The sequence below is a fragment of the Amycolatopsis sp. NPDC058278 genome, assembly GCF_042881395.1.
GTDB lineage: Bacteria > Actinomycetota > Actinomycetes > Mycobacteriales > Pseudonocardiaceae > Amycolatopsis.
This window is the reverse complement of the sequence record NZ_JBHVXZ010000014.1, coordinates 1-55,651: the sequence shown is the minus strand read 5'-3', so window position 1 is coordinate 55,651 and position 55,651 is coordinate 1. Positions and strand designations below refer to the sequence as shown.

Annotated in this window: 55 protein-coding genes and 2 riboswitches (1 of these 57 cut by a window edge); of the genes, 31 read left to right on the top strand and 24 right to left on the bottom strand. The window is 71.2% G+C overall.

Annotated elements, in window-relative coordinates:
• A protein-coding gene (locus ACFVYA_RS09795) for an ABC transporter ATP-binding protein (protein ID WP_387044147.1) crosses the window boundary here: on the bottom strand, positions 1-1,268 show its 5' portion. 646 nt of this gene lie to the left of the window's left edge; 1,268 of the gene's 1,914 nt are visible here — the first part of the coding sequence; its start codon is at positions 1,266-1,268; the stop codon falls past the left edge of the window.
• A gap of 41 nt (positions 1,269-1,309) precedes the next feature.
• Positions 1,310-1,777, bottom strand: coding sequence for a DUF1579 family protein (locus ACFVYA_RS09790; protein ID WP_387044145.1), 468 nt, complete (start codon positions 1,775-1,777; stop codon positions 1,310-1,312).
• Positions 1,778-1,826: 49 nt separating this feature from the next.
• On the opposite strand from ACFVYA_RS09790, the gene ACFVYA_RS09785 reads away from it, so the two are divergent.
• A complete protein-coding gene (locus ACFVYA_RS09785) occupies positions 1,827-2,273 on the top strand; it encodes a MarR family winged helix-turn-helix transcriptional regulator (protein ID WP_387044143.1) in 447 nt (148 codons plus the stop codon).
• Positions 2,274-2,281: 8 nt separating this feature from the next.
• Here the strand turns inward: ACFVYA_RS09785 and ACFVYA_RS09780 are convergent, their stop codons facing one another.
• Both ACFVYA_RS09780 and ACFVYA_RS09775 read right to left on the bottom strand, forming a co-directional pair.
• Entirely contained in the window at positions 2,282-2,665 is a 384-nt protein-coding gene (locus ACFVYA_RS09780; RefSeq protein WP_285986848.1) for a PPOX class F420-dependent oxidoreductase, read from the bottom strand.
• A gap of 26 nt (positions 2,666-2,691) precedes the next feature.
• On the bottom strand, positions 2,692-3,279 hold the full coding sequence (locus ACFVYA_RS09775; protein ID WP_387044141.1) for a dihydrofolate reductase family protein: 588 nt from the start codon (positions 3,277-3,279) through the stop codon (positions 2,692-2,694).
• Positions 3,280-3,369: 90 nt separating this feature from the next.
• On the opposite strand from ACFVYA_RS09775, the gene ACFVYA_RS09770 reads away from it, so the two are divergent.
• A complete protein-coding gene (locus ACFVYA_RS09770) occupies positions 3,370-3,825 on the top strand; it encodes a helix-turn-helix domain-containing protein (protein ID WP_285986846.1) in 456 nt (151 codons plus the stop codon).
• 36 nt (positions 3,826-3,861) lie between these two features.
• Here ACFVYA_RS09770 and ACFVYA_RS09765 read toward each other — a convergent pair whose 3' ends face one another.
• Positions 3,862-4,443 (bottom strand): TetR/AcrR family transcriptional regulator, encoded by a 582-nt coding sequence (locus ACFVYA_RS09765; RefSeq protein WP_387044139.1) that lies wholly within the window; start codon positions 4,441-4,443, stop codon positions 3,862-3,864.
• 94 nt (positions 4,444-4,537) lie between these two features.
• On the opposite strand from ACFVYA_RS09765, the gene ACFVYA_RS09760 reads away from it, so the two are divergent.
• The 7 genes from ACFVYA_RS09760 to ACFVYA_RS09730 all read left to right on the top strand — a co-directional run bounded on the left by ACFVYA_RS09760 (position 4,538) and on the right by ACFVYA_RS09730 (position 14,070).
• Positions 4,538-7,027 (top strand): glycoside hydrolase family 3 protein, encoded by a 2,490-nt coding sequence (locus tag ACFVYA_RS09760; RefSeq protein ID WP_387044137.1) that lies wholly within the window; start codon positions 4,538-4,540, stop codon positions 7,025-7,027.
• Between the two features lie 152 nt (positions 7,028-7,179).
• Positions 7,180-8,082 carry a GNAT family N-acetyltransferase gene (locus ACFVYA_RS09755; protein ID WP_387044135.1) on the top strand — a complete coding sequence of 301 codons (903 nt, stop codon included), beginning with the start codon at positions 7,180-7,182 and terminating at the stop codon, positions 8,080-8,082.
• Positions 8,083-8,162: 80 nt separating this feature from the next.
• Complete coding sequence (locus ACFVYA_RS09750; protein WP_387044242.1) at positions 8,163-8,588, top strand: hypothetical protein; 426 nt, start codon at positions 8,163-8,165, stop codon at positions 8,586-8,588.
• A gap of 31 nt (positions 8,589-8,619) precedes the next feature.
• Positions 8,620-10,239 carry a 2,3-epoxybenzoyl-CoA dihydrolase gene (gene boxC, locus ACFVYA_RS09745; protein WP_387044133.1) on the top strand — a complete coding sequence of 540 codons (1,620 nt, stop codon included), beginning with the start codon at positions 8,620-8,622 and terminating at the stop codon, positions 10,237-10,239.
• Positions 10,240-10,244: 5 nt separating this feature from the next.
• The gene (gene boxB, locus ACFVYA_RS09740) at positions 10,245-11,666 is read left to right on the top strand and encodes a benzoyl-CoA 2,3-epoxidase subunit BoxB (protein WP_285986841.1); all 1,422 of its coding nucleotides are present in this window, start codon (positions 10,245-10,247) and stop codon (positions 11,664-11,666) included.
• An 8-nt stretch (positions 11,667-11,674) separates the two neighbouring features.
• Complete coding sequence (locus ACFVYA_RS09735) at positions 11,675-13,219, top strand: benzoate-CoA ligase family protein (protein ID WP_387044131.1); 1,545 nt, start codon at positions 11,675-11,677, stop codon at positions 13,217-13,219.
• Positions 13,216-14,070: an amidohydrolase family protein gene (locus tag ACFVYA_RS09730; RefSeq protein WP_387044129.1), complete on the top strand. Its 855-nt coding sequence runs from the start codon at positions 13,216-13,218 to the stop codon at positions 14,068-14,070. The genes ACFVYA_RS09735 and ACFVYA_RS09730 overlap by 4 nt, the downstream gene beginning before the upstream one ends.
• A 57-nt stretch (positions 14,071-14,127) precedes the next feature.
• Here ACFVYA_RS09730 and ACFVYA_RS09725 read toward each other — a convergent pair whose 3' ends face one another.
• Both ACFVYA_RS09725 and ACFVYA_RS09720 read right to left on the bottom strand, forming a co-directional pair.
• A complete protein-coding gene (locus tag ACFVYA_RS09725; protein WP_103335687.1) occupies positions 14,128-14,508 on the bottom strand; it encodes a VOC family protein in 381 nt (126 codons plus the stop codon).
• A 47-nt stretch (positions 14,509-14,555) separates the two neighbouring features.
• Positions 14,556-15,002 carry a MarR family winged helix-turn-helix transcriptional regulator gene (locus ACFVYA_RS09720; protein ID WP_387044127.1) on the bottom strand — a complete coding sequence of 149 codons (447 nt, stop codon included), beginning with the start codon at positions 15,000-15,002 and terminating at the stop codon, positions 14,556-14,558.
• Between the two features lie 100 nt (positions 15,003-15,102).
• On the opposite strand from ACFVYA_RS09720, the gene ACFVYA_RS09715 reads away from it, so the two are divergent.
• The 3 genes from ACFVYA_RS09715 (at position 15,103) to ACFVYA_RS09705 (ending at position 17,126) form a co-directional block, all read left to right on the top strand.
• A complete protein-coding gene (locus ACFVYA_RS09715) occupies positions 15,103-16,242 on the top strand; it encodes a dipeptidase (RefSeq protein ID WP_387044125.1) in 1,140 nt (379 codons plus the stop codon).
• A gap of 46 nt (positions 16,243-16,288) precedes the next feature.
• Positions 16,289-16,696, top strand: coding sequence for a lipopolysaccharide assembly LapA domain-containing protein (locus ACFVYA_RS09710; RefSeq protein ID WP_285986834.1), 408 nt, complete (start codon positions 16,289-16,291; stop codon positions 16,694-16,696).
• A 103-nt stretch (positions 16,697-16,799) separates the two neighbouring features.
• Positions 16,800-17,126, top strand: a complete 327-nt coding sequence (locus ACFVYA_RS09705; RefSeq protein ID WP_387044123.1) for a hypothetical protein — start codon at positions 16,800-16,802, stop codon at positions 17,124-17,126.
• Positions 17,127-17,164: 38 nt separating this feature from the next.
• Here the strand turns inward: ACFVYA_RS09705 and ACFVYA_RS09700 are convergent, their stop codons facing one another.
• Entirely contained in the window at positions 17,165-17,998 is an 834-nt protein-coding gene (locus ACFVYA_RS09700) for a maleylpyruvate isomerase family mycothiol-dependent enzyme (RefSeq protein ID WP_387044121.1), read from the bottom strand.
• An 82-nt stretch (positions 17,999-18,080) separates the two neighbouring features.
• Here ACFVYA_RS09700 and ACFVYA_RS09695 point away from each other — a divergent pair, with 82 nt between their 5' ends.
• From ACFVYA_RS09695 to ACFVYA_RS09660, 8 genes are all read left to right on the top strand, one after another.
• Complete coding sequence (locus ACFVYA_RS09695; protein WP_387044119.1) at positions 18,081-18,887, top strand: Abi-alpha family protein; 807 nt, start codon at positions 18,081-18,083, stop codon at positions 18,885-18,887.
• A gap of 5 nt (positions 18,888-18,892) precedes the next feature.
• A complete protein-coding gene (locus ACFVYA_RS09690) occupies positions 18,893-20,128 on the top strand; it encodes a DUF445 domain-containing protein (protein ID WP_285986830.1) in 1,236 nt (411 codons plus the stop codon).
• A gap of 127 nt (positions 20,129-20,255) precedes the next feature.
• On the top strand, positions 20,256-23,300 hold the full coding sequence (locus ACFVYA_RS09685; RefSeq protein WP_387044116.1) for a patatin-like protein: 3,045 nt from the start codon (positions 20,256-20,258) through the stop codon (positions 23,298-23,300).
• A 224-nt stretch (positions 23,301-23,524) separates the two neighbouring features.
• The gene (ectA, locus tag ACFVYA_RS09680; protein WP_387044114.1) at positions 23,525-24,034 is read left to right on the top strand and encodes a diaminobutyrate acetyltransferase; all 510 of its coding nucleotides are present in this window, start codon (positions 23,525-23,527) and stop codon (positions 24,032-24,034) included.
• 15 nt (positions 24,035-24,049) lie between these two features.
• On the top strand, positions 24,050-25,303 hold the full coding sequence (ectB, locus tag ACFVYA_RS09675) for a diaminobutyrate--2-oxoglutarate transaminase (RefSeq protein ID WP_387044112.1): 1,254 nt from the start codon (positions 24,050-24,052) through the stop codon (positions 25,301-25,303).
• An 18-nt stretch (positions 25,304-25,321) separates the two neighbouring features.
• Positions 25,322-25,714, top strand: coding sequence for an ectoine synthase (locus ACFVYA_RS09670; protein WP_003071625.1), 393 nt, complete (start codon positions 25,322-25,324; stop codon positions 25,712-25,714).
• 31 nt (positions 25,715-25,745) lie between these two features.
• On the top strand, positions 25,746-26,648 hold the full coding sequence (thpD, locus tag ACFVYA_RS09665) for an ectoine hydroxylase (RefSeq protein WP_387044109.1): 903 nt from the start codon (positions 25,746-25,748) through the stop codon (positions 26,646-26,648).
• 442 nt (positions 26,649-27,090) lie between these two features.
• Complete coding sequence (locus ACFVYA_RS09660) at positions 27,091-29,838, top strand: BTAD domain-containing putative transcriptional regulator (RefSeq protein WP_387044107.1); 2,748 nt, start codon at positions 27,091-27,093, stop codon at positions 29,836-29,838.
• A 294-nt stretch (positions 29,839-30,132) separates the two neighbouring features.
• Here ACFVYA_RS09660 and ACFVYA_RS09655 read toward each other — a convergent pair whose 3' ends face one another.
• The 6 genes from ACFVYA_RS09655 to ACFVYA_RS09630 all read right to left on the bottom strand — a co-directional run bounded on the left by ACFVYA_RS09655 (position 30,133) and on the right by ACFVYA_RS09630 (position 34,843).
• Complete coding sequence (locus ACFVYA_RS09655) at positions 30,133-30,798, bottom strand: DUF4190 domain-containing protein (protein WP_387044105.1); 666 nt, start codon at positions 30,796-30,798, stop codon at positions 30,133-30,135.
• Between the two features lie 306 nt (positions 30,799-31,104).
• Positions 31,105-31,989: a hypothetical protein gene (locus ACFVYA_RS09650; protein ID WP_155540591.1), complete on the bottom strand. Its 885-nt coding sequence runs from the start codon at positions 31,987-31,989 to the stop codon at positions 31,105-31,107.
• Entirely contained in the window at positions 31,986-32,462 is a 477-nt protein-coding gene (locus ACFVYA_RS09645) for a DUF6932 family protein (RefSeq protein WP_285986823.1), read from the bottom strand. Before ACFVYA_RS09645 ends, ACFVYA_RS09650 begins: the two co-directional genes overlap by 4 nt.
• Before the next feature lie 57 nt (positions 32,463-32,519).
• A complete protein-coding gene (locus ACFVYA_RS09640; protein ID WP_285986822.1) occupies positions 32,520-32,930 on the bottom strand; it encodes a hypothetical protein in 411 nt (136 codons plus the stop codon).
• Between the two features lie 14 nt (positions 32,931-32,944).
• Positions 32,945-33,676 carry an OmpA family protein gene (locus ACFVYA_RS09635; protein WP_387044102.1) on the bottom strand — a complete coding sequence of 244 codons (732 nt, stop codon included), beginning with the start codon at positions 33,674-33,676 and terminating at the stop codon, positions 32,945-32,947.
• A gap of 351 nt (positions 33,677-34,027) precedes the next feature.
• Positions 34,028-34,843, bottom strand: a complete 816-nt coding sequence (locus tag ACFVYA_RS09630) for an SGNH/GDSL hydrolase family protein (RefSeq protein WP_387044100.1) — start codon at positions 34,841-34,843, stop codon at positions 34,028-34,030.
• 267 nt (positions 34,844-35,110) lie between these two features.
• Here ACFVYA_RS09630 and ACFVYA_RS09625 point away from each other — a divergent pair, with 267 nt between their 5' ends.
• Entirely contained in the window at positions 35,111-35,770 is a 660-nt protein-coding gene (locus ACFVYA_RS09625; RefSeq protein WP_285986819.1) for a DUF3159 domain-containing protein, read from the top strand.
• Positions 35,771-35,871: 101 nt separating this feature from the next.
• Here the strand turns inward: ACFVYA_RS09625 and ACFVYA_RS09620 are convergent, their stop codons facing one another.
• On the bottom strand, positions 35,872-36,837 hold the full coding sequence (locus ACFVYA_RS09620; protein WP_387044098.1) for an N-acetylglucosamine kinase: 966 nt from the start codon (positions 36,835-36,837) through the stop codon (positions 35,872-35,874).
• Positions 36,834-37,880: an SIS domain-containing protein gene (locus ACFVYA_RS09615; RefSeq protein WP_387044096.1), complete on the bottom strand. Its 1,047-nt coding sequence runs from the start codon at positions 37,878-37,880 to the stop codon at positions 36,834-36,836. Before ACFVYA_RS09615 ends, ACFVYA_RS09620 begins: the two co-directional genes overlap by 4 nt.
• Positions 37,881-38,028: 148 nt before the next feature.
• On the opposite strand from ACFVYA_RS09615, the gene ACFVYA_RS09610 reads away from it, so the two are divergent.
• The gene (locus tag ACFVYA_RS09610) at positions 38,029-38,784 is read left to right on the top strand and encodes a GntR family transcriptional regulator (protein WP_086846871.1); all 756 of its coding nucleotides are present in this window, start codon (positions 38,029-38,031) and stop codon (positions 38,782-38,784) included.
• A 45-nt stretch (positions 38,785-38,829) separates the two neighbouring features.
• Positions 38,830-40,353 (top strand): MFS transporter, encoded by a 1,524-nt coding sequence (locus tag ACFVYA_RS09605; protein ID WP_387044094.1) that lies wholly within the window; start codon positions 38,830-38,832, stop codon positions 40,351-40,353.
• Positions 40,354-40,366: 13 nt separating this feature from the next.
• Here ACFVYA_RS09605 and ACFVYA_RS09600 read toward each other — a convergent pair whose 3' ends face one another.
• Positions 40,367-41,317 carry a threonine/serine dehydratase gene (locus ACFVYA_RS09600; protein WP_285986815.1) on the bottom strand — a complete coding sequence of 317 codons (951 nt, stop codon included), beginning with the start codon at positions 41,315-41,317 and terminating at the stop codon, positions 40,367-40,369.
• A gap of 147 nt (positions 41,318-41,464) precedes the next feature.
• On the opposite strand from ACFVYA_RS09600, the gene ACFVYA_RS09595 reads away from it, so the two are divergent.
• Positions 41,465-42,211, top strand: coding sequence for a hypothetical protein (locus ACFVYA_RS09595; protein ID WP_387044092.1), 747 nt, complete (start codon positions 41,465-41,467; stop codon positions 42,209-42,211).
• Position 42,212: 1 nt separating this feature from the next.
• Here ACFVYA_RS09595 and thiE read toward each other — a convergent pair whose 3' ends face one another.
• Entirely contained in the window at positions 42,213-42,872 is a 660-nt protein-coding gene (thiE, locus tag ACFVYA_RS09590) for a thiamine phosphate synthase (protein ID WP_387044090.1), read from the bottom strand.
• A gap of 133 nt (positions 42,873-43,005) precedes the next feature.
• A riboswitch (TPP riboswitch) is annotated at positions 43,006-43,111 on the top strand.
• On the opposite strand from thiE, the gene thiO reads away from it, so the two are divergent.
• From thiO to ACFVYA_RS09565, 5 genes are all read left to right on the top strand, one after another.
• The gene (thiO, locus tag ACFVYA_RS09585) at positions 43,105-44,178 is read left to right on the top strand and encodes a glycine oxidase ThiO (protein WP_387044088.1); all 1,074 of its coding nucleotides are present in this window, start codon (positions 43,105-43,107) and stop codon (positions 44,176-44,178) included. Its footprint overlaps the riboswitch before it by 7 nt.
• Positions 44,178-44,378, top strand: a complete 201-nt coding sequence (gene thiS / locus ACFVYA_RS09580; protein WP_387044086.1) for a sulfur carrier protein ThiS — start codon at positions 44,178-44,180, stop codon at positions 44,376-44,378. The genes thiO and thiS overlap by 1 nt, the downstream gene beginning before the upstream one ends.
• A gap of 1 nt (position 44,379) precedes the next feature.
• Entirely contained in the window at positions 44,380-45,138 is a 759-nt protein-coding gene (locus tag ACFVYA_RS09575) for a thiazole synthase (RefSeq protein ID WP_387044084.1), read from the top strand.
• A 160-nt stretch (positions 45,139-45,298) separates the two neighbouring features.
• Entirely contained in the window at positions 45,299-45,727 is a 429-nt protein-coding gene (locus tag ACFVYA_RS09570) for a MarR family winged helix-turn-helix transcriptional regulator (protein ID WP_103336361.1), read from the top strand.
• Between the two features lie 90 nt (positions 45,728-45,817).
• Positions 45,818-45,943, top strand: a complete 126-nt coding sequence (locus ACFVYA_RS09565; RefSeq protein ID WP_387044081.1) for a hypothetical protein — start codon at positions 45,818-45,820, stop codon at positions 45,941-45,943.
• Between the two features lie 10 nt (positions 45,944-45,953).
• Here the strand turns inward: ACFVYA_RS09565 and ACFVYA_RS09560 are convergent, their stop codons facing one another.
• Positions 45,954-46,739, bottom strand: coding sequence for an ion transporter (locus tag ACFVYA_RS09560; RefSeq protein ID WP_387044079.1), 786 nt, complete (start codon positions 46,737-46,739; stop codon positions 45,954-45,956).
• Positions 46,643-47,470, bottom strand: coding sequence for a bifunctional hydroxymethylpyrimidine kinase/phosphomethylpyrimidine kinase (gene thiD, locus ACFVYA_RS09555; protein WP_387044077.1), 828 nt, complete (start codon positions 47,468-47,470; stop codon positions 46,643-46,645). Before thiD (ACFVYA_RS09555) ends, ACFVYA_RS09560 begins: the two co-directional genes overlap by 97 nt.
• 113 nt (positions 47,471-47,583) lie before the next feature.
• On the opposite strand from thiD (ACFVYA_RS09555), the gene ACFVYA_RS09550 reads away from it, so the two are divergent.
• Complete coding sequence (locus ACFVYA_RS09550; protein WP_285986806.1) at positions 47,584-48,594, top strand: phosphatidylinositol-specific phospholipase C domain-containing protein; 1,011 nt, start codon at positions 47,584-47,586, stop codon at positions 48,592-48,594.
• Here ACFVYA_RS09550 and ACFVYA_RS09545 read toward each other — a convergent pair.
• The 4 genes from ACFVYA_RS09545 to ACFVYA_RS09530 form a co-directional block, all read right to left on the bottom strand.
• Positions 48,591-49,475: an NADP-dependent oxidoreductase gene (locus tag ACFVYA_RS09545; protein ID WP_387044075.1), complete on the bottom strand. Its 885-nt coding sequence runs from the start codon at positions 49,473-49,475 to the stop codon at positions 48,591-48,593. The genes ACFVYA_RS09550 and ACFVYA_RS09545 overlap by 4 nt on opposite strands.
• Positions 49,476-49,735: 260 nt before the next feature.
• Positions 49,736-50,533: a bifunctional hydroxymethylpyrimidine kinase/phosphomethylpyrimidine kinase gene (thiD, locus tag ACFVYA_RS09540; RefSeq protein ID WP_387044073.1), complete on the bottom strand. Its 798-nt coding sequence runs from the start codon at positions 50,531-50,533 to the stop codon at positions 49,736-49,738.
• Positions 50,530-52,167 (bottom strand): phosphomethylpyrimidine synthase ThiC, encoded by a 1,638-nt coding sequence (gene thiC, locus ACFVYA_RS09535; RefSeq protein ID WP_387044072.1) that lies wholly within the window; start codon positions 52,165-52,167, stop codon positions 50,530-50,532. Before thiC ends, thiD (ACFVYA_RS09540) begins: the two co-directional genes overlap by 4 nt.
• A riboswitch (TPP riboswitch) is annotated at positions 52,161-52,283 on the bottom strand. (Overlaps the previous gene by 7 nt.)
• Positions 52,284-52,331: 48 nt before the next feature.
• Positions 52,332-53,243, bottom strand: a complete 912-nt coding sequence (locus tag ACFVYA_RS09530) for a S1C family serine protease (RefSeq protein ID WP_387044070.1) — start codon at positions 53,241-53,243, stop codon at positions 52,332-52,334.
• A 200-nt stretch (positions 53,244-53,443) separates the two neighbouring features.
• Here ACFVYA_RS09530 and ACFVYA_RS09525 point away from each other — a divergent pair, with 200 nt between their 5' ends.
• Positions 53,444-55,609: a glycoside hydrolase family 15 protein gene (locus ACFVYA_RS09525; RefSeq protein WP_387044068.1), complete on the top strand. Its 2,166-nt coding sequence runs from the start codon at positions 53,444-53,446 to the stop codon at positions 55,607-55,609.
• Positions 55,610-55,651: the final 42 nt, after the last annotated feature.

The window sequence follows — 55,651 nt, the reverse complement described above, 5'->3', positions numbered from 1 at the left end:
GTCTTGCCCGAGCCGTTCTCGCCGACCAGCGCGACCACCTCGCCGCGCCGGATCGTCACCGAGACGTCCTGCAGCGCCGGGGTGTCCCGCCCCGGGTAGGTGAACGTGACGCCGTCCAGCCGGATCTCGGCCGGGTCGGGGGGCGCGGTCACCGACGTCGGCGGCGGTTGCCGCTTCCGGGATTCCGCGAGCAGCTGGTTGTAGAACCCGATGTAGAAGGAGTCTTCGTACAGCGAATTGACCGCGCGCATGGTGTTGGACAGCGCCGTCGACGCCGTGCGCATCGCCAGTACCGCGGTGCCGGCCAGCGCCAGCTCCATCCCGCCGGAGTAGAGCAGCCAGCCGAGCACCAGGTAGGCGACGGCGGTGCCGAAGCCGGCCGCCGCCCGCCCGCTGGTGCGCACCAGGTTGCTCCGGTGCGCCAGCCGGATCTCCTCTCGCGTGAGGCTGCGCGAGATGCGCCGGTACTCACCCAGCAACGGCTCCTGCAGCGTCAGGGCGTGCCGTTCGAGGGCCATCGAGCGCCAGGTGGCGACCTCTTCGACGACCGACTTGCGGATGTTGCGCCCGACGGTGTCGAGGAAGTGCCGGTAGTTCAGCTTCGCGACGCGCGCGGCGGCCCAGCCGTCGGCCGCCGCCGCGAGCAGCAGGACCGGGGCCAGCCACGGGTTGAGCAGCCCGGCCGTGAGCATCGCCGCCGCCAGCGAGATCACCGAGGACGTCAGGTCGGCCAGCCGCCGCAGGCTCGTCTCGATGGCCCGCACCCCGAACCGGGCGCCCTGCCGCGCCAGTTCCCGGAAGTCCGCGTCCTCGAACGCGATCAGCCCGACGCGCACGACCGCGGCCGTCACCGCGTCGTCCGCCGCCGCGGTGACCCGGGGCCGGAGCGCGCCTTCGACGGCGGCGACGGCCGCGTCCAGCACCGCCCGCGCCGCGTACGACCCGGTGACGACCGCGATCGCCGGCAACGACTGCAGCACGCGTTCCGGGGTCGGGCCCTGTTCGAGCAGCGCGGTGAAGACGTTCGCGGTGGCGAGCAGGCCGAACGCCGTGACGCAGCCGGACACCACGTGCACGACGCCGGCCAGCAGCGTCAGCCGCGGCGAAGTGCGCCACGCCAGCCGCAGCACGACCGAGATCGCGGTGGGCAGCGCGCGCACGGCCTGGCCGAAGCCCGCGGCGGCCACGCGTTCGTCGACGCGGGCCCACTCGGGCATCTTGACGTTCTCGACCCCGATCAGCGGGGGCGGCTCGGCGGTTCCGGACACGCCTCCATCTCTACTCCGGGGGTCCGACAGTTTCGGGTTCGCTACTGGTCCTTCCGGGTGTACCGCGCGCGCAAAAACGGGCTGTACTCCGGGTTTTCACCCATCCGGACGTCGATTTCGTGCGTCAGCGCCCCGCCCTCGGGCGTGAGCCGGTGCCGGGCCACCCCGCGCGCGGTCTGCTTCTCCAGCGTCAGCGTCGCGCCGGTCCAGGTCCCGCGGGCGGGCGACTCGGGCGGGAAGCCGTAGCTGTCGAAGCCGTACCAGAGCGTCTCGCCGGTGGCCGGATCGGCGGTGAAGACGTTGTGGCCGAGGAACTCCGACCCGTCGTCGCGGCGCTGCCGGTAGTGCTGGACCACGGCGAAACCGTTGAGGGCCAAGCGGTATTCGCAGTCGGCACGCGCGGTCGAGGCCGGCGCCCACGGCGAGGCGGCGAGCTCCTCGGTGCCGGTCCAGTCGCCGACGAACGCCTTCAGCGCGTCGTGCGCGGGACCGAGGCGGGGCATGTCCATGGTCGTCTCCATTTCGACAGGTACCTGTCGATGTGCGAGACTAGCACGCATGCGGTCGCATCGAGCCGAGACCTTCACCCGCGTGATCGACGCGGTCTTCGCGTGCAACGGCGGCTTCCTCGCCGCGGGCGACGCGCTGACCGGGCCGGTCGGGCTGACCGCCGCGCAGTGGCAGGTCCTCGGCTTCCTCGAGGACGGCCCGGCGACCGCCGCCGAGGTGGCGCGCCGCCGCGGGCTGCGCCGCCAGAGTGTGCAGGAGACGGTGAACCGCCTGCTGCGCAACGGAATGCTGGACCGCCTGCCGAACCCGGCCGACGCGCGGGCGCCGATGCTGTCGCTGACGCGGCGGGCTCGCACGGCGATGCGGGCCTTGGGGGAGGCGCAGGCCGAGTGGGCGGAGGAGGTGGCGGCCGAGGTGCCGCCGGCGGACCTGGAGACGACGCTGCGCACGCTCCAGCGGCTGCGCGGCGTGGTGGCCCAGCCGCGCTTGCGGTGAGCAGTGCGTCAGCGCGTGCCGGCGCTCTGCCACTCGACCTCGATGAGCGCGACAACCCGCTGCTGCTCCCGCGTGTACGGCCCGCCGATGTACTTCGTCGCGATCCGGTCGACGATCTCCCAGGCGGCGTCACCCTCGATCCACTCGGCCACCCGGCCGCGGATGATCACGGGTTCGAACGGGTTGTCCGGCGGGGTCAGCGAGAGCGCGACGCGCGGGTCACGCCGCAGGTTGCGGGCTTTGCGCGAGTCCGGGCAGGTCAGGATGGCGATGCGGTCGCCCTCCTCGGCGACCCAGACCGGGACCGAGTGGGGCGCGCCGTCGGGCAGGACGGTGGCGAGGTGCCCGATCGCGGTGGTGGCGAGGACGCGGCGGACGTCGGTGTCGAGCATGGTCGGCTCCCTGCTGGGGTAGGGGTTCAGGCGACGGCGTAGTGGAGGTGGGTGACGCCGGGCGCGGCCACGGCCTCGACCAGGCTGAGCCGCACGTGCGACGGCAGCTCCCGGAAGAACGACCGGCCGCCGCCGAGCAGGACCGGGACCTGGTGGAGCACGATTTCGTCGACCAGGCCGGCCTGCAGTGCCGAGGCCAGCACGCCGCCGCCCATGAGGCCGACGTCCTTGCCGCCGGCTGCCTCCCGGGCCGCCGCGATCGCGTCTTCGACGTTGCCGGCGAGGGTCTGCCGCTCGGTCAGCTCCGGCGCGGGCCGGTGGCTGACCAGGAAGAGCGGGGCGTTCGGGTGGGGGCTGCCGCCACCGAAGTGTTCCGAGTCTTCGTAGGTGTTCCGGCCCGCCACGATCGCGCCCACCCGGCCGGCGAGCGAGTCGAAGACGCGGGCGCTGGGCTCGCTGAGGGTGAAGAAGTCGAAGACCCGGCTCCGGGTGTCCCCGTCGGAGTACCAGTCGAAGAGCGTCCCGCCGTCGCCGAGTCCCTGACCCGGGCGGGCGCCGCGGCCGGTGATGTAGCCGTCGACCGACACGGCGTGGGCGCTGAAGACCTTGCTCATCGTGGCTTTCCCTTCGGGGTTCCTTCAGGAGACTCCGGGACCGTAGCAGCTTAAGTTCCTTAAGGGAACCCGAAGTGCTATTCTGGCCTCATGCAGCGCACGAACTTCAGCGAGCTGGCCGCGTGCTCGATCGCGCGCACGCTCGACGTCATCGGGGAACCGTGGTCGCCGCTGATCCTGCGGGACGTGTGGGCCGGGGTCAGCCGGTTCGAGCAGCTCCAGGCGGACCTCGGCATCTCGCGCAAGGTCCTCACCGAGCGGCTGAACCACCTGGTCGACGAGCAGGTCCTCGAGCGCCGCCCGTACGACCGCCGGCCGCGCTACGAGTACGTCCTGACGGAGAAGGGCACCGAACTGGTCGACATGCTGATGGTGATGATCCGCTGGGGTGACAAGTGGCTGGCGGGCGAGGCGGGCCCCCCGGTGCTCTACCGCCACCACGCGTGCGGCGAGATCAGCAGCGTCGACCTGCGCTGCGCCCACTGCGGCGAGCCGATGCACGCCAACGACGTCGACGCGCTGGCCGGCCCCGGCTCGACCCGCTGAGACGCGGAGCGCGGCCGGCGTGGGACGCGCCGATCGTCAGTCCGGTTTCACTCCCAGCAGGGTCAGGAACGTGCGGAACCCGGCGGACATGTCGACCTCCGCCGGGTCGAGGAGCCACTGCAGCTGGAGGCCGTCGAGGATGGCTATCGCCAGCGGGGCCAGCTGTTCCGGGGTGGTGCCCGGCGGGAGTTCGTCGCGGTGGCGCTCGAGCATCTGGGTCATGCCCGCCCGCACCCGCGTGTAGCGGTCCTGGAAGTACTTCCGGGCCGGGTGGTCCTCCGTGACGCTGTCCGCCGCGAGCACCGTGTACGTCTGGACGATGCCCGGGCGGGTCGCGTTGTAGTCGACCAGGTCCGCCAGCTGGTTCACCGTCATCGCCGAGGGGTCGCCCTCCCGCGCGTGGCCGAAGTGCAGCAGGTCCCACTCGTCGCGGGTCTCCAGCACCGCCGTCAGCAGGTCTTCCTTCGTGGGGAAGTAGTGCATCAGGCCCTGTTGCGTCAGCCCGACGCGCTCGGCGACCGCGGCCAGCGAGGTGCCGCGATAGCCGCGTTCGGCGATAACCTCGAACGCCGCTCGGACGATGCTGGCTCGGCGGTCGGCGCCCCTGGCCCGGGTCATGATCCCGAGCCTACGGCAGAAAATGTCACGGAATTATAACGTTCACTACTCACCGCCAGGTAGGGTGACGGCAGGACCGATCGCGGAGGGTGCCATGAGCTTCGACGTCGAGGCGCTGCTGGCCGAGCTCGACCTGGACGCCAAGGCGAGCCTGCTCGCCGGCCAGGACGTCTGGTCCCTGCCCGGGCTGCCGCGGATCGGGCTCGCCTCGCTGGTGCTCTCCGACGGCCCGGTCGGCGTCCGCGGGACGCGCTGGAGCCCGGACGACCCCTCGGTGACCCTGCCCAGCCCCACGGCACTCGCCGCGAGCTGGGACCCGCGCCTGGCGGTCAGGGCAGGCCGCCTGCTCGCCCAGGAAGCCCGGCGCAAGGGCGTGCACGTGCTGCTCGCCCCGACGGTGAACCTCCACCGCTCGCCGCTGGGCGGCCGGCACTTCGAGTGCTACTCCGAAGACCCCCTCCTCACCGGGATGATCGGCGCCGGCTACGTGACCGGCGTGCAGGACGGCGGGGTCGCCGTCACGGTCAAGCACTTCGTCGCCAACGACTTCGAGACCGAACGCTTCACCGCCGACGTGCGCGTCAGCGAGCGCGCCCTGCGCGAGCTCTACCTCGCGCCGTTCGAACTCATCGTCCGGCGCGCGAAGCCGTGGGGGATCATGGCCGCCTACAACAGCGTCAACGGCGTCACGATGACCCAGCACGCCGAACTGGTCAACGGCGTGCTGCGCGACGAATGGGGCTTCGACGGCTTCGTCGTCTCCGACTGGCTGGCCGCGCGCGACACCGTCGCCTCCGCCAACGGCGGCCTCGACGTGGCCATGCCCGGCCCCCGCACGGTGTTCGGGGAACGGCTCGCCGAAGCGGTTCGCGGCGGCGAAGTCGACGAAGCCGTCGTCGACGCCATGGTCCGCCGCGTGCTCCTGCTCGCCGACCGGACCGGCGCGCTCGGCGGCAGCCCCGCGCCGAAAGGGTCCGATGTGGACGGAGACGCGGTCGCGCGCGAGGTCGCGCACCGGTCGTTCGTGCTGCTCCGCAACGAAACCGGCGTGCTGCCCCTGCGCGAGCCGCAGAGCATCGCGCTCATCGGCGCGCTCGCCGCGGACCCCAAGATCCTCGGCGGCGGCAGCGCCACCGTGTTCCCCGATCACGTCGTCTCCCCTCTCGACGGCCTGAAAGCGGCCGTTCCCCCGGGCACCGAGCTCGGTTACGCCCCCGGTGCCGATCCGCGGACGACGTTACCGACGGCCACCGACATTTCTTGGGGGCCTCGGGTGGCGAAGCCCCCGACCTGGGGCGAAGCCCCGGATGTCACCGACAATTTCCGGCTCCGCGCGACGGCCCGCGCCGCCGACGGCACCGAACTCGCGCGGTTTTCCTTGCGCAAAGCCAGGATCGACTGGATCGGTGAACTGCCGTCCGGGCTCGACATCGGCACGCTCGCCTCGGTCGAGATCGCCGGCACGTTCCTCCCGGAGCAGAGCGGCACGCACACCTTCGGCGTCACCGGCCCCGGCGACCTCCGCCTCACCGTTGCCGGCCAGACCGTCTTCGACGGCGTGAACCTGCCGGAGGGCGGGGACATCTTCACGTCCATCATGCAGGTGCACGAACAGCGCCGGGAGGTCGAGCTGACCGCGGGCGAGCCGGTCGACGTCAGCCTGACCTACTGGATCCCGTCGGAGATGGCGGAGTTCGCCAGGGGCACCTTCGCCTGGGTCACCTTCGCGCTCGGCCACCGCGGGCCGGTCCTCGACCCGGACGCGAGCCTCGACGAAGCCGTGGCACTGGCGGCGAAGTCGGAGGTCGCCGTCGTCGTGGTCGGCACGACCGCCGAGGTCGAAAGCGAAGGCTTCGACCGGACGTCCCTCGCCCTGCCCGGACGCCAGGACGAACTCGTCGCGCGGGTCGCCGAAGCGAACCGGAACACCGTCGTGGTCGTCAACGCCGGTTCCCCGGTGGAGATGCCGTGGCGCGACGACGTCGCCGCGGTGCTGCTCACCTGGTTTCCCGGCCAGGCCGGCGGCGACGCGCTCGCCGACGTCCTCTTCGGCCGTGAGGAGCCCGGTGGCCGCCTGCCGACGACCTGGCCGGCGAAGCTCGAAGACGCGCCGGTCACCGACGTGACGCCGGAAGACGGCGTGCTCGAGTACGGCGAAGACGTGTACATCGGCTACGGCGCCTGGGCCCGCGCCGGCCGGCAACCCGCGTACTGGTTCGGGCACGGCCAGGGCTACACGACCTGGGTTTACGAAGAACTCGTCGCCGACCCGGACGACGAAGGTGGCGCGCGCGTCCGGGTCCGCGTGCGCAACACGGGAACGCGCACGGGCCGCGAGGTCGTGCAGCTCTACCTGGTCCCGACCGAGCGGGGCGACCGGCCGCAGCGCTGGCTGGCCGGGTTCGCGAGTGTGGAAGCCCGGCCCGGCCAGTCCGTCGAGACCGACGTCGTCATCACGCCGAGGTCGGCCGAAGTCTGGCGCGACGGCTGGCAGCACATCGCGGGCGAGTACGTCCTGGAGGCGTCGCACTCCTACGCCGAGCCGCGGCTGAGCACGCGCGTGGTGCTGCAGAAAATCCGTTGATCACCGCGGGCGCGTCCCCTAAGGTCTCGTGAAGGCACCTTGACCGGCGAAAGGAGGTGGGACCGATGATCACGCAACCGATCACGCGCTCCCACCCCGCAGCGAGGGTGCCGGCTGTCTGACCGGGAGCGCGTACTCCTGGAAGGATTTCCATGACCGAACTGGTCGTGCGCCCGCTCGAAGCGGGCGAAGAAGCACTGTTCACCTCCCTGCCCGACCGCGGTCTCGTCGGCCGCAAGCTGCTCGGCGACGACTTCACCGAGATGGCGAAGAGGGGCGAGTACCGGCCCGAGTGGACCTGGGTCGCGCTGCGCGACGGCGTCGTCGTGGCGCGGGCCGCCTGGTGGGCCAAGGCCGGCGACGAGGCCCCGATCGCCTTGGACTGGTTCGACTTCACCGACTTCGACGCGGCCGTCCACCTGCTGAAAACTGCACCGCTGCGCGCGGAGTACGCACTGCACACCCCGCCGGCGTGGCAGGACGATCCGGACGTCGCGCGCGAAGTGAACGGCCGGGTCGAGGCGGCCGAAAAGGCGGGCTACCGCAAGCTCGTCGAGCGCTACCGCTTCCGCTGGACCCCGGAAAACGGCCTGCCGGAGAAGACCGGACGGCTCGAGTTCCGGCCGGAGCCGGACGACGACGTCATCCTCGAGGTCTTCAAGCGCGTGCACGTCGGCAGCCTCGACGCGCACGCGCGGAAGACCATCGAGGAGCACGGCCTCGACGCGGCCGCGCAGGAGGACCTCGACCTGATGAAGTGGATGCCGGCGCCGCGGGACTGGTGGCGGCTGGCGTACACGCCCGGAGGCGAGCTGGCCGGCCTGGTCCTGCCGAGCCGCAACGTCTACGACCCGGTGGTCGGCTACGTGGCCGTGGTGCCGGAGCACCGAGGCAAGGGCTACGCCTACGACCTCCTGGTCGAGGCGACGCACGACCTCGTCGGCTACGGCGCGGACCGGATCGTCGCGGGCACCGACGTCGGCAACGTCCCGATGGCGAAGGCGTTCGCGAAGGCCGGCTACCCGGTGGTCCAGCACCGCATCGACTTCGTGTGACAACCGGGGCGGCCGTGTCTTGCCGGGGACGGCCGCCCCGCGGTAGCGTCGCTAGAGCGATCTATCAAATCGGGGGCGTGATGGACAAAGGACTGACACCGCTTCGCGTGATCCTCGGCTTCTCGCTGCTCAGCACGACGATCCACTACGCGCACAACACCATCCGGTACGCGGACTATCCGCAGCTTCAGGGCATCACGCCACTCGCCGGCGGCATCGTCGTCGCCGGCACCTGGGTGCTGCTCACGACCTTCGGCTGGCTCGGCTACCGCGCGTACGGCCGAGGCCGGTACCCGCGAGCCCTGGCGTTCCTCTTGGTCTATTCCTTGGCCGGGATGGTCACGCTCGGCCACTTTCTGACCGGCGTTCCGCGGATCCCGGCGTTCTGGTTCGCGACGATCTTCACCGACGCCGCGGCCGGGCTGGCCCTGTGGGTGTTCCTCACCTGGGCGTGGGCCACGCTCAACCGGGTGACCACCCGAGATCAACTTTCTACACAACGTTGACGTTCGTCTGACTCATGTAGACAATCGAGGGGTGACCACCACCACACCGGTTGCCTTCGACCGCCGTCCGGACGAGTACCGCCACTGGCGCCTGCGGGTCGACGGGGAAGTGGCCTGGCTGGAGCTGGACGTCGACGAACGGGGTGGGCTGGTCCCGGGGTACGAGCTCAAGCTCAACTCCTACGACCTCGGCGTCGACATCGAGCTCTACGACGCCACGCAGCGGCTGCGGTTCGAGCACCCCGAGGTCCGCGTGGTCATCGTGACCAGCGCCAAGGAAAAGGTGTTCTGCGCCGGCGCGAACATCCGCATGCTCGCCGCGTCGGAGCACCACTGGAAGGTCAACTTCTGCAAGTTCACCAACGAGACCCGCAACGGCATGGAGGACGCCACCGAGCACTCCGGCCAGGTCTACGTGGCCGCGGTGAACGGCACTTGCGCCGGCGGTGGCTACGAAATCGCGCTGGCCTGCGAAAAGATCTTCCTGATCGACGACAACTCCTCGACCGTCGCGTTGCCGGAGGTGCCGCTGCTGGGCGTGCTGCCCGGCACCGGCGGCCTCACCCGGGTCGTCGACAAGCGACGCGTGCGCCGCGACCTCGCCGACGTCTTCGCCACGCGCCCGGACGGCGTCAAGGGCAAGACGGCCGTCGACTGGCGGCTGGTCGACGAACTGGTGCCGCGCCAGGACTTCCGCGAGAAGGTCCTCGAAAAGGCGCGAGAACTTGCCCGGCGGTCCGGAAAACCGGCGGAACACGGCATCGAGCTCCCCCCGCTCGCACATCGCCATGTCGACATCGACGTGGCCGGGAACCAGGCCACGATCACCGTCAAGGGTCCCGAGAACGACCCGGGCGACCTGCACGAAGAGGGCGCGGACGGCTGGTTCCTCGCGATGACCCGCGAGCTGGACGACGCCATCCTGCGGCTGCGCACCAACGAGGTCGAAGCCGGGACGTGGATCCTGCGGACGCAGGGCGACCCGGCGAAGGTCGAAGCGCACGAGCAAGCGGTGCTGGGGCAGAAGGACTGGCTGGCCAACGAGATCACGCACTACTTCAAGCGGACGCTCAAGCGGCTCGACGTCACCAGCCGCAGCCTGATCGCGCTCATCGAACCGGGCAGCTGCTTCACCGGGGCACTGCTGGAAATCGCGCTGGCCGCGGACCGCCAGTACATCCTGGACGGGCCGCCGATCGACGACGAAGACTCGGACGAACGCGCGGCCATCCAGCTGACCGACGCCAACTTCGGCGCCTTCCCGATGGGGAACGGCCTGACCCGCCTGCAGGCCCGCTTCTACGGCGACGACGACCACCTCGCCTGGCTCGCGCGCGAGAAGAACCGCGAGCTGAGCGCCGCCGAAGCCCTCGAACTCGGCCTGGTCACCGACGCCCCGGACGACCTCGACTGGGAGGACGAGATCCGGATCGCGCTCGAAGGCCGCGCGTCGCTGTCCCCGGACGCGCTCACCGGCATGGAGGCCAACCACCGGTTCGTCGGTCCCGAGACCATCGAGACCAAGATCTTCGGCCGGCTGGCGGCTTGGCAGAACTGGATTTTCACCCGGCCGAACGCATCCGGGCCGGAAGGCGCGCTGCGCCGCTACGGTACGGGACAGAAGGCCGTCTTCGACAGGAAGCGGGTCTAGCGCAGATGCCCGAGAAGATCGACTACGACGCCAAGATCCCCAACAACGTCAACCTCGCCGAAGACCGCAGGCTGCAGCGCGCGCTGGAGGGCTGGCAGCCGAAGTTCCTGCACTGGTGGGGCGAGATGGGGCCGACGCTGGAGACGCAGGGTGTCTACCTGCGCACCGCGGTCAGCGTGGGCCGCGAAGGCTGGGCGCACTTCGACCACGTCAACGTTCCGGACTACCGCTGGGGCATCTTCCTCGCCGAGCGCGACCCGGACCGGCGGATCGCCTTCGGCGAGCACCAGGGCGAGCCGGTGTGGCAGCAGGTGCCCGGCGAGTACCGCGCCGACCTGCAGCGGCTGATCGTCATCCAGGGCGACACCGAGCCGGCGTCGGTCGAGCAGCAGAAGCTCCTCGGCCTGACCGCGCCGAGCCTGTACGACCTGCGGAACCTGTTCCAGGTCAACGTCGAAGAAGGCCGTCACCTGTGGGCGATGGTGTACCTGCTGCACGCCTACTTCGGCCGCGAAGGCCGCGACGAGGCCGAGGGTCTGCTGATGCGCAACTCCGGCAGCCCCGACGCGCCCCGCATCCTCGGCGCGTTCAACGAGGAAACCGCCGACTGGCTGGCGTTCTACATGTTCACCTACTTCACCGACCGCGACGGGAAGTACCAGCTCGGCACGCTCAAGGAATCCTCCTTCGACCCGCTCTCGCGCACCTGCGAGTTCATGCTCAAGGAAGAAGCGCACCACATGATGGTCGGCACCACCGGCGTCGACCGCGTGGTGACCCGCAGCGCCGAGCTGATCCGCGAGCACGACACGTACGACATCGGCCCGCACGGCGGCATCCCGCTGGACATCATCCAGAAGTACCTCAACTTCCACTACACCGTGTCCCTGGACCTGTTCGGCAGCGAGACGTCGACGAACGCGGCGAACTACTACACCGCCGGGTTGAAGGGCCGCTGGCAGGAGACCCGCCGCAAGGACGACCACAAGCTCACCGACGACGCCCGCACCCTCGACCGCCCCAACGACGACGGCACCTGGACGACCGAAGAGCTGCAGGCGATCCTGCTGCTCAACCTCGACCTGCGCAGCGAGTACGTGGCCGACTGCCAGACCGGCGTGAAGCGCTGGAACAAGATCCTCGCCGACGCCGGCGTCGACCACACGTTCCGCTTGCCGCACCCTGGCTTCAACCGCGAAGTCGGCATAAACTCCGGCCACCACGTCACTCCCGACGGCACCATCGTCGACGAGGCGACCTGGGAGGCAGGCAAACGCAAGTGGCTGCCCACGACCGAAGACCTCACGTTCGTCCGTTCGCTGATGCGCCCGGTGTACGAGCGGGGGAAGATCGCGAGCTGGGTCGCGCCGCCGCGGCAGGGCATCAACGGGAAGCCCATCGACTACGAGTACGTGTACCTCACGTAGGAGGCCTGGTGGCGACAGGGTTCAATGCCGCGGAGTACCTGCTCTCGGCCGGGCACCCGGACGCGACCGCGGTCGTGTCGCGTGGGCGATCGCTCACCTACGCCGAGCTCGCCGAGGAGTCCCGGCGGGTCGCCGGCGGCCTCGCCGGGCTCGGTGTGCGGCCCGAAGAACGGGTCATGTTCTGCATGGTCGACGACGTCGAGCTGCTCACCGGCATCCTCGGCGCGATGCTGGCCCGCGCGGTCGCCGTCCCGGTGTCGACCATGGTCACCGGGCCGGAGCTGGGCCAGGTGCTGGCCGACTCGCGGGCGCGCGTGCTGTGCGTGTCCGGGGAGTTCGCCGGGCAGGCGGTGACCGCTGTGGAGCTCGCCCCCGAGGTCACCGACGTCGTGCTCGACCGCTGCGACGGCGCCGGGTTCGGCGTCCCGACGCACGACTGGCCGGCGCTGGCGGGATCGCTCCCCAGTGGACGCACGTGGGAAGACTCGCCCGCGCTGTGGCTGTACACCTCGGGCACCACGGGGCAGCCGAAGGGCGCGATGCACCGGCACGCGAGCATCCGCGCGGTCTGCGAGACCTACGCCCGCGGGGTGCTGGGAGCGACGTCGTCGGACCGGTTCCTGTCCGTGCCGAAGCTCTTCTTCGCCTACGGGCTGGGGAACTCGTGCTTCTTCCCGCTCGGCGCGGGCGGGACGACGCTGCTCGAGCCTTCGCGCCCGACGCCCGCGTTGTTCGCGAAGCGCGCTCGCGAGGAGCAGCCGTCACTGTTCTTCGCGGTCCCGACGTTCTACGCGGCGCTGCTCGCCAGTGACGTCCCGGACGACTCGTTTTCTTCGGTGCGGTACGCGGTTTCGGCCGGCGAGCCGTTGCCCGCGTCGCTGTTCGAACGGTTCCGCGCCCGCTTCGGGCTGGAGATCCTCGACGGCATCGGGTCGACCGAGGCCCTGCACATCTTCCTGTCGAACCAGCCCGGTTCGGTGCGGCCGGGCAGCACCGGTGTCCCGGTGCCGGGATATTCCGTGCAGCTGCGCGACGAAGCCGGGTCCGTGATCGACGCCGTCGGCAAGCCGGGCGAGCTGTTCGTGGCCGGCCCGTCGACGGCGACCGGCTACTGGGCCCGCTACGACGCGACGAAGCTCGTGTTCCAAGGCGAGTGGCTGCGAACTGGTGACAGCTACGTCCGGAACGAAGACGGGACGTACAGCTGTCTCGGCCGGTTCGGGGACATGCTCAAGGCGGGCGGGATCTGGGTGTCACCGTCCGAAGTGGAGGAACGGCTGCGGCAGCACCCGGCGGTGGCCGAGGTCGCCGTCGTCGCCGCGCCGGACGCCGACGGCCTCGACAAGCCGGTGGCGTGCGTCGTCCCCGCCCCCGGGTTCGCGGTGGACCCGGGCGAGCTGATCGAGTTCTGCCGCGAAGGATTGGCGGCGTTCAAGCGCCCGCGCGGGGTGGTCGAGCTGGCGGAGCTGCCGAAGACGGCGACCGGCAAGATCCGCCGCAACGTGATCCGCGAGCTGGTCCGCGACTCGCTGCGGACGGTACCCAGCCCGTGATCGACGGGCACTTCGTGGTCGACGCCCACGTCCACACGCCGCGGCTGCCGACGCTGAAACCGGCGTGGCTGCAGTGGGCGCACGACTTCGCCGGTGCGTACCCGTGGCGTTCGGTGTACTCGGCTGACGGCACGGTCATCCCGGCGGCGATGGACGAGCTGATGGAGTCCGAAGGCGTCGACCGGGTCCTGCTGTTCTGCGAGTACAGCCCGCGCGCGACCGGGATCCAGCCGATCGAGGACAACCTGCCGCTGGTGGCGCACAACCCGGAGCGGTTCCGGTTGGTGGCGAACGTGAACCCGTACCTGCACCACCCGGCCGCGTCGGAGGTGGCGCGGCAGCTGGACCTGGGCGCGGTGGCACTGAAGATCCACCCGGTCCACGGCGCGTTCTCGCCGGCGGACAAGGAGCTGTACCCGGTCTACCAGCTGTGCCTCGAACGCGGGGTGCCGGTGATCCTCCACTCGGGAACGTCGAGCTTTCCCGGCTCCCGTACCAGTTTCGGCAACCCGGAGCTGCTGTCCGATGTGATCGAGGACTTCCCGTCGCTGCAGTTCGTCTTCGCCCACGGCGGTCGCGGGTGGTGGTACGACGTGGCGGCGTTCCTGGCGCTGGCCAGGGAAAACGTGTGGCTCGACCTTGCCGGGCTGCCGCCGAAGAAGCTGCCGGAGTACTACCAGCGCTTCGACCTGACGCGGCTGGCGGGGAAGTTCGTGTTCGGGACGGACTGGCCGGGCGTGCCTTCGGTGGCCGCGAACGTCCGGACGCTGACCGGGCTCGGGCTGCCCGAGGACGTGCTGAGCGGGGTCCTGGCGGGGAACGCGATCAAGCTGATGCCGTCACTGGCTTAACGGGCCGAACGCGGGGGTGCCTGCCGGAACCGGCGGCACCCCCGCGCCCCCAGGGGGTCAGCCCATGACCTCGTGCAGGCAGAGCACGTTGCCTTCGGAGTCGCTGAACCAGGCCGCCCGCTCGTTGCCCAGCTGGGCGATGTGGTCGACCGTCTTCAGGCCTTCCATCTCGAAGTCCTGGAACCGGACACCGCGGTCCTCCAGGGTTTTGACTTCGGCGGGCAGGTCGCCGACTTCGAAGCTCAGTGCCGTGTTCTCGCTCTGCGCGCCGGCCGGCATCGGGCGGAGGCCGATGGCACCGCCGGCCGCCGCGAAGTAGAGGGTTCCGTCTTCGCCCTTCCCCGTCTGCTTCAGGCCGAGGGAGTCCGCGTAGAAGTGGCCGGCGCGTTCACTGTCGGTCACCGGAAGCATCGTCGTGATGGTCGATTCGGTCAGCATGGCTTTCATGGTGCGCCGCCACCGGCATCCGGCGTGACCCGACTTTTTCAACGGTCGGCGTTGAACGCGCGCAGTGCCCGCATCGCTTCGGCGAGTGCCGGCGCGTCCTCACCGAGCGGCGTCAGCACGATCCGGCGCAGGATGTCCGCCGCGGCCGCGCGGGCCTTGTTCGCCACGTCCAGGCCGTGCTCGGTCAGTGACGCGAACGTCACGCGGCGGTCGTCGGGGCTGGGGATCCGGCAGATCAGGTCGGCCGCCACCAGGCGGTCCGCCACCTTCGTGAACCCGCCGCTGGACAGCGCCGCCTCGGTGGCCAGGCGGGTCATCGGCATCCGGTGCTCGGGCGAACGCACCAGCCGCAGCAGGATGTCGAACGACGCGGGCGCGAGCCCGAAGCGGTCGGCGATTTCGCCCATCAGCCTGTCCTGGGTGGCCAGGTAACCCTCGATGACCAGGCCCCACCAGGTGACGATCTCGTCGTCGTCGGTGTCCACGGGGGGAAGTTTACCGCAACGGCTCGCCGGATTATTTCTTCCGAGGAAGATGTCAGCCCGTTTGTACGAACCGTATACCGGACGTCCCTACGATCGGCCGATGACTAACGAGGCACTACAGCGTGCTACCCAACTGCTGGACGCCGTCATCCTCGCCGACGGGCACAACGACCTGCCGTGGGAGCTGCGGCAGCACGGTGGCCCGAACCCGGTCGAGGCGGTCGCGTCCCTCGACCTGACCGTGCGGCAGCCCGCTCTGCACACCGACTTCCCGAAGCTCGCCGACGGGAAGCTCGGCATGCAGTTCTGGTCGGTGTACGTGCCCTGTGAGTTCGAAGGCCACAGTGCCGTGACCGCCGTCCTGGAACAGGTGGAAGTCGTCCATCAGCTGGTCGAGCGCTACCCCGACCGGCTGCGGCTCGTCACCACCGCGGACGAGGCCGAGGCCGCGTTCGCCGACGGGCGGATCGCGTCGCTGCTCGGTGCCGAGGGCGGCCACAGCATCGCCGAGTCGATCGGCGTGCTGCGGATCCTGCGCCGCCTCGGCGTCCGCTACATGACGCTGACGCACAACTTCAACACCACCTGGGCCGACGCGGGCACCGACGAGCCGGTCCACGGCGGTCTCACCGAGTTCGGCCGCGACATCGTGCGCGAGATGAACAAGATCGGGATGATGGTGGACCTGTCGCACGTCGCGCCGTCGACGATGCGGGCGGCGATCGAGGTCAGCTCGGTGCCGGTGATCTTCAGCCACTCCTCCTGCACCGCGGTGAACGACCACCCCCGCAACATCCCCGACGACGTCCTGGCGAAGCTGCCCGGCAACGGCGGCGTCGCGATGATCACCTTCGTGCCCGCGTTCGTCTCGCCGAAGGTCGCCGCGTGGAACGAGCAGCTCGAGGCCGCGATGGCCGAAGCCGGGCTGGAGTACCGCAACCTGACGCTGCGCGGGAAGTTCGTCCAGGAGTGGGCCGGCCCGCCGAAGCCGCTGGCCACCGTCGACGACGTCGTCGCGCACGTCGAGCACGCCCGCGAGGTCGCCGGCATCGACCACATCGGCCTCGGTGGCGACTACGACGGCGTCGGCGCGCTGCCCGAGGGACTGGAGGACACGTCCAAGTACCCCGTGTTGTTCGCCGCGCTGCTCGAGCGCGGGTGGAGTGAGGACGACTGCGCGAAACTGGCCGGGCGGAACACGCTCCGCGTCCTGCGGGAGGTCGACGGCTTCGCCCGTTAGGGGGTTTGAGGCGGCGCTCCGCGCGCGCCGGACGGACACTGAGCACATGACGCACGCGCGCGGGGGCGCGGCCGACCGCCCCACCGGTCCCACCCACCAAGACCTGCCCGAAGGCGCCCTGGAACCCGCCGAGCTGCGCGCCGGCGACGTCCGGCCCGGCGCGGAGGAGGTGACGCCGGTGCGCCCGGCGCCGGCCAAACCCGCGGGCAAGGCCCGGCCGACGCGGATCAGCGGCACCTGGGTCGCGGTCATCGCCGGCCTGCTCGTGCTGGTCGTGCTGCTGGTCTTCATCCTGCAGAACCTCGACCCGGCGACGGTGCGGTTCTTCGGCGCCGAAGGCAGCTTGCCGCTGGCCATCGCCATGCTGTTCTCGGCGATCGGCGGCGCGGCGCTGGTCGCGCTGATCGGCGGCGCCCGGATCCTGCAGCTGCGGAAGCAGGCGCGCCGCCGCTGACCCGGCGACCGTTGTTCGACCCAGATCTCAGCACCCTCCCGCGAGGCCCTTCGGCGACGACACTCCTCGTCGAACGGCCAGTCGAGAAGAGGGGTTGAGGATCATGCGTCGGACATCGATCATCGTCGCGGCGACCGCGGCACTGGTGGTGGCGGGGCCCGCTGCCGTGGCGACGGCGGCGACGGACGGGGCCACCGTCAAGAGCCTGGCCAGCTGCACCGCGCACTACGCGAACACGGCGGCCTGGATGGACTGCACGGGCGGTTCGGAGAAGAGCCAGGTCCGGCTCGGCTACAACTGCGGCGTCGGCCCGGTCAACGCCGACCACCACACCAACTGGTACCCGCTCGACCCGTGGGGGTCGCGAACCGTGTCGGCCAGCTGCAACGTCCGCGTGAACGGGGCGTGGCCGAACGTCCGGAAGTACTGACGGGGGGGGGCGCCCGGCGCTGCTCGTCAGCGCCGGGCTCAGCCCGGCTCGGACACGATGATCGAGGTCATCCCGAGCAGCAGCGCGCAAACGTTTTCGTCCCCCGTCGTCCGCACCCGGTCGAGGTCCGCCGCGTTGCGGGTGCAGAGCCGCCAGAACGTGTCCAGGTCCGTCGTCACGGTGGCCAGCGGCGTGCGGGACGGCGGTGCGCCGCGGTCGAGGACCCAGCCGTCGCGTTCGCGGCGCGCGTGCCACTTGCCCTGGCCGGTCACCGTGTAGCCGACCTGCTTGCCGACGCGGGCGTCGACGGCGCGCAGGGTGTGCGGCAGCGCCCGGATGAACGTGTCGGCGATCGGCTCGGCGTACTCCGCCTCCAGCGGCGTGTGCTCCAGGGCCTCGCGGATCTGCACGTGGTGCACCCAGAACTCCGAATAGTCGCGGGCCGCGTCCAGCCAGCGCGGCGCGGGCTCGTCGCCCGCCCAGCTCACCGGCATGCCGAGGACGTCGAGGTCCAGCTGGGCCCAGTACTCGGTCGTCTGGCCCATGAACTCGTACAGCATCGTGAGCAGGACATCCGTCGAAAGCCGGCGGCACGCGACGACCCACTCCTCGTTGATCCGGTCGATGAACCGGGGAAACGCCTCACCCGGCCGGGGGCCTTCGGACGCGTGCCCGTCGCGGCCGTGGGACAGCCGGCCGACCTTGTCGCCCAGCAGGTGGGCGGCGACGTCCTTGACCGTCCAGCCCGCGCACATGGTGGGCCGCGTCCAGTCCTCCTCGGTGAGCGCCCCGAGCAGCGTCATCAGCGCCTGTTCTTCTTTGGAGAAGTACGGGAGGACGTCGATCGGCGGGCCCCAGCGCGTCGGACTCATGTGTGCATCCAACAGGAACGTCACACCTCCATTCGGCCTACCCGCAGGTAGCATCAGCGCGTAAGCAGAGGGGAGTCCGCCGGTGAACGCAGAGCGACCGAACGGCCGGGGTGCCGCCGACGACGTGGCCGACCTGGCCCGCCGCGCCGGTCAGCTGGCGGGCTGGGCCGCGCGCACCGGCTTCGCGCTCGGCCGCAAGCTGCCCGGCGTCGAGACCGCCGAACGCGGCGTCCGGCAGGTGGAGCGCCAGCTGCTGACCGAGCTGCGCCGCCGGCTCGACGAGGTCGACGACCCGTACCACGCGGCGCTCACCGCGGCGTCGGCGATGAACCGCCCGGCCGTGCCCGGGAACGTGCCCGCCGCCGTGACGCTGGTGCCGGTGCGCGACAACCACGCCGAGCCGCTGCGCGCGGCGATGGCCGAGCTGCTCAACCACTCCGTCGGCTTCGGCCGCGAGCGCGCCCGCGAGTACTTCTACGCGATCATCCTGCGCCAGCTGACCCCGGACGAGGCCCGGATCCTGGCCGCGCTGTCCGACGGCTCGCCGTTCCCCGCGGTCGACGTCGTCGAGCGCACCGGCCTCGGCGGCAACGGCCGGGTCGTGCTGCGCAACGCCTCGACGGTCGGCAAGGCGGCCGGGGTGTCGCTGCCCGACCAGGTGCCCGGCTACGTCACCCGGCTGATCGGGCTCGGCCTGGTCGACCTCGACGAAGAGGTGCCGTCGCTGGAGACGCAGTACGAGATCCTGATGACCGACGAGACGGTGCGCGAGGCGGAGAAGCACGTCCGGCGCGCGAAGTTCGTCCGGCGGACGATCCACGTTTCGCGCCTCGGCGCCCAGTTCTGGCAGGCCTGCGACCCCGCTTCTCGACCACACAGCCTCGGCTGACCCGGATGGGGTCGTTCCTCGCCGGCATCGTCGCCGACTTCGCGCAGCACTGGCCCCTCTACGTCTCGATCCCGGTCGTCGCGGCGCTGATCGGCTACGGCACGAAGCTGGTCGCGATCCGGATGATGTTCCAGCCGGTGGAGTTCGTCGGCGTCAAGCCGTTCCTCGGCTGGCAGGGCATCGTCCCGAAGCGCGCGGCCCGGATGGCGAGCATCGCCTGCGACACGATGACCGAGCAGCTGATCAAGCCGGCCGAAGTGGTGGCGCGGCTGGACGCCGAGCGGATTGCGAAGGAGATCGAGAAGCCACTGCTGGCGGGCGTCGAGGACATCGTGCGCGAGGTGGCCGGGCACTACCAGCCGGGGCTCTGGGAGTCCCTGCCGGTCCGGGTGCAGCGGCTGGTGATCGAGCGCGTCCAGCACGAGTCGCCGCGGATGGTCGCCGCGGTGCTCGACCTGATCAAGTCCGATGTGGACAGCGTGTTCGACCTCAAGGGCATGGTGGTCACCAGCCTGGTCAAGGACAAGCGCCTGCTGAACCGGATCTTCCAGGAGGCGGGCGCGAAGGAGTTCAAGTTCATCGCCCGGTCCGGCCTGGTGTTCGGCGGCGCGATCGGCGTCGTCCAGATGGTGGCGTGGGTGCTGTTCAAGTTCCCGCCGATCATGCCGGTCTTCGGCCTGTTCACCGGCTGGTTCACGGACTGGCTGGCACTGCGGATGATCTTCTACCCGATCGAGCCGCGCCGCTACTTCGGCATCCAGTGGCAGGGACTGTTCCTCAAGCGGCGCGCGGAAGTGGCGGAGGCTTACGGGTCGTTGATCGCGAAGGAGATCATCACCCCGCACAACGTGATCGAGGCGATCCTGCACGGGCCGCTGTCGGACCGGGTGCTGGCGTTGATCCAGCGCCAGCTCGACCGGGAGCTGGGCAGCGTCGCGAAGCCGCTGCTGGTGTTCGCCGTCGGCAGCCGCCGGTACCAGGACATGAAGCTGGCGATTTCGTCGCAGATCATGTCCCGCCTGCCGGAGACGATGCGCTACATCGAAGACTACGCGACCGACGCGATGGACATCCGCAACGTGCTGGTGTCGAAGATGAAGCAGCTGTCGCCGAAGGAATTCGAGCGGCTGCTGCGCCCGGCGTTCGAGCAGGACGAGTGGATCCTGATCGCGACGGGCGCGGTGCTGGGCTTCGCGGTCGGTGAGGCCCAGGTGCTGATCTTGGAGCACCTGGCCGCTTAGCCCGCGGTTCGCCGGCGGCCAGGCGGGCGCACAAGTCCACCCGAACGGCCGTACCCGCGGACGTATCCCGGTCGTCACCTGCCGCCTCTACTCTGCGTCAGGAAGACCGATTCGCCGGGAGACTCCCATGGCCGAGACCGCGGAACCGTGGCAGCAGGAAATCCGGCTCGCGATGACCATGGTCGGCGGGGCCAGCCTGGCCATCTGGATGGGCGGGGTCGCCACCGAGACGTCGCAGCTGCTGCGGGAGTCACGCGGGGACGCCCCACCCGGCCTCTACCGGAGCCTGCTCGACGTCCTGCGGGCGAGCGTCTCGATCGACGTCCTCACCGGGACCAGCGCCGGCGGTATCAACGCCGCCTGTCTCGGCCTCGCCGAGGCCTTCGGCTCCACGCCGCAGGTGCTCAGGGACACCTGGATCACCACCGGTTCGCTGGAGAACCTGATCCGGGACGCGAGAGAAGCGCAGCCGCGGTCGGTGCTCGACGGGGACCGCGTGCTGCTCGGGGACGTCGAGCGCGCGCTGCGGCAGATCACCGCCGAAGGCACTCCGCCGAAGGACGAGCCCGACATCACCGTGCTGCTCACCGGCACCATGATCGACGGCGAGACCACCAAGTTCGACGACGCGCTGGGGAACCTGGTGCGGGACACCGAACACCGGATGCTCTTCCGGTTCTGTGGTCCACTATGGACGATCGGGGTGGAGGGGCCGCTCGCGCTCGCGGCCCGCTCCACCGCCTCCTTCCCCGGCGCGTTCGAGCTGTCGCGGATGCCGATCGGCACCGGCGGCACCGACCGGCTGCACCCCGACATGACGCCGTACACGGAACTGACCCGTTCGCACTGGCTGACCGACGGCGGAGTGCTGCTCAACAAGCCGCTGCGGCCCGCGCTGCGCGAAATCTTCGAGCGCACTTCGCACGCCGACGTCCGGCGGCTGCTGCTCTACGTCGTGCCCACCGGCGAAGGCGTGACCGATGCCGTCGAGTGCGATCCGGCGAACCCGCCGCTGCTGTCGAACGCCATGGCCAAGGTCGTCAACACCGTCATGAGCCAGTCGATCAGCGCCGAGCTGGACGACCTGACCCGCCACAACGACGCCGTGCTCCGCGCCCGGGACACGCGGGTCTCGCTGGCCGCGCTGGGCCTGCGCGGCGGGCCGGAATGCCTGGTCGACGCCCGGATCGCCGCCGCATACCTGGAGCGGCGGACCGCCGAGGACGCCGCCGAGCTGGTGCGGGTCGCCGCCCGGCGGTACGCGCTGTCCGAGGCCGACACCCCGGACCGCGACTGGGCGTCCGGGATGTCGCGGCAGCTGCGGGCGATCGCCGTGACCGGGCTGAGCAGCGGCGTCCCGGCCGGGCCGCCTCCCGCCGGTCTCGGCGTGACGGAGCTCGTCGGCTACCGGACGACCGCCCTCGACGACGCCGTCGCGACCGGCCTGCAGCTGATCAACGCCGGGTTCCGGCTCCGGCCGGACGCGGCGCGCGCGGGGGCGCTCAACGACGCGCGCGCCCAGCTGCACGCGGCGCGCCGGACCGCCGGCCGCGGGGTGCGGCTGGCGCAGTGGGTGGCCGCGCACCCCGGGCCCGGCGCGAGCAGCACCCTCGAGGTGTGGATCCGAGAGCTCGCCGAGGAGTGGGCCGGGCTGGGCCGCTCGGCCGCCGTCGCCGAGGCGTGGCCGAAGGTGGTCGCGGGCCTGCGCGCGGCGGCGCCGACGTTGCGGGCCCTCGCCGACGCCGAGCCCGGGAAGTCCGGCACCGTCACGACCCTGCTGGACTGGCTGGCCCTCGGCCCGGACGCCGCGGGCGGCGACGACGTCGTCCAGGCCCGGCTGATCACCCTGCACGTGGCGACGCGCGGGCTGCTCGCCCAGGCGCCGTCGGTCGACCAGCGGGTCGACCTCGTGCAGGTCAGCGCCGATTCGCGGACGCTGCTGGACATGACGCGGCGCCGGTCGTGGGACAAGCTGACCGGGATGCAGGCGAGTTACTTCGGCGCCTTCTACAAGGCGTCGTGGCGGGCCAGCGACTGGATGTGGGGCCGCATCGACGGCGCGGGCTGGCTGGTCCAGTGCCTGCTCGACCCCGTCCGCCTCGAAACGCTGCGGGACGTCGTCGGGCCGGAGCGGTTCCGCGACGAGCTCGTCGCCGCGCTCGAGCCCGGCTGGCGCACGCCGGACGAGCGCGACCGCTGCACGCCGGCCGAGGCGGGTCAGCTGCGCGACCAGCTGACGGCCGAGCTGGCGTTCCTCGGCCTCGACGCCGACCTCGCACCGGTGGCGTTCGGGGACCACCGCCCGATCAGCCTGCCGGTGACGGCGATGGTGCTGGCCCGGGCGCGGCAAGCCGAAATCGCCGCGGAAGAGCTTCCGGTCGTCACGCTCGCGTCGCGTTACGACGCCGACGACCGCCCGGGCATCGAGAAGGCACTTGCCGAGGACTTGCCGAGGGTCGACGTCGACGCCGCGCAGGCCCGGTTCCAGGCCTGCCGCGTCTCGGCGGAGAAGCTCGCCGGAGAGCAGGGCACCGCACGGCTGACCAGGACGCTCGTGGCGCTCGGCGCCGCCACCGTCAACGCCGGGACGATCGCGTTCCGGCTGCCCGGTGGCTGGCCGCAGACCGTCGCGGGCATGCTGCGGACGGTCGCCCGGAGCACGGCGAGGGTCTCGCAGGGCGCGTCCCGGCTCGGCACGGCCGGCTCGCTCACCGCGGGCCTGCTGGCACTGCTGGCCGGCCTGGTGATCGGCACCAACGGCGGCGCGGTCCTGCAGTGGGTCGGGCTCCCCGTCCTCGCGGGTGCGGTGGTCTACCTGGCGACGGCGCTGCTCACGACGGGCCACCGGGTGCGGTGGCTGTTCGCCGCGCTCGGGGCGCTGGTGGTGGCGGCTCTGCTGCTGGCCGCGTTCCTGCCCCCGCTCGCCCGGCCGTTCTTCGGCTGGCTCGGTGAGGTCGTGGCCGGCTGGCGCCGCGGCGAGGGCGCGGTGTGGTGGCTGGTGGTCTCCGGGCTGTTGCTCCTGCCCGCGGTCGTGACGCCGCTGAGCGCTCTCCGGCGCCGCCTCGGCCACCGCCGCGACCGGAACCGGCAAGCGAAGGGCGTCGTGTTCGAAGTGGCCGGGCGTTCGCCCCGGAAGACGGCGGAACGCACGCCGGCACCGAGTTCGCGCTGAGCGATTTCGGCCCGTCGCCTTGCGATCACGGGCGGGAAGGTTCATGGTGCGGGTAGGTCACGGGCTGTGGGCCCGCGCCATGAGCGCGCTTGTGCCCAGCTGCCGGCGACTTGAAACATGTTTGTGCGACTGCTCACCGGGTACATCGCGTCCCCGCAGGTCATCGCGGGGGTCGTGAGCTGCGTCGCTGGCAGGGCAAAAATTCTCTGTTACGTTTCCTGAGTATGTCCGTAACGCACTTGATCGAATCCCCGACCAAGGCGGACGGCGCGCAGCTGTGGCGAATCGCGCGCGATTCCGCCAAGCTCGATCTCAACTCGCCGTACGCATACATGCTCTGGTGCCGCGATTTCGCCGAGTCTTCGGTGGTCGCGCGTGAGGACGGCGAGGCGGTCGGTTTCGTCATCGCCTACCGCAGGCCGGACGCGCCGGACTCGGCGCTCGTCTGGCAGGTCGCGGTCGACGCGTCCCAGCGGGGAAAGGGCCTGGCCGGAGCCTTGCTCGACGCGCTGTACACGCGCCTGGTCGGCGAGGGGGTGCGTTACCTCGAGACCACGATCACCCCGGACAACGAGGCGTCCATCCGGCTGTTCACTTCGTTCGCGAAGCGGTGGAACGCCGCCATGGAAACCAGTGTGCTGTTCGGCGGGGAGGATTTCCCCGAAGCCGGGCACCTGCCGGAAGAGCTTTACCGCATCGGTCCGCTGACCGCGCCCACGAATCCGGGCGATTAGGAGAGAAACGAACACATGAGCATCTTCGAAGAGCTCGAATCCGAAGTACGCAGCTACAGCCGCGGCTGGCCGGTCGTGTTCGACCGCGCGCAGGGCAGCTGGCTGTACGACGAAAGCGGAAAGCCCTATCTGGACTTCTTCGCCGGGGCCGGCGCGCTGAACTACGGGCACAACAACCCGCAGCTGAAGCAGGCCCTGGTCGACTACATCCAGCGGGACGGCGTCACCCACGCCCTCGACATGTTCACCGTGGCCAAGCGCGACTTCCTGCAGACCTTCCGCGACAAGGTCCTCGACCCGCGCGGGCTCGGCTACAAGGTCGTGTTCCCCGGACCGGGTGGCGCGAACGCCGTCGAGGCCGCGCTGAAGCTGGCGCGCAAGGTGACCGGCCGGGAGTCGGTCATCAACTTCACCAACGCCTTCCACGGCATGACGCTGGGCGCGTTGTCGGTCACCGGCAACTCGATGAAGCGCGGTGGCGCCGGCGTCCCGCTGGTGCACGCCACCCCGATGCCGTACGACCAGTACTTCGACGGCGCGATGCCGGACTTCCTCTACTTCGAGAAGCTCCTGCAGGACTCCGGCAGCGGGCTCAACGAGCCGGCCGCGGTGATCGTCGAAGGCGTGCAGGGCGAGGGCGGCATCAACGCCGCGCGCCTGGAGTGGCTGAAGGGGCTCGACGACCTCTGCAAGCGCCACAACATCCTGCTGATCCTCGACGACGTCCAGATGGGCTGCGGCCGCACCGGACCGTTCTTCAGCTTCGAGGACGCCGGGATCACGCCGGACATCGTCTGCCTGTCGAAGTCCATCAGCGGCTACGGCATCCCGATGGCGCTGACGCTCATCAAGCCGGAGCTCGACGTCTGGGAGCCGGGCGAGCACAACGGCACCTTCCGCGGGATCAGCCCGGCGTTCGTCACCGCCAAGGAAGCGATCGACGTCTACTGGAGCGACGACGAGCTCGAGAAGTCGACGAAAGCGAAGGGTGAGCGCATCGCGAGCGCCTTCAGCGGCATCGTCGAGGCCTACCCGGAGGCGAACCTGTTCGCCAAGGGCCGCGGCCTGGCGCGCGGCCTCGAGTTCGCGAACGGCGACCTGGCCGGGCGCGTCTGCGCCGAGGCGTTCGCCCGCGGCCTGCTGATGGAGACCTCCGGCCCCGACGGCGAAGTCATGAAGCTGCTGCCGCCGCTGACGCTCTCCGACGACGAACTGACGCAGGGTCTGTCGATCATCGACGAGTCGATCAAGGCCGTCCTGAAGAAGTAGAAGTAAAGGAGATTGCCCGTGCTCGTCCGCACACTCGACGAGATCACCGACACCGACGCCGACATCAAGACCGAGAACTGGCGCAGCAAGCGGATCATCCTCGCCAAGGAGGGCGTCGGCTTCTCGGTGCACGAGACCACGCTCTACGCGGGGACGGTCAACGACTTCTGGTACGCCAACCACATCGAGGCGGTGTTCATCACCTCCGGTGAGGGCGAGATCGAGGACCTGGCCACCGGCAAGGTGTACGAGCTCAAGCCCGGCACGCTCTACCTGCTCAACGACCACGACAAGCACCAGGTCCGGCCGAAGACCGAGATCAAGTGCGTCTGCGTGTTCAACCCTCCGGTGACCGGCCGCGAGGTGCACGACGAAAACGGCGTGTACCCGCTGATCACCGAGGACGCATAAGCACCGGAGAGGAACACAGGAGGCGAAGCCCGTGACGCTGACGGACACCCGGGTCGACGACGCTTACCCGACCCGGATCACCGGTACGCCGGCCCACCTGCCGCGCGAACACCCCACGGTGTGGGGCACCGAAGCCGACGGCCCGATCGACGCCGCCACGCTGGCGAACCACGAGGCGCGCGGCTACACCGTGGTCGAGGACCTGCTCTCCGTCGGGGAGGTCCAGACGTACTGGCAGGAGCTGGTGCGGCTGTCCTCCGACGCGGAGCTCGCCCGGGACGAGCGCGTGATCACCGAGGCGAAGACCGGTGAGGTCCGGTCGATCTTCGACGTCCACGAGATCTCGGGCCTGATCGCGGAGCTGGTGCGCGACCCGCGCGTGCTCGACCGGGCGCGGCAGCTGCTCGGCTCCGAGGTGTACGTCCACCAGAGCCGCGTCAACTACATGCCCGGCTTCAAGGGCACCGGCTTCTACTGGCACTCGGACTTCGAAACCTGGCACGCGGAGGACGGCATGCCGACGCCGCGGGCGGTCAGCTGCTCCATCGCGCTGACCGACAACCACCCGTTCAACGGCGGCCTGATGATCATGCCGGGTTCGCACCGGACGTTCGTCCAGTGCGCCGGGGAGACGCCGGGCGACAACTACAAGAGCTCGCTCAAGGACCAGCGGGTGGGCGTGCCGAGCGAGGACGACATCACGAAGATGGCGGCCGAGCACGGCATCGACCAGTTCACCGGCCAGGCCGGCTCGGCGCTGTGGTTCGACTCGAACATCATGCACGGCTCCGGGAACAACATCACCCCGTACCCGCGCTCGAACATCTTCCTGGTGTTCAACAGCGTGGAAAACGCCCTGCGGGAGCCGTTCGCGGCCGGCACGCCCCGGCCCGCGTTCATCGCCGGCCGCGATTCGACGCCGATCACGCGCTGAGCCGAACCGGAGTCCCCGGGAAGCCGGAGATCCTGACCCGCCGGTGACCGGCCCGGTGCGCCCTGTTACCGTGTCGCCACCGCGCGGGTGTGTGGCCCGTGCAACACGTCTTCGCGGACGACCGGCGGCGGGTACTTCGCTCGGGGTGAGCTCACCCGCCCGGTTGCCCTCGGTGGCGGACGGGCGGACGGCCCTTGGCGGCCCGGCCGGGAGTTTTGACGGCGACCCCGCACCACCGGATCGGGACCGGTGGTGCGGGGTCCTGTCATGTCCGCGTCATCGCAGGGGCGCACCGCACCCGCAGCGGAATCCGCAGCGGCCGCGATAGGTCCTGGTCCCGGCCCGGTGGGGCGGTATTCGCCGGCGGGCCACCACGGTAGGTTGATTTTTCCGGCGGGGGCGACGCCGGGGACACCGTGGACCCGGGGAGGTGGGCGCGAGCATGGCCCAGACCCGGCTCCAGCTGCTCGGGCCCGTTCAGCTCTTCCACGACGACGAGCCCGTCCCGATCGGCGGACCGGGGGTTCGCGGCCTGCTCGCGTTGCTGGCGCTGCGGCCCGGCAAGGTCGTCGGGCTCGACGAGATCATCGACGCCCTGTGGGGCCACGACCCGCCGGCGACCGCCCGGACCATCGTCCACGGCAACGTTTCCCACCTGCGGCGCATCCTGCGCGACCTCGACGGCCCGCGCATCCTCACCACCCCGCCGGGCTACCGGCTGGACGTCGAGCCGGACCTGATCGACGTCCACCGGGCGCGCTCGCTGCTGGACCGGGCGTCCCTGGCGACGCCGGAAGCCGCCGCCGCGCTGCTGGCCGAAGCGCTTGCGCTCTGGCAGGGCCCCGCGCTGGGCGGGGTGCCCGACTCCCTGCGGGCCCCCGAGCTGGAGGACCTCCGCCTCGCCGTGCACGGCGCCCGCGTCGACGCCGACCTCGAACTCGGCCGGCACGCGGAACTGATCGTCGAGCTCAGCCCGATCGTCCGGGCCGATCCGCTGGCCGAACGGACCGCGGGCCAGCTGATGCGGGCGCTGTACCACGCGGGCCGCCGCGGGGACGCGCTCGAGCTGTACCGGACCGTCTCCCGCGCGACCCTGCGCACCCTCGGCGTCGAGCCCGGCGCGGAGCTGCGCTGGCTGCACGAGCGCGTTCTCAACGACGACCTCCCGGCGCGGGACGTCGTCGCCCCGGCCGCCGGCGCGGAGCCGGCGAAAGCGATTTCGCAGCTGCCCGCGGCGGTGCCGAACCTGGCCGGGCGCGCCGAAGAACTGGCCTGGCTCGACGGCCTGGTCACCCGGGCCGAGGCCGGGCAGACCACGATCGCGGTGGTCACCGGCACCGCCGGGGTCGGGAAGAGCTCGCTCGTCGTGTGGTGGGCGCACCGGGCCGCGCCGCGGTTCCCCGACGGCGTCCTGTTCGCGTCGCTGCGCGGCTTCGACCCGCACCACCCGCCGCTCGAGCCGGCCGAGCTGCTCACCCAGTTCCTGCTCGGCCTCGGCGTCGAAACCGCGAAGGTCCCCGAGCTGCTGCACGAGCGGGTCGCCCTCTACCGCTCGCTGATCGCCGGACGGCGGATGCTGGTGCTGCTCGACGACGCCCGCACCGCCGAGCAGGTGCGCCCGCTGCTGCCGCCGAGCGCGCGCACGATGACGGTGGTGACCAGCCGCTCGCGCCTCGACGGGCTCGCCGTGTCGAACGCGGCCAAGCAGCGCGTGCTCGGCACGCTCGCGCCCGACGACGCCGTGGCGCTCATCGAGGAACTCGCCGGCCCGGCGAGCCTCAACCACGCCCTCGCGCGGCTCTGCGGCTACCTCCCGCTGGCCTTGCGGATCGCCGGAGCGCGGCTCTCGGCGAGTGCGCAGCGGACCGCGGAGGAGCTCGTCGACGAGCTCGGCAACGAACGCACCCGGCTCGCGGGGCTGCAGGTCGACGGCGCCGACGACAGTGTCCGCGCGGCGTTCGACGTCTCCTTCCGCGGCCTGCCCGGCGAAGTCGCGGAGACGTTCCTGCAGCTGGGCGCGGTGCCCGGGGTGATGGTCGGGCCGCACGTGATGGCCGCGGTCGCGCAGATCACGGTGACCGAGGCCCGGCGGCGGTTGCGCACGCTGGCCGCGCACAACCTCATCGCCGAGACCGAGCGGGACGTCTTCGTGCCGCACGACCTCGTCTGGCTGTACCTGCGGGAGCTCGCGGAGCAGGAACTCGGCGACAAGGAGCGCGACGAAGCGCTCGGCTGGACGGTCCGCTACTACCAGGCGGTGGCCGACCGGGCGCGGCGCCGGCTGGGCCGGATCGCCGACCCGCTCGACTTCTCCCACGTCCTCGCCGACGACGCGATGCCGCCGCTTCCCGGCTTCGCCGAGGCGCACGACTGGTTCGCGGCCGAGTGGCCCAACCTCCTGGCCGTCCTCGACGCCGCCTACGCCGCGCGCCGTCACGACGACGTGTGGCGGCTGGCCCGGCTGGCCCACACGTACCGCGTCGCGTGCCCGCTGCTGGACGAGTGGACGCGGATGGCCGACCTCGGCGTCGCCGCCGCCGAAGCCGCGGGCGACGTCGCGGGGCAGTGCTGGCTGCGGCTCGCGCGGTGCGAGATCGCGCTGACGTTCGAGCTGCCGGGTGCCGGGCTCGCCGACGCCGAACGGGCGGCGGAACTGTCCGCCGCCTCGGCCGACGAGCGGCTGCGGACGTCGGTGGACCTGCACCTCGGACGCGCGCTGAGCCGGCTCGGCGAGCACGAACGGGCCATCGAGCGGCTGGCCGAGGCCATCGCGAACGCTCCCGACGTCACCCTGCGCGGGCAGGCGCTCAGCAGCTGCGCGCAGGCGGAGAAGCGAGCGGGCCGGCTGTCCGACGCGATCGCCCACCAGCGCGCCGGCCTGCGGATCGACCGCGAACTGGGCGACGACGTCCAGGTCGTCGTCTCCCTGGACAAGCTGGCCGAGCTCAGCTTGCGGGCCGGGGACCTCGAGGCCGCCGAGCGGTACGTCTGGGAAGCGATCGATCTGGCGATCAGCCGCGAGTTCGTCGCGCGGGAAGGGACGCTGCGGCTGACGCTGGGCCGGGTGCTGCGGGCCAAGGGCGACATCGACGGCGCGCGTGAACAACTGGCGCTGTCGGTGCGCATTTACGAGCGCGTGCACCCGAAGCTCGTCGGTGAGGTTCGCACCGAACTCGCCGATCTTCAGTAACGGCTTTCTCGAACTGCGGCCGTTCGGATCGGCGCCCGGAATTTCGTTGCGAATGGGTCACGACCGCGCCTGTGCGCTGAATCCTTAGTGGATTCTTAGTGGGCGCGGGCGGTGTCCGCGTAGGTTCGGCGGTGCCGGCAGAGCCCTAGGGGAGGGGCAGGCGGAGACGCCGGTGCCAGGCCCCGCGCGGGAAACCACCGCGGGGTCCGGAGCCGCCAGGAGCGGCTCGTGGCGGCCCGGCCGGCCGACGTGGGGGTAGGCCGGCCGGTCGCCAGGCGGGGGTGCCGCGCCGGCTCAGCTGACGTTCGCCGTGCAGAGCGCGATCGTCGTCCCGCTGTTTTCCGCGACCTTCTTGCCGTCGACGAGAATGGCGCAGCGGATTTCGTTGCTGACCGTCGCATTGCGGGTGTCGGCGGTGAGCGTCAACAGGTAGGAGCCATTGTTGTAGGACGCTTGCCCCTGCCAGGCGTCGGTGCTGGCGGGCGCGTTTTCGGTGCGCTGGTCGTTGAGGCTGCCGTAGCGCACGGTCGCGCCGCCGGCGGAGGTGACCTGGAAGGTCACGGCGTGCTTGTCGGTGGCCACCGCGGGCAGGTGGAGCCCGGACTCGCCGCCGCCCAAGAAGGTCGAGTACAGCAGCATCCCGGCCGTGGTGAGCAGCGCGGCGGCCGTGACGGTGGTGGCGGTGATCGCCACCCCGCGGTCGCCCACGGTGCCCTTCTTGGCCTGGACCAGCCCGGTGATCGCCAGGATCAGCCCGATCCCGCCCAGCGGCCACGCGACGAACTCGACATCCGGGACGAACGTGACGACCAGCGCCGCCATGCCGAGCAGCAGGCCGACGATCGCCAGGATGTTCCGTGCGGGCTTCGCATTGGCTTGACGACGCTCCGTGGCCGTCACCGGCGGCGCGGGTCGGCCGTGGCGCGCGGTGGCCGGCGGGTACTGCGGGTCGGTCATCATGCGAACCCCTTCGGGTGGGAGTGCGACGACGTTAACCCATAAGTGTGGCCCCGAACGAAATTGTTACATTCTGGAAAAAGTCATTGTCCCACCATTTGGGGTCAGGTATCGATATTTCCTGACATCGCGGGCATGGTGTGGCCCGATGATCAATGGGAAGAATATCGGAGTTCCCACTGTTCGACGCGGCCTTTCGCGACCTCGCAGCCGGTATCGTAAATACCGTACGGGCATCCGGGCACCACCGTGAGGCCTACGACGACCGTAGGTACCGGCGTTCAAGACGAAAGTCGTATACCGGACTTCTCAGTCGAAAAGGCTTACTTCCGGGGTGATTTCGAGCAGTTCGAAGACGGGCCGTCCGCGACGGCCGTCGATCGTCGTCGTGCGCACGACGCGCAGCCGGGCGGTCACCGGGCGGTCGAGGTTTTCCTTGATCTCGTCGAGCAGGTCCGGAGCCACCGCGCCCTGGATCGTGCCGCCCGACTCGCGGTCGAGGTAGAAGATGCGCCGCCGGGTGCGGACGCCGTCGAGCCGCCCGCGCACCGTCTCGTAGCCGACTTCCTCGCGGGACTCGCGGAGGCTGCCCTGCAGGATCCGCGCCTGCTCGGTGGTCATGCTGCGGGTGACCTGCTCGCCGGCGGTCGGCGTCAGCGCCATCCCGATGCCGGCGTTCTTCGCGACGGCGTTGACGATGTCGCTCACCGCGTTGCGGACGGTGTCGCGCTGGAGCAGCACGGCGTCGAGCGCGCCGTCGTCCGAGCCGTTCGCCGGCAGGAAGTCGCAGAGCTCCTTGACCGCGCGCTCGGACAGCGTCTCGATGCCGTCGACGATCAGGGCGTCGTCGGAGACGTCGAGTTCGGGGAAGCCGAAGAAGATCGCGTTGCCGGCCTGGCCGCGCTGGATCAGCGGCGCCTTGTCCCGGTCGGTCTGCTGGACCTGGGTGACCTCGCCGGACGGGTTCCGGATGATGTGCCCGATCTTCGCCGTCGCGTCCTGCAGGGCGCGGCTGATGTCGGAGAAGGTGTACGCGTCGATGGTCTGCTCGCCGATCACCGAGACGTGCAGCAGCGGCGAGCGGGAGGTCCGCTCGAACTTGGCGTTGGCCGCCATCGCCGAGGCGCGGGCCAGGTCGTCGAGCCACGTGCCGCCGGGGATTTCGTCGGCGATGCGCCGGAACTCGTTCCTCACCAGATCATCTCCGGGTAGCCCCTGCCGCCTTCGGCCCAGACCTCGGCCCACACGTCTTCGTCGCCGGGGCGGCACAGGAAGCCGTCCAGCATGCCGCCGACCGGCTGCACCTGGTCGAGGTACATCGCCGGCTGCCCGACGATCACCCCGCGCAGCGTGAGCAGGCCGTAGAGCGCGGACCGGCCGGCGTCGTCGAGCCGCTTGAGCGCGCCCCACTCGTCCGGGATGAGGACGACGTCGAGGCTCTGCGGCGGGTGGGCGGTCCGGGTGATGAGCTCGCCGCCGATCCAGGCGCGGCCGGACGGGATGATCCGCCGGGCGACGCCGAGGTAGCTGTTGAGCGCGCTGAAGAGGATCTCGCGGTCGTTCTGGTGCGGGGCGTCGAACACCAGGCGTTCGTAGACGTCGGCGAGGTCACCCGCGTGCCGGCCCGGCGGCAGGACCTGCTGCGACGTCCAATGGGGGAGCGCCACTCCACCCCCTTCTCAGCCTTCGCTCACAGTGCGTAGCCGAACTTACCAGGATGGGTGTCAGCCGCCGCGCCCAGGCTGCTGCCACTGCCGGGTGGCGTCCGGGGGCTCTTCGGCCTGCGGCCAGGCGGGTTCTTCTTCGGTGGGCCAGTCCTCGGCCTGCGCCCCGCGCTGCGGCGGCAGCGGCAGGTGCCCCTCGCGGTGGCCGACGGGATCGGGTTCTTCGTCGTCGTGGACCTCGGCGCGCGGGTCGGGCGCGTGCTGGGCCCAAGCGGCCGGGATGAACTGCGTCTGCTCGGTCGACAGTGGCGGCGGCGGTTCGTACGGAGGTGCTTCGTCGTCGGGTTCGGGTTCCCGGGCGGGCTCGGGCTGGGGACGCGGGGTGGCGCGCAGCACGACCCACGACGTCAGCGCCCCGAGGGCGAAGGCGGCGATCAGCCACAGCCAGATCTGTCCGAACAGCCAGAACATCAGCTCATCACCCCTCAAACGACCGTGATCTCGACACGCCGGTCTTCTTCGCCGCCGGTGGCCGGCCGGGTGTCACCCAGCCCCCGGTAGGTCACGCGGCCGGCCGCCAGTCCGTTGGCGGTGAGGATCCGCGCGACGGCCCGGGCGCGGTCCCGCGAGAGTTTGAGAGCGGCGCGCTCGCCACCGGGCCCCCGGGCGACGTGCCCGGTGACGCGGTACCGGAAGCCGGCGGGCGCCTTGGCGAGAGCGATCGCGACACTGCGCGCGGCCTGTTCGCCGTCAGGGGTGAGCTTCGCCGTATCGGGCTCGAAGGCGATGGGCGCCTCGGTGAGCATCCGATCGATCTCGGCCTGCACACCGGCCTTGTCGGTGGGCGGCGGAGCGGTGGTGCTGGTGGTCGGCGGCGGGCTCGTGGTGGTGGTCGTCGGCACGGGCGGCGCGGTGGTGGTGCTGCTGGGCGCCACGGGGGTGACATCGCCGTTGACCTTGGCGGCCCGGACACCGTCGACCTTTTGCACGATTTCGAGGGCTCTCAGCGCTTGGTCGGGCGGGAATCCGCTCAGGGTGGCGTCCCGCCCGTCGAAGCGGACATCCCCGGTGGGGAGCCCGGCCTCGAAGAGGGCGGTCTGAGCCCGCGCGGCCAGGTCCCGCTCCATGCCCCCGGACCGGGTCCAGGTGGCGACCCCCGCGAGCAGCGCTGTGACCAGCACCGCAACCGGGACCACGAGGATCCAGCGCCGACGCATAAGGGGACTGTAAGCCGGGTGCCGCGGGTTGGCGACCTGAATCCGGGTGGTAATCCACAAGTTGTCCCCAGGCAAGTCGACATGTGGACAACTGCGGCGATCGTGTTCGGTTGGGCACTTTCTGTCGGAGGTGGTCGATAGGCTGGAGGCGGGTGGTTCCCCCAGGGAGGGTGGGCTGCGTTCGGGGCCGGTTTGGGTTGAGGATCAGCCGGGAGCCGGGAGCCTGCCAACCCCGATCAACCCACCCGAACAGAACCCAGCCCACTCGAGCCGCATGCCGCGGACAGCCCCAACCCCGGCCACTCGAGCCGCCCGACCGTGATCAGCGCCGTGCACCCCGCGGGCCAACCCTCAGCTGGCCTGCTGCCGCCGAGCGTTGTCCGGCACCTCGAGCACCTCCAGCGGCACCAGCGGCACCAGCTGAGGCCGCTTCGGCGACAGCCCGTCACCCATCGACTCGCCGCGCAGTTGCCGGCGGATCCAGGGCAGCAGGTGCACCTTCGTCCACGTCAGGTCCGACCGCCGGGAATCGATCCAGCGGCTCGGGGTCTCCTCCAGCGGCCACGGCTCTCGCCAGTCCGCCTCCACCGGGATGCCCAGGACCTCCGCCGCCTTCATGGCGATCCGGCGGTGGGCTTCGGGAGAAAAGTGCAGGCGGTCGTCGCTCCAGGCGCGGCGGTCCTGCAGGGGGGCCATGGTCCAGAGGTCGACCATGCGGGCTCCGTGGCGCTCCGCGATCGCCCACAGGTTCGTGTTGTAGATCGCCACCTTGCCGCGCAGCACCGACATCACCGACAGGACCTTCGTGTCCGGGCCGTTGAACATCAGCACCGGGATGCCCGCCTCGCGCAGCTTCGCGACGCCCTCCTCCAGGCGCTGGGTGACCGCGTCGACGTCCGCGCCCGGGACGATGATGTCGTTGCCGCCGGCACAGAGCGTGACCAGGTCGGGCTTCAGCTCCAGGGCGATCGGGAGCTGCTCGTCCAGGATCTCGTCGAGCATCTTGCCCCGCAGGGCCAGGTTGGCGTAGCGGAAGTCGCTCCGGCCGGCCGCCAGGACCTCCGCGAGCCGGTCGGCCCACCCCCGGAAGGAGCCGTCCGGCAGGCCGTCGTGGAGCCCCTCGGTGAAGCTGTCACCGAGGGCTACGTAGCTGTCGAATCCGTACACGTGGGTCCCCTTCCCATCCCTGCGACCGACACCCCGACATGTAGTTGTACACCTCAACTAACCATCGGCCGCAAACCCGCTCCACCCCCGGGCCGTTCAGCCTGCGGTAACAGTGTCTTCTCTCGTCGGCCTTTTGCGCCTCTCTATTACGCAGTCTTCACCTTCGGTATGCCGGGAAACCGCACACTCGGAGGTAAAGCGGACCCCCGATGTGGCGAAAATCTCCCTGCCCGGGGCGTTCCGGACGCGATCCGGCAGGCTGGACACGTGTCCGGAGAACCCCGTGAATCGCTCGCGCAGATCCTCGGTGGCCGCCGGGGCGCGCTCGACGCCAGCATCCCGCCCGTCGGCTTCGTCGCCGGCTGGCTCGCGGCCGGCCAGTCCGTCGCCTGGGGTGCCGGCGCCGCCGTCGTGGTCGCCGTCGCGGTCGGGGTCTTCCGGATCGCCGGCGGCGGCAAGGTCCGCGCGCTCGTCGTCAGCCTGGCCGCCGTCGTCGCGGCCGCGCTGATCGCCCTGCACACCGGCCGCGCCCAGGACTTCTTCCTGCTGCAGCTGATGTCCAATGTGGCCAGCGCGCTGCTGTGGGCGGCCAGCATCGTCGTGCGCTGGCCGCTGCTCGGCGTGGTCGTCGGCCTGCTGCTGGGCCAGAAGACGCGCTGGCGCCGCGACGCCGTGCTGCTCAAGGCCTACTCGCGGGCCAGTTGGGTGTGGGTGCTCCAGTACACGCTGCGCGTGGTCGTCTACGGCCTGCTGTGGTCGGCCGGCCAGGTGCTCGCGCTCGGCGTGGCCCGCACGGTGCTGTCGTGGCCGCTCGTCGCGCTGACCGTCGCGGTCAGTGGCTGGGTGCTCTACCGGGCGTTGCCGCCGGAGCATCCCGGCCTGCGCCTGGCGCCGGAAACCCGCTCGGACGACGTACCCGGGGCATAAGGCGGCCCCCGGCGAGGGGGGAGGGTCCGGGGGCCACTGCCTACGGTACCCGGACTACCCGGGTTCAGTCGACGGTTTCGCGTCTTTGCGCCGCGTTTTGCTCAATATCGTTCCGGCCGGGGCCGCGGCGCACCCTCCCCGAAGGCGTCCACGGCGGCCAGCCACGCCGCCCCGAGCACCCCATCGGAGCTGGTCAGCACCTCGAGACCGGCCAACCGGCGGCGGACGAGCTCGCCGACCGGGCTGGCTCCGGTGAGCACCGAGCCGACGAGCACGACCGGAGTCGACTCGCCGGGCTCGCGCGCCGCGAGGGCGTTCTCGGCCAGGAACCCGGCCGCGCGGGCGACGATCTCCCGGGCCGCGGGCTCACCCGCGTCGTGCGCCGCGCTCACCAACGGGGCGAACCGGGCGAGCCGGACGGGCGCCTCCGCGTTGGCCGCCGTGATCAGCGCCCGGGACGCGGCCAGCCGTGCGGCGTCGTCACGGACGTCCAAACCGGACAGTCCCAGCGCGGCGGTGAGCACCGCCGAGGGCAGCCCGTCGAGCGGGCGCCCGTGCCCGAGTGCCTCCAAAGTGGAGCGGACGGCTTCACGGCCGAGCCAGAACGCCGACCCCTCGTCGCCGAGCAGCCAGCCGTAACCGCCGGTCGTGCCCGCGAGCCGCCGCTTCCGGATCCGGCCCACGATCGAACCGGTGCCGGCGACGACGACCGTCCCGTCCGGTGCCGGCGTCGCCGACGCGTATGCCACTTCGGCGTCGGCGACCGTCCGGACCGCACACGTGAGACCGATTCGCGTCCACGCCGCGTCGAAGACCGCCGCCACACCCTGGTCGCTCAGCTTGCTGACCCCGGCCATGCCGACGACGCACGCCCGCACCGCCCCGGGGTCGTGGGCGCCGAGCGCCGCGGTGATCGCGCCGGCGATCCGGCCCGCGGCGACCTCGGGCGCGTGCGCGTTCGGGTTGGCCCCTTCACCGCGCCCGGTGCCCAGCACCGCGCCGGTGGCGTCGACCAGGGCCGCCCTGGTCGACGTGCCGCCGGCGTCGACGCCCACCGCGAAGCTCACCGGGTCTTGGTCACCTTCAGCAGGCCGCGCGGGCTGTCCGGGTCGCCGCCGCGGGCCAGCGACAGGCCGAGCGCGATCCGCTGGATCGGCAGGATCTCCAGGATCGGCGCCAGCTCCTCGACCGTCGGGGCGACGTCGATGCGCAGCGCCGCGGGCACCTCGGCGGCGGCCGAACCGACCGCGAGGACGTCCGCACCGCGCTTGCTGACGGCCTCGAGGACCTCGTGCATCGCCCGGCCGCCGTGCCCGGCGCTGGTCACCGCGAGCACGGCGGTTTCGCCGTCGACCGCCGCGACCGGGCCGTGCAGCAGGTCCGCGCCGCTGTACGCGCGGGCGGCGAGGTAGCTGGTCTCGGCGAGCTTGAGCGAACCCTCGAGCGCGCTCGCGTAGGAGTAGCCGCGGCCGGTGGTGAGGACCCGGTCGACGAAGCGGTACCGGTCGACCGCGCGCTGCACACCCTCCTCGGCGCCGTCGAGGGTCTGCTGCGCCAGCTCGCCGATCTTCTCGGCGTCGGCCGCCTTGCCGCCGCGCACCGCGTCGATCAGCAGGTACAGCGCCATCAGCGTCGCGGAGTACGTCTTGGTGGCCGCGACGGCCTTCTCGAGGCCCGCACCGATGTCGACGCCGAGCTCGGACGCCGCCCGCAGCGGCGAGTCCGGGGTGTTGGTGACGGAGACCGTCAGCGCGCCCTGGCGGCGCGCCGTTTCGGTGACCTCGATCAGGTCGGGCGAGCCGCCGCTCTGGCTGACCGTGACGAACAGCACGTCCCGGAGATCGGGCCGCGCGCCGTACAGCGTCGCCGTCGAGGGGGAAACCAGACCGGCCGGGAGGCCGAGCAGTACCTCGATCAGGTACTTCGCGTACAACGCTGCGTGGTCGCTCGATCCACGCGCGGCGAGCAACGCGAACCGCGGCGGGCGTTGTGAGATCTTTTCCGCCACTTCGGCGATTTCCGCCTGACGCCGCACCAGTCCCGCCAAGACGTCCGGCTGCTGGGCGATCTCCGCGGCCATGTGCGCGCCGGGCCGTTGTTCGGTCATCATTTTCCTCTCCACCTCCGGCATTATGTACCGGACTCAGGCGGCGTCGGTCAGGTCTAGACCAATGTTATAGGGGCGGCGCGTTTGGGGAAAAGGGTACGTTTCTTACGGGGACGTGGCGTGCGATGAGGGAAGACATAGGGAGCCGGGCATGTTGGAGACCACCACCACGGGCGAGGCGGGCGCCGTCGCCGGGATGCGCGGGCAGCGCGAGCCCAAGTACTGGGCGCTGAAACAGCACCTGCTCGACCTCCTGGACGTGCTGCCGCCGGGGTCGCCGATCCCGACCGAACGCGCGCTCGCCGGGGAGTTCACGGTCTCCCGCACCACCGTGCGCCAGGCGCTCGCCGACCTCACCGCCGAGGGCCGCCTGCACCGTGTGCAGGGCAAAGGCACCTTCGCGGCCGAGCCGAAGCTCGCCCAGCGGCTGCAGCTGTCCTCTTACACCGAGGACATGCGCAAGCAGGGCCTGAAGCCGTCGTCGAAGCTGCTGGAAGTCGAAGAAATGCCGGTCGAGGGCGACCTCGCGAAGCTGCTCGGAATCCGGACCGGCGCGAAAATCCTCCGCCTTCGACGACTTCGACTGGCGGACTCCCAGCCGATGGCGCTGGAGACGACGCACCTTCCCCTCGGCCGTTTCCGCGGGCTGCGCAAGCACGTCTCGGCCGGCGGTTCGTTGTACGCCGTTCTACGCGAGCACTACGGCGTCGAACTCGAACGCGCGGAAGAAACGATCGAGACGTCGCTGGCGGGACCGCAGGAAGCGGAGATGCTCGGCGCGGACGTCGGCATGCCGGTGCTGATGCTGACCCGCCACTCGTTCGCCACGGACGGCAAGCCGGTCGAGTTCGCCCGCTCGGTCTACCGCGGCGACCGCTACAAGTTCGTGACGACGCTGCTGCCGTAAGGGGCGCGGTTGACGGCAGTCCCCGGTCACGGTGAAGTTGACCGGGTGACTGCCACCGAAGACACCGGGATCCGATGGGGGACCGGCGCGGCGCGCGGTGTCCTCGCCACCACGATCCTCGGCTCCGGCATGGCGATGCTCGACGGCACGATCGTCAACGTCGCCCTGCCCCGCATCGGCGCCGAGCTGAACGCCTCCGTCGCGGGGCTCCAGTGGATCCTCGACGGCTACCTGCTGGCGCTCGCCGCGCTGATCCTCGTCGCCGGCTCGCTCGGCGACCGGTACGGCCGGCGCCGCATGTACCTCGTCGGTGTCGTCTGGTTCGGCGTCGCGTCCGGGCTGTGCGCCGCGGCGACGTCCACCGAGATGCTCGTCGCGATGCGGATCCTGCAGGGCGTCGGCGGCGCCCTCCTGACGCCGGGGTCGCTCGCGATCCTCCAGGCGTCCTTCGCGCACGACGCCCGTGCCCGCGCGATCGGCGCCTGGTCCGGCCTCGGCGGTATCGCGGCCGCCGCCGGGCCGCTGCTCGGCGGCTTCCTCGTGCAGGTCTGGTCGTGGCGGCTGGCGTTCCTGATCAACGTGCCGATCGCGGTCGCGGTGGTGCTCATGGCGCGGAAGTTCGTCCCCGAATCCCGTGACCCGGACGCCACCGGGCACCCGGACTTCGGCGCCGCCGCTCTCGGTGCTGTCGGCCTCGCCGGGATCACCGGCGCGCTGGTGGAGGCGCCCGCCCGCGGCGTCGGCGACCCGCTCGTGCTGGTCGCGGGCCTGCTGGGGATCGCGGGGCTGGCCGCGTTCGTGGCCGTCCAGCACCGCTCGGCGGAGCCGCTCGTGCCGCCGTCGCTGTTCCGCGACCGCACGTTCACGCTCTCGAACGCGCTGACCTTCGTCGTCTACGCCGCCCTCGGCGGCGTGATGATGCTGCTGGTCATGCAGCTGCAGGTCTCGCTCGGCTACTCGCCGACCGCGTCCGGACTGGCCGGGTTGCCGCTGACGGTGATCATGCTGCTGCTCTCGGGTCGCTCCGGCGCGCTCGCGCAGCGCATCGGCCCGCGGACGCAGCTGGTCGTCGGCCCGATCGTCGTCGGCATCGGGATGCTGCTGATGCTGCGCATCGCGCCCGGCGCGTCCTACTTCGGCGCGGTGCTGCCCGCGGTGGTGGTGTTCGGGCTCGGCCTGGCGACGGTCGTGGCTCCGGTGACCGCGACGGTGCTCGCCGCGGCCCCGGACCGCTACGCCGGTGTCGCGTCCGGCGTCAACAACGCCATCGCCCGCTCGGGCGGCCTGCTGGCGGTGGCGGTGCTGCCGGCGGCGGCCGGGCTGACCGGCGAGGCGTACACCGACCCGGTCGCGCTGACGGCGGGCTGGCGGACGGCGCTGGTCATCTGCGCGGCACTGGCCATCGCCGGCGGCCTGATCGCGCTGGGCATCCACAACGGCGTCCTCGCGCCCCCGGCCGAGGCCAAACCCGACGACGAGTGCCCCCACCTCGGCGAGTGCTACCACTGCGGCGTCGAGGGCCCGCCGACGCACATCCGCGGCGGCGGGACCCCGGTCGCCGGCTCCTGACCCGCGGCCGGGATCAGCCCGCGAGGATCTCGGCGAACAGCGCCGGGTCGGCGTTGCCGCCCGAGACCAGCGCGACCGTCTTGCCGGCCGGCAGCTCTTCGGCGTGGAACAGGTACGCCGCCGTCGTCACCGCGCCGCTCGGCTCGGCCACCAGCCGGGCCTTGCGGGCGAGGACGCGGACGGCCTCGCGGATCTCGTCCTCGGTGACCGTGACCATCCGGTCGACGACCTCGCGCAAATGGGCGAAGGTCAGTTCCGACGGTTGCGAGCGCAGGCCGTCGGCGATCGTGCGGGCGCGGTCGGCCTGCGGCCACCGGACCAGTTCGCCCCGCTGGAGGCTGTCGGCGACGTCCGCGGCCAGCGCCGGCTCGACCCCGATCACCTTCGCCTGCGGGCAGCGGGCCTTGATCGCGGTGCCGACCCCCGCCGCCAGCCCGCCGCCGCTGATCGGGACGAGCACGACCTCGACGTCCGGGAGATCCTCGGCGATCTCCAGCCCCGCCGTGCCCTGCCCGGCGATGATGGCCGCGTGGTCGAACGGCGGGACGAGGGTCAGCCCGCGTTCGACGGCCAGTTCACGCGCTTTCCCCTCGTGCTCGCCGATCGGGACCTCGATGACCTCGGCGCCGTACGAACGGGTGGCCTCGACCTTGATCCGCGGCGCGACGTCCGGCACGACGATCACCGCGGGCACGCCGTACCGCTGCGCCGCGTACGCGACTGCCTGCGCGTGGTTGCCGCTGGAGTACGCGATGACCCCGCGGGCGCGGGCCGCGTCGTCGAGGGCGGCGATGGCGTTGAACGCGCCGCGCACCTTGAACGCGCCGACCGGTTGCAGGCTTTCGGGTTTGAGCCACAGGGTCTTGCGGGGATCCCAGGTCTGGAGCAGCAGGGGTGTGCGTACGGCGACATCTTCGACGCGCTTCGCGGCGGCCTCGATGTCAGAGATCGTCACCAGTTCCATGTGCCGAGTATGTCAAGAAAACGTTCGAATTGGAGTGTCTAATATGGACAGACGGAGTGGTCCTCCTCACGCTGCGGCAACGAGGGGAGTGCCTCACGCGCCTTAGACGTTGGACAGGGGAGAACACGGACTACCTAGATCGGGATCATGAGCAAGGAGAACGTAGCGGCTTCGGAAGAGAAGGAAGAGAAGTCGGGCCTGCGGATCGCGCAGGTCCTGGCGGCGGCGCTGGCGGCGGTGACCGCGGCGCTGCTCGGCTCGACACTCGGCGTGGCGGGCACGGTGGCCGGCGCCGGCGTGGCGAGCGTGGTGTCGACGGTCGGCAGCGAGCTGTACCTGCGCTCGCTGCAGCGCACCCGTGAGGCGGCGCTCAGGGCGCGCCAGCTGGCGACGTCGGGCATCCGGCGGCGCGGGCCGGCCGAGGGGCCGCCGGACGTGCCGATCACCGACCAGCCGACGGTCCAGCTGAAACCGCCGGAGGAAGAGCCGTCACGGCTGTCGGCGCGGCTGCGGAAACTGCGCTGGCCGCTGATCATCGGCACGAGCGTGGCGGCGTTCGCGGTGGCGATCCTGTCGATCGTCGGCTTCGAGTCGGCGACGGGCACCCAGATCGGTGGCGGCACGGGCCCGAGCATCGGCAAGATCTTCACCGGCGGCTCCGGTCACGAGGACAAGACCCCGGCGACGACACCGGCACCCAGCACGGACGACACGCAGGTGGCGCCGACGGACACGTCCACGACCCCGACGGGCACCTCGACCCCGCCGACGACGTCGTCGCAGACCCCGACGACCACCCCGAGCACGACGGCCGACCAGCCGTCGACCTCGGCGCCGGCGACGTCGGCAACCCCGCCGACCAGCAAGGGCGCCGCGACGACGCCGACCCCGTGACTCAGGGGAGGCGGGCGCGCAGTTCGCGCGCCGCGGCCTCGGGGTCCTCGGCCTCGGTGATCGCCCGGACCACCACGATCCGGGACGCTCCCGCGTCGAGGACCTCGCCGAGCCGCGGCCCGTCGATGCCGCCGATCGCGAACCACGGCCGGTCGGGGGCCCAGGCCGCCGTCGCGCGCACCAGGTCCAGGCCCGGCGCCGGGCGGCCCGGCTTCGTCGGCGTCGGCCAGCACGGGCCCGTGCAGAAGTAATCCACCCCGGGCTCCGCGGCCGCCGCGAGGGCCTGGTCGAGCGCGTGCGTCGAGCGGCCGATCACCACCTCGTCGCCCAGGATCCGGCGGGCCAGCGGCACCGGGATGTCGTCCTGGCCCAGGTGCAGCACGTCGGCCCCCACGGCCAGCGCCACGTCGGCCCGGTCGTTCACCGACAGCAACGCTCCGTGGCGGGCACACGCCTCCGCCAGCACCTCCAGCGCCGCGATCTCGCCGGCGGCCTCCAGGGCGCCGGTCTTGTCGCGCAGCTGGACGATGTCGACGCCGCCCGCGAGGGCCGCGTCGGCGAAGGCGGCCAGGTCGCCGCGGTCCGTGCGGGCATCCGTGCAGAGGTACAGGCGCGCCGCGTCGAGGCGGGCGCGGATCTTGTCACCGGAGAGGGCGGGCATAGCGGCGACCGTACCGTGCACGTTGATAATCCGACCAAAAGTAGGCCGGCCGTCGAGCGCTACGTGCCATTGCCGCGAAAGCCATCCGGCCGTGACTGCGGTTGGATTATCAACCAACGGCACAGTAGGGTGGGGTTGTCCGCACGGGAGCCCGAGGAACGGGCTGAGAGGGAGCTGCCGCTCCGACCGTGGAACCTGATCCGGGTCATGCCGGCGCAGGGAGCGTGATTCCATGACGAACCTGGCAGTGGTGGGCGGCGGCGTGATCGGCCTGTCCGCCGCGTGGCGCGCCGCCGCGAAAGGCCACCAAGTCACCCTCTACGACCCCGAACCCGTCCGCGGTGGGGCGTCCTGGCTGGCCGGCGGCATGCTCGCCCCGGTCACCGAGGCGTGGCCGGGCGAGGAGGACGTCCTCCGCCTCGGCGAAGAGTCGCTCAGACGGTGGCCGGATTTCGCGCGTGACCTCGGCAAAGAGGGCGCCGACCCGGGGCTGGCCGGGCACGGGACGCTCGTCGTCGCCTTCGACCGCGCCGACGCCGGCTACCTGGACATCCTGGCCGGCCACCTGCACTCGCTCGGCCGCGCGGCCGAGAGGCTCACCGGGCGGGAGGTCAAGCGGCTCGAACCCGGTGCCGGGTCCGTCCGAAGTGGACTCCACGTGCCCGGTGACCTGGCCGTGGACAACCGGAAACTGCTCGAGGCGCTGTACGCGGCCTGCGTCAACCACCAGGTCCGGTTCGTCCGCGAGCGCGTCGAAGAACTCCCGGACACCGAAGCCGTCGTGCTCGCCGCGGGTGCCTGGACCGGGCGGCTGCACCCGGCGCTCGCCGACGCCGTCCGCCCGCTCAAGGGCGAAATCCTCCGGCTCAGGCCCCGTCGCGGCTGCTTGCCGCCGCCCACGCACACCGTCCGCGCCGTCGTCGAAGGGCGCCCGATCTACCTCGTCCCGCGCGGCGACCAGGAGCTGGTCCTCGGCGCCACCCAGTACGAGGCCGGCTTCGACCAGGCCGTCACCGCTCGCGGCGTGCGCGAGCTGCTCGAAGGCGCCGAACGCGTCTTCCCCGCGATCACCGAGTACGAGCTGACCGAGACCGCCGCCGGCCTGCGGGCCGGCAGCCGGGACGCGCTGCCGTACCTCGGCGTCCTGGACGGCAGTGTTTTTGCCGCGACCGGGCACCACCGCAACGGCCTGCTGATGGCCCCGGTGACCGCGGACGCCGTGGTCGCCTGGCTCGAGGGGGAGAAGCCGCCCGAAGGCACCGAAGCGGCATCCCCCGCCCGCCTGCACCAGAAGGAGCACGTGTGATGGAGATCAAGCTCAACGGCGCGTGGACGGCGTTCCCGGACGACGCGACCGTCGCCGACGTCCTCGACGCTTCGGGCGGCCAGCGACCCGGCATCGCCGTCGCGGTCGACGGCGTCGTCGTCCGCCGCGCCGACTGGGCGGCCACCGCCGTGCCCAAGGGGGCGGTCCTCGACGTGCTCACCGCGGTACAGGGAGGCTGACATGGACGAAGCACCGCTGGTCATCGGCACCTGCAAGCTGACGTCCCGGCTGATCATCGGCACCGGCGGCGCGGCCAACCTCGCCGTGCTGGAACGCGCGCTGGTCGCGTCCGGCACCGAGCTGACCACCGTCGCCATGCGCCGCGCCGACGCCGAAGGCGGCTCCGGCGTCCTCGAGCTCCTCAACAGGCTCGGCATCGAACTGCTGCCGAACACGGCGGGCTGCCGGACGGCCGCCGAAGCCGTGCTCACCGCGCAGCTCGCGCGGGAGGCGCTGGAGACCGACCTGATCAAGCTCGAGGTGCACGCCGACGACCGGACGCTGCTGCCGGACCCGTTCGAGACGCTCGACGCCGCCGAACGGCTGGCCGCCGACGGGTTCACCGTGTTCGCCTACACGAACGACGACCCGGTGCTCGCGCTGCGCCTGGAGGAAGCCGGCTGCGCCGCGGTGATGCCGCTGGGCGCGCCGATCGGCACCGGTCTCGGCATCCGCAATCCGCACAACATCGAGCTGATCGTTTCGCGGGCGGGCGTTCCGGTGATCCTGGACGCCGGAATCGGCACGGCCTCGGACGCGACGCTGGCGATGGAGCTCGGCTGCGACGCGGTCCTGCTGTCCACCGCGGTCACCCGGGCGACCGATCCCGAGCGGATGGCCGCGGCGATGCGCGCGGGTGTCGTGGCCGGGCGGCTGGCCCGCGAGGCCGGGCGCGTGCCGCAGCGCTTCTGGGCGCAGGCGTCGAGCCCACCCCGGTGAACTGCTGCTTTCGGGGGCTCCGGGTGGCGGAGCCCCCGGCCCGGGGCGAAGCCCCGGTATGACGCCGTGGTGGCTTAACGCGGAGCGTCACTGCGAGCCCGTAAGGTGGACGGCACTTTCCGGCGCACCCGCGGCGGGGCGAAGGTAGAAGGAGCCAGCCGTGACGAGCACATCGGTCCAGGACGTCTCGGGCAGGTTGTACCTCGCGGTGGGCAGGCTGTCCCGGTCACTGCGGCAAGCGGGTGTCCCGGGGCCGGGCCACGGCGCCCTCTCGGCGCTGGCGACGCTGGTGCACGCGGGCCAGCTGCGGCTCGGCGACCTCGCGGCCAAGGAGGGCGTGGCCGCGGCGACGATGTCGCGGATCATCGCGTCCCTGGTCGAGGCGGGGTACGTCAGCCGCGAGTCCGACCCGGTCGACCGCCGGGCCTGGCTGGCGAAGGCGACCGAAGAGGGCGAGCGGCTCGTGTCCGGCGTCCGGTCGACGCGGGTGCAGGAGCTGAACCGCCGCCTCGACCGGCTCTCGCCCGAGCACCGCGAGGCCCTGACGGCGGCGATCCCGGCGCTCGAGGCCCTGATCGCGGACGACTAGGACGCGCCTCGGTGTGGCGCGCCGGCTGAGCGGGTACACCCGCAGCACGCTGGTCGACCGTCGACCGGAACACCTGGGGAGGTAGGCGTGGTGGATTCGACGCTGGCCGCGATTTGGTTTCCCGATGGCCCCATGGGCGGCGTGCTCGTGGTGATCGCTCTCGTGGCCGTGATCGGGGGGACCATCATGAGCCGTCGGGCCCGGAAGAAGCGCTGATCGCGGACCACTAAGCGGCTTTCTGCCGCAGCTCAGCCAGTTCCGCGCGCAGGGCGCGGAGCTCGTCGAGGATCTCCTGGTTGGCCGCGGCCTGCGTTTCGGCCTGCTTCGCCTCTTCCTCGCGGATGTCCTGGCGCAGCTCGTCTTCCATGCCGCTGACCACGACGGCGATGAAGAGGTTCAGCACCGCGAAGCTGGACACCAGGATGTAGACGACGAAGAAGACCCAGGCCATCGGCGCCTGTTCCATGATGGTCTTCGCGATGTCCGGCCACGCCTCGCCGGTCATCACCTGGAACAGGGTGAACAGGGACGTGCCGAGGTCGCCGAAGTCACCGGGGTCGATGGTGCCGAACAGCTTCGTCGCCATCACCCCCGCCACGAAGATGATCAGCGCGAGCAGTGCCGCGATCGACGCCATCCCGGGGATCGCGGCGAGCAGGCCGGAGACGACCTTCCGCATCGACGGCACGACGGAGATCAGCCGCAGGACGCGCAACACGCGCAACGACCGCAGCACCGCGAACGGCCCGGTCGCCGGGATCACCGCGATGCCGACCACCAGCAGGTCGAAGACGTTCCAGTTGTCGCGGAAGAAGCTGCCGCGGTAGGCGTAGAACTTTCGGGTGGTCGGGTACGGGCTGGTCTGGCTGGCCGACGTCCTGCGCGCGCTCGGGCACCAGTCGATCGGCTGAACCTTCAGCGCTCCTCGGGCGCCAGCCGCCAGAAGGCCGAAACCGGGCCGACCTTGGCGCCCATCGGGTAGGCGTGCTCGACCGCGTGCGAGACGAACCACTTGCCGTAGCGCGCGGCCTCGACCACGGACATCCCCTTGGCCAGGCCCGCGGTGAGCGCCGACGCCATTGTGTCGCCCGCGCCGTGCGTGTGCGGGGTCGGGTACCGCTGCCCCGGCAGCTCCACGAACGTCGAGCCGTCGAACAGCAGGTCCACGCATTCCGGGTCGGCCTGCAGGTGCCCGCTCTTGACCAGGACGTACCGGGGGCCCATCCGGTGCAGCACGACGGCCGCGGTGTGCATGCCCTCGCGGTCCTTCACAGCCATTCCGGTGAGCAGCCGGACCTCGTCGAGGTTCGGGGTCAGCACCGTCGCGCGCGGCAGCAGCTCGTCGCGCAGCGCCACCAGCCCGGCTTCGTCGAACAGCGGGTGGCCGTGCATCGACGCCGCGACCGGGTCCACGACGAACGGGATCTTCGCGTCGCGCCCGATTTCGGCGTTGTTGCACGCCGCCGCGACGGCGTGGATGATCTCCGCCGAGGCCAGCATGCCGGTCTTGGCCGCCCCCACGCCCATGTCCGCCGCCACGGCCTCGATCTGCCCGGCCACGATGTGCGGCGGCAGGTCGGCGCGGTCGTGCACGCCCAGGGTGTTCTGCACGGTGACGGCGGTGACCGCGACCAGGCCGTGCACGCCACAGGTCAGGAACGTGCGCAGGTCCGCTTGCAGCCCGGCGGCGCCGCCGGAGTCCGACCCCGCGATGGTGAGCGCGGAGGGAGGGCTCGTGGTCATGGTGGTTTCCCGACTTCTGGTCTAGGCCAACCGGCCGCACTTTCTTCATCAACAGTCAACCACGGTGGCACATTGTGGGGGCTACTCACCAGTTCACGGGCGAAGGAGCCTGGATGAAGCTCTTCTCGGTGGTCCTCCTCACGGCCGCTCTCACGCTCTCCGGAGCGACCGCCGCCAGTGCGGACAGTCCCAAGCTCTCCCACGTCACCACCGTCGGCGTGCACAACACCTACGACCCGGCGGCCTACGACTACCTCGCCCGGGCCCTCGACGCCGGGTCGTCGCTGATCGAGCTCGACGTCTGGCCGGACTTCTTCACCCACGAATGGAAGGTCAGCCACTCGAACCCGCTGGGGAACCAGAACAACTGCGTCGCCGCGACTTCGGCGTCGCAGCTGTACTCCGGCGGGAAGAACAAGAACCTGGAGTACTGCCTCGACGACATCCGGATCTGGCTGGCCGCGCACCCCGGGCACACGCCGATCACGCTCAAGCTCGAGATGAAGACCGGCTTCTCGGACAACACCGGCCTGGGCCCGGACGAGCTGGACGCCACGTTCCGGGCGCACCTCGGCAGCGTCGCGTTCCGCCCGGCCGAGCTGCTCGGTGGTTACGCGACGCTCGACGACGCGGCCAAGGCGGACAACTGGCCGTCCGTGGACGCGTTGCGGGGCCGGGTGATCACCGAGATCATCCCGGGCACGGTCGAGGAGGGGAACCCGACCGACACGCTGAAGACCGACGTCGAGTACGCGCGCTACCTGGCCGGCCTGAAGAACGCGGGCAAGCTCGGCGACGCGAACATCTTCCCGACCGTGCACGGCGCGGCCGGCGGTGACCCGCGGGACAAGTACACCGCCGACCTCAAGCCGTGGTTCGTGGTCTTCGACGGGGACGCGAACGCGTGGGTGACCCAGACCGGGCCGTGGTGGTACGACGCCAACCACTACTACGTCGTGATGACCGACGCGCAGAACGTCGCGCCGGCCATCGACGGCCACAACCCGACGGTCGACCAGGCCAACCAGCGCGTCGCCGACTTGGCGAAGCAGCACGCGTCGGTGGTCACCGCGGACTGGACCGGGCTCACGACGGTGCTGCCGCAGGTGCTCGCGCGCGGTTAGACCGTCAGCACGAGCTTGCCGGAGACCCGGCCCGATTCGTCCAGCTCGTGCGCCTTGGCGGCGTCCTCCAGCGGGAAGGTCTGCTCGACGCGGACCTTCAGCTGACCGGCTTCGATCAGTTCGACGAGGCCGGTCAGCCCGCCGCGGTCGGGTTCGACGAGAATCCGCTTCGTGGTGACGCCGCGTTCGGCGGCCGCCGCCTCGACCCGGTCGGCGACCCCGCTGGGCACGCCGATCAGCAGGCCACCCTCCTTGATGGCGGGCAGCCAGCGCAGGTCGCTGTCCTCGCCGACCAGTCCGAAGCAGACGTCCACATCGGACGTGGTGGCCGCGGTGTCGTGGTAGTCGATCGGCTCGTCGACGCCCAGCTCGCGCAGGAAGCCGTGCTTCTTCGCGCTGGCCGTGCCGATGACGTGCGCGCCACGGGCCTTGGCGATCTGCACGGCGAGGTGGCCGACCCCGCCCGCGGCGGCGTCGACGAACACCCGCTGGCCTGGCCGGACGTCGGCGACGTCGACCAGTCCCTGCCACGCGGTCAGCCCGGCCAGCGGCAGGGCGGCGGCCTCGGCGAAGGACAGCCCGGCCGGCTTGCGCACGAAGTGCCGCGAGGGCGCGGCGACGTACTCGGCGTAGGCGCCGGCCGGACGCGGGAACCACGGCATGCCGAGGACTTCGTCGCCCTCCTGGACGCCGATCGCGCCGAAGCCGGCCTCCTCGACGACACCGGCGACGTCCCAGCCGACGGTGAACGGCGGCTCGCCGAGGAACCCGCCACCGCGCCGCACCTTCCAGTCGACCGGGTTGACCGCGGCCGCGTGTACTCGCACCAGGATCTCCGTCGGCCCGGGTTCGGGGCGCGGTGCCTCGGTGACGCGGAGCACCTCCGGCCCGCCCGCCGACGGTGGAGTACGCGCTGACGGAGATTGGCTCCGAGGTGGGCGCGCACCTGATCGCGTTGAGCACGTGGAGCCAGGCGAGCTTCGCCCGCATCCGTTCGGCCCGCGAGGAGTACGACGGCCGCGAACTCCAGCCGGTCCGCTGACCCGTGATTCGCGTGAGTACAGCCGTGATTCGCGTGACTGAGGCCGTAACTCGCGAGTTCCGGCTCCAATCACGCGAGTTCCGGCTTGGATCACGCGAGTTACGGGTTCAGCACCCAGAACGGCGAGACCGGCCCCACGCCGGCGCCCAGCGGATAGGCCTCCGCCACGCACCGCTCGATGAACTTCTTCCCCGCCGCCACGGCGTCCGGTACCGAAGCGCCCTTCGCGAGCGACGCCGTGATCGCCGACGCCAGGGTGTCGCCGCCGCCGTGGGTGTTCTCCGTCTCGTAGCGCGGCCCGCTGAGGGAGATGAACTCCCGGCCGTCCGAGAGCAGGTCCACGCAGTCCGCGGTGCCCGTCATGTGGCCACCCTTGACCAGGACCCACTGCGAGCCGAACTCCAGCAGGGCTTCGGCGGCCGAACGCTGCGAAGCCGGGTCCACGACCGAAACGCCCGTCAGCAGCCGGACCTCGTCGAGGTTCGGCGTGATCAGCGTCGCGCGCGGGAACAACTCCGTGCGGATCGCCTCCAGGGCGTCCTCTCGCAGCAGCGGGTCACCCGTCATCGAGGCCGCGACCGGGTCGACCACGAACGGCCCGACCTCGACCTCGTCCAGGGTCTTCGCCACCGAGCGGATGATCTCGGCCGTCGCCAGCATGCCCGTCTTCGCGGCGTCGACACCCATGTCCGACGCCACCGCCTTGATCTGCGCGGTGACGACGTCGGCCGGGATCTCCGTGAAACCCTGCACGCCCAGCGAGTTCTGCACGGTGACCGCCGTCAGCGCGACGAGCCCGTGTACCCCGTGCGCGAAGAAGGTCCGCAGGTCGGCCTGGATGCCCGCACCACCGCCGGAGTCCGATCCGGCGATGGTGAGGGCGGTCCTCGGTGTCACGGCTGCACCACCGGCAGGTACACCTGGCCGCCGGACTCGGTGAACTCCGCCGACTTCGAAGCCATGCCGGCCTCGATGGCCTCCACAGTGGACAGCCCGTGCTCTTCGGCGTACTTGCGGACGTCCTGCGTGATCCGCATCGAGCAGAACTTCGGGCCGCACATCGAGCAGAAGTGCGCGGTCTTGGCCGGCTCGGCGGGCAGCGTTTCGTCGTGGAACGAGCGTGCGGTGTCCGGGTCCAGCGACAGGTTGAACTGGTCGTTCCAGCGGAACTCGAAGCGCGCCTTCGACAGCTCGTCGTCCCACTCCTGCGCGTACTTGTGCCCCTTGGCCAGGTCCGCGGCGTGCGCGGCGATCTTGTACGTGATCACGCCCGTTTTGACGTCGTCGCGGTTGGGCAGGCCCAGGTGCTCCTTCGGCGTCACGTAACACAGCATCGCCGTGCCGTACCAGCCGATCTGCGCCGCGCCGATGGCCGACGTGATGTGGTCGTACGCCGGGGCGATGTCCGTCGCGAGCGGGCCGAGGGTGTAGAACGGCGCTTCACCGCACAGCTTTTCCTCGAGCTCCACGTTCTCCTTGATCTTGTGCATCGGCACGTGACCGGGGCCTTCGATCATCACCTGGACGTCGTGCGAACGCGCGATGTGCGTCAGCTCGCCGAGGGTTTCCAGCTCGGCGAACTGGGCGCGGTCGTTGGCGTCGGCGATCGAGCCCGGACGCAGGCCGTCGCCCAGGGAGAACGTGACGTCGTACTGCCGGAGGATCTCGCAGAGTTCCTCGAAGTGCGTGTACAAAAAGGACTCTTGGTGGTGCGCGAGGCACCAGGCGGCCATGATCGACCCGCCGCGGCTGACGATCCCGGTGACGCGCCGCGCGGTCAGCGGGATGTAGCGCAGCAGCACGCCGGCGTGCACGGTGACGTAGTCGACACCCTGCTCGCACTGCTCGATGATGGTGTCGCGGTACACCTCCCACGACAGCTTTTCCGGTTCCCCGTCGACCTTTTCGAGGGCCTGGTAGATCGGCACGGTGCCGACGGGGACCGGCGAATTGCGGATGATCCACTCCCGCGTCTCGTGGATCCGCTTGCCGGTGGACAGGTCCATGATCGTGTCGGCGCCCCAGCGGGTGGCCCACACCATCTTGTCGACCTCTTCCTCGACCGAGGACCACACGGCCGAGTTGCCCATGTTGGCGTTGATCTTCACCAGGAAGTTCTTGCCGATGATCATCGGCTCGGTCTCGGGGTGCTTGCGGTTGGCCGGGATCACCGCGCGGCCGCGAGCGACCTCGTCGCGCACGAATTCGGGCGAAACCCGTTCGCGCGCGGCGATGTACTCCATCTCGCGGGTGATGACGCCCTGTTTGGCCCAGCCGAGCTGGGTGTTGTGCTCACGCCCGTCGGCCCACCCGGCGCGCAGCCGGTGCAGTCCTTTGTGGACGTCGATCTCGACGTCCGGATCGGTGTACGGGCCTGAAGTGTCGTAAACGTCGAACTGCTCACCATTGGAGAGATCGATCCGCCGGACGGGGACGCGGAGCCCGGATTCGGTCTGCTGGTAGGCCTTGTGCGAGCCCGTGATCGGCCCGGTGGTCACCTTTACGGCAGCATTGTTCTCTAGCGTCGTCAACGACTTTCACTCCCTACGCCGGCATTACCCGGTCAGGTTCATGCGGTCGGTGACGCCTGCGAAAACGCAAGTCACCCTCTCAGCCCGCCATGGCGCGAGCTCCCGCGTTGCTGTTGTGCCCCCGACCATGCCACGCCGGAGCGCGATACTCAAGTCAGGTCACCTCACCCGACCAGTTCGGCCGGGGTGGCGTAGACGTCGACCATGGCGCCGTTGCGCAGCACGGTGATCGGCAGTGCGGTGCCGATCACTTCCGCGAACAGCTGCCGCTGGATGCCTTGGGCGTCCGAGACGCGGGTGCGTCCGACGGTCAGCACGAGGTCGCCGGAGCGCAGGCCCGCCCGCTCGGCCGGGCCGCCGGACACGACTTCGCGCACCCGCAGCCCGGCGCGCTGCCCGGTGCGCTCGGCGATGTCGTCCGGCAGTGGCGCGGGCACGCCGACGACGCCGAGGTACGCGCGCCGCACCCGGCCCTCGACGACGAGCGTGTCGATGATCCGCCGCGTCGTCGGGTTGATCGGCACGGCGAGCCCGAGCCCGACCCCGGCGACGGCGGTGTTGATGCCGACGACCCGGCCGGCGGAGTCGGCGAGCGCGCCGCCGGAGTTGCCGGGGTTGAGGGCGGCGTCGGTCTGGATGACGTCCTCGATCACGCGGGTGGTGCGCCCCTGCCGGACCGGCAGCGCCCGCCCGAGCGCGCTGACGACCCCGGCGGTGACGGTCCCGGAGAACCCGAGCGGATTCCCGACCGCGACGACGAGCTGCCCGACGACGAGCCGGTCGGCGTCGCCGAGCACGGCGGCCGCCGGTGTCTCGCCCCGCGCCCGCAGCACGGCGAGGTCGGACAGCGGATCGGCGCCGACGACGTCGAAGGGCACTTCGCTGCCGTCGGCGAAGGTGACGGCTCCCCGCCGGTGGTCGCTGACGACGTGGGCGTTGGTGAGCAGGTGGCCGTCGTCGGCGAAGACGACGGCCGAGCCGCTGCCCCGCGCGAGCTGCACCCCGGCGACGTGCGGGGTGACGGTCTCGGCGACCGTGCTGACCGCGCGCGAATAAGCGTCCATCGCGTCGTCCATGCGCACCTCGATTACAGCGTTGCAGGTACTACAAGTTTGCGCCCGGTTCGGCGGGAAGTCCGTTCGCTGCTGGTGAACCGGGCCGGCGGACCAGTGACGGTCAGTGGTTCACCGGATCGGACCATGCGCCGGTGAAGGATCGGCGGCAGACTCCCAAGTCGCTCTGTAACGGTGCAGAAGCGATCTTCTGTGGGGTTGATATGCGCAAACTCATCTTCGGCGCCGTCGCCGGGCTGCTGGTCACCGGTCTGATCCCGGCGACCGCGGCGGCGCAAGGGGAGGCTCCCGGTGCGCCCGGGGCCCATCCCAGCTGGCTACCGGCGAACAAAACCGGTTTCGGGACCGCGCACGACCGGTCCAGCAACGTCTGGTTCACCCTCCAGGGCGGGCAGCTGTCCGAGGTCTACTACCCGGACCTGTCCACGCCCAGCATCCGCTCGATGGACTTCGTCGTCACGGACGGCCGCAGCTTCGCCGTCACCGATTACTCGGCGAAGTCGCAGCAGGTCCGGCGGACCGACGACGACAGTCTGGCTTACGAGCAGACCGTCACCGACGACCAGCACCGCTGGCGCCTCCGCAAGACCTACGTCACCGACCCGGGCGCCACGACCGTGCTGGTGGACGTCGACTTCCAGTCGCTCACCGGGCGGCCCTACCAGCTCTACGCGGTCGCCGACCCGGACCTCACCAACGACGGCTCCGACGACTCGGCCGCCCGCGCACGTGACGCCGTCACCGCGCAGGACGCCTCGAACGCCGCCGCGCTCACCGCGAAGCCCGCGTTCACCGCGACCAGCGTCGGCTACGCGGGCGCGTCCGACGGGAACACCCAGCTCGCCAAGACGTTCAAGCTCGGCCAATACGACACCGCGGCCAAGGGCAACGTCGTGCTGACGGGCCGGACGAGCGCCGACGGCGTCCGCGACCGGCACGTCACCGTCGCCCTCGGCATGGGTGCGAAGGCCGGCGACGCGCTCAAGAGCGCGCAGGCGTCGCAGCGGCGCGGCTTCCGCGACATCGCGCGCGCCTACGACCGCGGCTGGCAGCAGTACCTGCGCGGGGTCGCCAAGCCGCCGTCGTCGCTGAAGACCGGTGCCGAGCGCGACCTCTACCAGGCGTCGATGCTGACGCTCGCCGCCAGCGAGGACAAGCACCACCCCGGTGCCTTCATCGCGTCGCCGAGCATGCCGTGGCGGTTCGGGAACAACGACCCGGAGTGGTCGCCGTCGGGCACCTACCACCTGGTCTGGCCGCGTGACCTCTACCAGATCGCGACCGGGCTGGCCGCGGGCGGCGACACGGCCGCCGCCAACCGCGCGGTGTCCTACATGTTCGGCACGCAGCAGCAGGCCGACGGGCACATGCCGCAGAACAGCCGCGTGGACGGCGTCCCGTACTGGACGTCGATCCAGCTCGACGAGACCGCGTTCCCGATCGTGCTGGCCCAGCAGCTGGGTCGCAACGACCTGTGGCCCGGCGTCCGCAAGGCCGCCGATTTCATCCTCGGCTACCGGGGCCCGGACGGGCAGGCGTCGCCGTACACCCAGCAGGAGCGGTGGGAGGAGCAGGACGGCTGGTCCCCGTCGACCATCGCCTCGGTGATCGCCGGGCTCGTCTGCGCCGCGGACATCGCTTCGCACAACGGTGCGGCCTCCGACGCCGCGCGCTACCTCGCCGCGGCCGACAAGATGAAGGCCGACCTGCCCAAGCAGACGATCACCACGAACGGGCCGCTGTCGAAGGACCCGTACTTCGTCCGGCTCACGAAGGACGCGAACGCGAACGCCGGAACGACGTACAACCTCGGCAACTCGAGCGTGACGATGGACCAGCGCGCGGTCACCGACGCGGGCTTCCTCGACCTGGTCCGGCTCGGCGTCTACCGCGCGGACGACCCGGTGATCCGCAACAGCATCCGGGTGACCGACAGGGACATCGCCTTCACCACACCGACCGGCCAGTTCTGGCACCGCTACACGAAGGACGGCTACGGCGAGCAGGCCGACGGCTCGCCGTGGGACTACACCTTCCCGGCGGAGAGCCGCACGACGTTCGGCCGGCTCTGGCCGCTGCTCGCCGGCGAACGCGGCGAGTACGAACTGGCGCTCGGCGACCCGTCGTCGGCCGCGCGGCGGCTGCGTGACCTCGGCCGGGTGAGCAGCTCGGCGGAGACCATGCCGGAGCAGGTGTGGGACGAGAACCCGCCGTCCGGGCAGACCGGCTTCCCGGCCGGCACGCCCACGACGTCGGCGACCCCGCTGGCCTGGACGCACGCCCAGTACGTCCGGCTCGCCTGGGACGTCAAGGCGGGCTCGGTCCTGGAGACGCCTCGAGTGGTCCGCTGCCACTTCCTCGGCTGCTGAAAACGGCGAAGGGCCCCTCGAGCGCGAGGGGCCCTTCGTGGT

Coding starts and splice junctions, on each gene's coding strand:
- ACFVYA_RS09750 (WP_387044242.1), top strand. CDS start 8,163: ATGGACAAAGGACTGACACCGCTTCGCGTGATCCTCGGCTTCTCGCTG.
- thiE (WP_387044090.1), bottom strand. CDS start 42,872: ATGCCCGCCCTCTCCGGTGACAAGATCCGCGCCCGCCTCGACGCGGCG.
- ACFVYA_RS09615 (WP_387044096.1), bottom strand. CDS start 37,880: ATGATGACCGAACAACGGCCCGGCGCGCACATGGCCGCGGAGATCGCC.
- ACFVYA_RS09640 (WP_285986822.1), bottom strand. CDS start 32,930: ATGTTCTGGCTGTTCGGACAGATCTGGCTGTGGCTGATCGCCGCCTTC.
- ACFVYA_RS09785 (WP_387044143.1), top strand. CDS start 1,827: ATGCGGTCGCATCGAGCCGAGACCTTCACCCGCGTGATCGACGCGGTC.
- ACFVYA_RS09790 (WP_387044145.1), bottom strand. CDS start 1,777: ATGGACATGCCCCGCCTCGGTCCCGCGCACGACGCGCTGAAGGCGTTC.
- ACFVYA_RS09655 (WP_387044105.1), bottom strand. CDS start 30,798: ATGATGACCGACCCGCAGTACCCGCCGGCCACCGCGCGCCACGGCCGA.
- ACFVYA_RS09715 (WP_387044125.1), top strand. CDS start 15,103: ATGACTAACGAGGCACTACAGCGTGCTACCCAACTGCTGGACGCCGTC.
- thiO (WP_387044088.1), top strand. CDS start 43,105: ATGACGAACCTGGCAGTGGTGGGCGGCGGCGTGATCGGCCTGTCCGCC.
- ACFVYA_RS09755 (WP_387044135.1), top strand. CDS start 7,180: ATGACCGAACTGGTCGTGCGCCCGCTCGAAGCGGGCGAAGAAGCACTG.
- ectB (WP_387044112.1), top strand. CDS start 24,050: ATGAGCATCTTCGAAGAGCTCGAATCCGAAGTACGCAGCTACAGCCGC.
- ectA (WP_387044114.1), top strand. CDS start 23,525: ATGTCCGTAACGCACTTGATCGAATCCCCGACCAAGGCGGACGGCGCG.
- ACFVYA_RS09770 (WP_285986846.1), top strand. CDS start 3,370: ATGCAGCGCACGAACTTCAGCGAGCTGGCCGCGTGCTCGATCGCGCGC.
- ACFVYA_RS09685 (WP_387044116.1), top strand. CDS start 20,256: ATGGCCGAGACCGCGGAACCGTGGCAGCAGGAAATCCGGCTCGCGATG.
- ACFVYA_RS09705 (WP_387044123.1), top strand. CDS start 16,800: ATGCGTCGGACATCGATCATCGTCGCGGCGACCGCGGCACTGGTGGTG.
- ACFVYA_RS09600 (WP_285986815.1), bottom strand. CDS start 41,317: ATGGAACTGGTGACGATCTCTGACATCGAGGCCGCCGCGAAGCGCGTC.
- ACFVYA_RS09635 (WP_387044102.1), bottom strand. CDS start 33,676: ATGCGTCGGCGCTGGATCCTCGTGGTCCCGGTTGCGGTGCTGGTCACA.
- ACFVYA_RS09530 (WP_387044070.1), bottom strand. CDS start 53,243: ATGGACGACGCGATGGACGCTTATTCGCGCGCGGTCAGCACGGTCGCC.
- ACFVYA_RS09575 (WP_387044084.1), top strand. CDS start 44,380: ATGGACGAAGCACCGCTGGTCATCGGCACCTGCAAGCTGACGTCCCGG.
- ACFVYA_RS09710 (WP_285986834.1), top strand. CDS start 16,289: ATGACGCACGCGCGCGGGGGCGCGGCCGACCGCCCCACCGGTCCCACC.
- ACFVYA_RS09765 (WP_387044139.1), bottom strand. CDS start 4,443: ATGACCCGGGCCAGGGGCGCCGACCGCCGAGCCAGCATCGTCCGAGCG.
- ACFVYA_RS09780 (WP_285986848.1), bottom strand. CDS start 2,665: ATGCTCGACACCGACGTCCGCCGCGTCCTCGCCACCACCGCGATCGGG.
- ACFVYA_RS09760 (WP_387044137.1), top strand. CDS start 4,538: ATGAGCTTCGACGTCGAGGCGCTGCTGGCCGAGCTCGACCTGGACGCC.
- ACFVYA_RS09690 (WP_285986830.1), top strand. CDS start 18,893: ATGGGGTCGTTCCTCGCCGGCATCGTCGCCGACTTCGCGCAGCACTGG.
- thiD (WP_387044077.1), bottom strand. CDS start 47,470: ATGACCACGAGCCCTCCCTCCGCGCTCACCATCGCGGGGTCGGACTCC.
- ACFVYA_RS09700 (WP_387044121.1), bottom strand. CDS start 17,998: ATGAGTCCGACGCGCTGGGGCCCGCCGATCGACGTCCTCCCGTACTTC.
- ACFVYA_RS09775 (WP_387044141.1), bottom strand. CDS start 3,279: ATGAGCAAGGTCTTCAGCGCCCACGCCGTGTCGGTCGACGGCTACATC.
- ACFVYA_RS09725 (WP_103335687.1), bottom strand. CDS start 14,508: ATGCTGACCGAATCGACCATCACGACGATGCTTCCGGTGACCGACAGT.
- ACFVYA_RS09525 (WP_387044068.1), top strand. CDS start 53,444: ATGCGCAAACTCATCTTCGGCGCCGTCGCCGGGCTGCTGGTCACCGGT.
- thiS (WP_387044086.1), top strand. CDS start 44,178: ATGGAGATCAAGCTCAACGGCGCGTGGACGGCGTTCCCGGACGACGCG.
- ACFVYA_RS09595 (WP_387044092.1), top strand. CDS start 41,465: ATGAGCAAGGAGAACGTAGCGGCTTCGGAAGAGAAGGAAGAGAAGTCG.
- ACFVYA_RS09660 (WP_387044107.1), top strand. CDS start 27,091: ATGGCCCAGACCCGGCTCCAGCTGCTCGGGCCCGTTCAGCTCTTCCAC.
- ACFVYA_RS09610 (WP_086846871.1), top strand. CDS start 38,029: ATGTTGGAGACCACCACCACGGGCGAGGCGGGCGCCGTCGCCGGGATG.
- ACFVYA_RS09550 (WP_285986806.1), top strand. CDS start 47,584: ATGAAGCTCTTCTCGGTGGTCCTCCTCACGGCCGCTCTCACGCTCTCC.
- boxB (WP_285986841.1), top strand. CDS start 10,245: ATGCCCGAGAAGATCGACTACGACGCCAAGATCCCCAACAACGTCAAC.